Origin of the sequence: Pseudomonas sp. VI4.1, from assembly GCF_002029345.1 — a bacterium.
GTDB lineage: Bacteria > Pseudomonadota > Gammaproteobacteria > Pseudomonadales > Pseudomonadaceae > Aquipseudomonas.
This window is the reverse complement of the sequence record NZ_MULM01000170.1, coordinates 56,951-114,621: the sequence shown is the minus strand read 5'-3', so window position 1 is coordinate 114,621 and position 57,671 is coordinate 56,951. Positions and strand designations below refer to the sequence as shown.

At 59.8% G+C, this 57,671-nt stretch carries 41 protein-coding genes and 2 pseudogenes (1 of these 43 cut by a window edge); 23 read left to right on the top strand and 20 right to left on the bottom strand.

Annotated features, from left to right (window positions below; genetic code table 11):
• Positions 1–282 precede the first annotated feature (282 nt).
• Both BZ163_RS35875 and BZ163_RS22710 read left to right on the top strand, forming a co-directional pair.
• Positions 283–561 carry a hypothetical protein gene (locus BZ163_RS35875; protein ID WP_128872684.1) on the top strand — a complete coding sequence of 93 codons (279 nt, stop codon included), beginning with the start codon at positions 283–285 and terminating at the stop codon, positions 559–561.
• A gap of 4 nt (positions 562–565) precedes the next feature.
• Positions 566–1,084 (top strand): AlpA family transcriptional regulator, encoded by a 519-nt coding sequence (locus BZ163_RS22710; protein ID WP_128872683.1) that lies wholly within the window; start codon positions 566–568, stop codon positions 1,082–1,084.
• Between the two features lie 10 nt (positions 1,085–1,094).
• Here BZ163_RS22710 and treR read toward each other — a convergent pair whose 3' ends face one another.
• Entirely contained in the window at positions 1,095–1,799 is a 705-nt protein-coding gene (treR, locus tag BZ163_RS22705; protein ID WP_128872682.1) for a trehalose operon repressor, read from the bottom strand.
• A 239-nt stretch (positions 1,800–2,038) separates the two neighbouring features.
• Here treR and treP point away from each other — a divergent pair, with 239 nt between their 5' ends.
• From treP to tadA, 7 genes are all read left to right on the top strand, one after another.
• Positions 2,039–3,481 carry a PTS system trehalose-specific EIIBC component gene (gene treP, locus BZ163_RS22700; RefSeq protein WP_128872681.1) on the top strand — a complete coding sequence of 481 codons (1,443 nt, stop codon included), beginning with the start codon at positions 2,039–2,041 and terminating at the stop codon, positions 3,479–3,481.
• A gap of 117 nt (positions 3,482–3,598) precedes the next feature.
• Positions 3,599–5,245 (top strand): alpha,alpha-phosphotrehalase, encoded by a 1,647-nt coding sequence (treC, locus tag BZ163_RS22695; RefSeq protein ID WP_128872680.1) that lies wholly within the window; start codon positions 3,599–3,601, stop codon positions 5,243–5,245.
• A gap of 106 nt (positions 5,246–5,351) precedes the next feature.
• Positions 5,352–6,575, top strand: coding sequence for a carbohydrate porin (locus BZ163_RS22690; protein ID WP_128872679.1), 1,224 nt, complete (start codon positions 5,352–5,354; stop codon positions 6,573–6,575).
• A gap of 67 nt (positions 6,576–6,642) precedes the next feature.
• On the top strand, positions 6,643–9,180 hold the full coding sequence (ptsP, locus tag BZ163_RS22685) for a phosphoenolpyruvate--protein phosphotransferase (protein WP_128872678.1): 2,538 nt from the start codon (positions 6,643–6,645) through the stop codon (positions 9,178–9,180).
• Positions 9,173–9,463, top strand: coding sequence for a PTS transporter subunit EIIB (locus tag BZ163_RS22680; protein ID WP_128872677.1), 291 nt, complete (start codon positions 9,173–9,175; stop codon positions 9,461–9,463). Before ptsP ends, BZ163_RS22680 begins: the two co-directional genes overlap by 8 nt.
• 169 nt (positions 9,464–9,632) lie before the next feature.
• Complete coding sequence (locus BZ163_RS22675; RefSeq protein WP_128872676.1) at positions 9,633–11,009, top strand: multicopper oxidase family protein; 1,377 nt, start codon at positions 9,633–9,635, stop codon at positions 11,007–11,009.
• Positions 11,009–11,506: a tRNA adenosine(34) deaminase TadA gene (gene tadA / locus BZ163_RS22670; protein WP_128872675.1), complete on the top strand. Its 498-nt coding sequence runs from the start codon at positions 11,009–11,011 to the stop codon at positions 11,504–11,506. The genes BZ163_RS22675 and tadA overlap by 1 nt, the downstream gene beginning before the upstream one ends.
• A gap of 131 nt (positions 11,507–11,637) precedes the next feature.
• On the opposite strand, the gene cmoB is transcribed toward tadA, so the two are convergent.
• The 10 genes from cmoB to BZ163_RS22620 form a co-directional block, all read right to left on the bottom strand.
• Complete coding sequence (gene cmoB, locus BZ163_RS22660) at positions 11,638–12,594, bottom strand: tRNA 5-methoxyuridine(34)/uridine 5-oxyacetic acid(34) synthase CmoB (protein WP_128872673.1); 957 nt, start codon at positions 12,592–12,594, stop codon at positions 11,638–11,640.
• Positions 12,591–13,370, bottom strand: a complete 780-nt coding sequence (gene cmoA, locus BZ163_RS22655) for a carboxy-S-adenosyl-L-methionine synthase CmoA (RefSeq protein WP_178110495.1) — start codon at positions 13,368–13,370, stop codon at positions 12,591–12,593. The genes cmoB and cmoA overlap by 4 nt, the downstream gene beginning before the upstream one ends.
• Positions 13,371–13,600: 230 nt before the next feature.
• Positions 13,601–14,236 carry a lysoplasmalogenase gene (locus BZ163_RS22650; protein WP_128872671.1) on the bottom strand — a complete coding sequence of 212 codons (636 nt, stop codon included), beginning with the start codon at positions 14,234–14,236 and terminating at the stop codon, positions 13,601–13,603.
• A gap of 2 nt (positions 14,237–14,238) precedes the next feature.
• The gene (locus BZ163_RS22645; RefSeq protein WP_128872670.1) at positions 14,239–14,631 is read right to left on the bottom strand and encodes a protease inhibitor I42 family protein; all 393 of its coding nucleotides are present in this window, start codon (positions 14,629–14,631) and stop codon (positions 14,239–14,241) included.
• Between the two features lie 137 nt (positions 14,632–14,768).
• Positions 14,769–14,894: a hypothetical protein gene (locus BZ163_RS35870; protein WP_256579093.1), complete on the bottom strand. Its 126-nt coding sequence runs from the start codon at positions 14,892–14,894 to the stop codon at positions 14,769–14,771.
• Positions 14,895–14,946: 52 nt separating this feature from the next.
• Complete coding sequence (locus tag BZ163_RS22640; RefSeq protein WP_128872669.1) at positions 14,947–15,405, bottom strand: hypothetical protein; 459 nt, start codon at positions 15,403–15,405, stop codon at positions 14,947–14,949.
• A gap of 174 nt (positions 15,406–15,579) precedes the next feature.
• Positions 15,580–17,997 carry an endopeptidase La gene (gene lon, locus BZ163_RS22635; RefSeq protein ID WP_128872668.1) on the bottom strand — a complete coding sequence of 806 codons (2,418 nt, stop codon included), beginning with the start codon at positions 17,995–17,997 and terminating at the stop codon, positions 15,580–15,582.
• Positions 17,998–18,249: 252 nt separating this feature from the next.
• Positions 18,250–18,609, bottom strand: a complete 360-nt coding sequence (locus BZ163_RS22630) for a DUF6124 family protein (RefSeq protein WP_128872667.1) — start codon at positions 18,607–18,609, stop codon at positions 18,250–18,252.
• Between the two features lie 529 nt (positions 18,610–19,138).
• Complete coding sequence (locus BZ163_RS22625) at positions 19,139–21,550, bottom strand: glucose/quinate/shikimate family membrane-bound PQQ-dependent dehydrogenase (protein WP_128872666.1); 2,412 nt, start codon at positions 21,548–21,550, stop codon at positions 19,139–19,141.
• A gap of 284 nt (positions 21,551–21,834) precedes the next feature.
• Positions 21,835–23,217 carry a carbohydrate porin gene (locus BZ163_RS22620; protein WP_128872665.1) on the bottom strand — a complete coding sequence of 461 codons (1,383 nt, stop codon included), beginning with the start codon at positions 23,215–23,217 and terminating at the stop codon, positions 21,835–21,837.
• A 388-nt stretch (positions 23,218–23,605) separates the two neighbouring features.
• On the opposite strand from BZ163_RS22620, the gene BZ163_RS22610 reads away from it, so the two are divergent.
• A complete protein-coding gene (locus BZ163_RS22610) occupies positions 23,606–23,836 on the top strand; it encodes a VF530 family DNA-binding protein (RefSeq protein ID WP_128872663.1) in 231 nt (76 codons plus the stop codon).
• A gap of 2 nt (positions 23,837–23,838) precedes the next feature.
• Positions 23,839–24,480 carry a Pr6Pr family membrane protein gene (locus BZ163_RS22605; protein WP_128872662.1) on the top strand — a complete coding sequence of 214 codons (642 nt, stop codon included), beginning with the start codon at positions 23,839–23,841 and terminating at the stop codon, positions 24,478–24,480.
• A gap of 117 nt (positions 24,481–24,597) precedes the next feature.
• Here the strand turns inward: BZ163_RS22605 and BZ163_RS22595 are convergent, their stop codons facing one another.
• Both BZ163_RS22595 and BZ163_RS22590 read right to left on the bottom strand, forming a co-directional pair.
• On the bottom strand, positions 24,598–25,383 hold the full coding sequence (locus BZ163_RS22595; RefSeq protein WP_128872661.1) for a siderophore-interacting protein: 786 nt from the start codon (positions 25,381–25,383) through the stop codon (positions 24,598–24,600).
• Positions 25,380–25,961 (bottom strand): PadR family transcriptional regulator, encoded by a 582-nt coding sequence (locus BZ163_RS22590; RefSeq protein WP_128872660.1) that lies wholly within the window; start codon positions 25,959–25,961, stop codon positions 25,380–25,382. The genes BZ163_RS22595 and BZ163_RS22590 overlap by 4 nt, the downstream gene beginning before the upstream one ends.
• A 516-nt stretch (positions 25,962–26,477) precedes the next feature.
• Here BZ163_RS22590 and BZ163_RS22585 point away from each other — a divergent pair.
• The 6 genes from BZ163_RS22585 to BZ163_RS22560 all read left to right on the top strand — a co-directional run bounded on the left by BZ163_RS22585 (position 26,478) and on the right by BZ163_RS22560 (position 33,435).
• Complete coding sequence (locus tag BZ163_RS22585; protein WP_128872659.1) at positions 26,478–26,966, top strand: CS1 type fimbrial major subunit; 489 nt, start codon at positions 26,478–26,480, stop codon at positions 26,964–26,966.
• A gap of 108 nt (positions 26,967–27,074) precedes the next feature.
• Positions 27,075–29,600: a CS1-pili formation C-terminal domain-containing protein gene (locus BZ163_RS22580; RefSeq protein ID WP_128872658.1), complete on the top strand. Its 2,526-nt coding sequence runs from the start codon at positions 27,075–27,077 to the stop codon at positions 29,598–29,600.
• A gap of 4 nt (positions 29,601–29,604) precedes the next feature.
• Positions 29,605–30,819: a hypothetical protein gene (locus tag BZ163_RS22575; protein ID WP_256579092.1), complete on the top strand. Its 1,215-nt coding sequence runs from the start codon at positions 29,605–29,607 to the stop codon at positions 30,817–30,819.
• 46 nt (positions 30,820–30,865) lie between these two features.
• On the top strand, positions 30,866–31,609 hold the full coding sequence (locus BZ163_RS22570) for a molecular chaperone (protein WP_128872657.1): 744 nt from the start codon (positions 30,866–30,868) through the stop codon (positions 31,607–31,609).
• A 33-nt stretch (positions 31,610–31,642) separates the two neighbouring features.
• Positions 31,643–32,143 (top strand): CS1 type fimbrial major subunit, encoded by a 501-nt coding sequence (locus BZ163_RS22565; RefSeq protein ID WP_128872656.1) that lies wholly within the window; start codon positions 31,643–31,645, stop codon positions 32,141–32,143.
• Between the two features lie 74 nt (positions 32,144–32,217).
• Entirely contained in the window at positions 32,218–33,435 is a 1,218-nt protein-coding gene (locus BZ163_RS22560; protein ID WP_128872655.1) for a hypothetical protein, read from the top strand.
• Between the two features lie 92 nt (positions 33,436–33,527).
• On the opposite strand, the gene BZ163_RS22555 is transcribed toward BZ163_RS22560, so the two are convergent.
• Together BZ163_RS22555 and BZ163_RS22550 are read right to left on the bottom strand one after the other, a co-directional pair.
• On the bottom strand, positions 33,528–38,633 hold the full coding sequence (locus BZ163_RS22555; RefSeq protein WP_128872654.1) for an NEL-type E3 ubiquitin ligase domain-containing protein: 5,106 nt from the start codon (positions 38,631–38,633) through the stop codon (positions 33,528–33,530).
• Positions 38,634–38,789: 156 nt separating this feature from the next.
• A complete protein-coding gene (locus BZ163_RS22550; protein ID WP_128872653.1) occupies positions 38,790–41,927 on the bottom strand; it encodes a transglycosylase domain-containing protein in 3,138 nt (1,045 codons plus the stop codon).
• A gap of 626 nt (positions 41,928–42,553) precedes the next feature.
• Between BZ163_RS22550 and BZ163_RS22545 the strand changes: the two are divergent.
• The 5 genes and pseudogenes from BZ163_RS22545 to BZ163_RS22525 all read left to right on the top strand — a co-directional run.
• Positions 42,554–43,974, top strand: a pseudogene (locus BZ163_RS22545) (amino acid permease).
• 210 nt (positions 43,975–44,184) lie between these two features.
• A complete protein-coding gene (locus BZ163_RS22540; protein ID WP_128872652.1) occupies positions 44,185–44,559 on the top strand; it encodes a GtrA family protein in 375 nt (124 codons plus the stop codon).
• Positions 44,556–45,497, top strand: coding sequence for a glycosyltransferase family 2 protein (locus tag BZ163_RS22535; RefSeq protein WP_128872651.1), 942 nt, complete (start codon positions 44,556–44,558; stop codon positions 45,495–45,497). The genes BZ163_RS22540 and BZ163_RS22535 overlap by 4 nt, the downstream gene beginning before the upstream one ends.
• Position 45,498: 1 nt before the next feature.
• Positions 45,499–47,007 (top strand): glucosyltransferase domain-containing protein, encoded by a 1,509-nt coding sequence (locus BZ163_RS22530; RefSeq protein WP_128872650.1) that lies wholly within the window; start codon positions 45,499–45,501, stop codon positions 47,005–47,007.
• A 288-nt stretch (positions 47,008–47,295) separates the two neighbouring features.
• A pseudogene (locus BZ163_RS22525) lies at positions 47,296–47,481 on the top strand (glycosyltransferase); the annotation flags it as partial.
• Positions 47,482–47,685: 204 nt separating this feature from the next.
• On the opposite strand, the gene BZ163_RS22520 reads toward BZ163_RS22525, so the two are convergent.
• The 5 genes from BZ163_RS22520 to BZ163_RS22500 are packed head-to-tail and all read right to left on the bottom strand — an operon-like array spanning position 47,686 to position 56,078.
• Positions 47,686–49,092, bottom strand: a complete 1,407-nt coding sequence (locus tag BZ163_RS22520) for an ATP-binding protein (protein ID WP_128872649.1) — start codon at positions 49,090–49,092, stop codon at positions 47,686–47,688.
• Positions 49,089–50,900: a DAHL domain-containing protein gene (locus tag BZ163_RS22515; RefSeq protein ID WP_128872648.1), complete on the bottom strand. Its 1,812-nt coding sequence runs from the start codon at positions 50,898–50,900 to the stop codon at positions 49,089–49,091. Before BZ163_RS22515 ends, BZ163_RS22520 begins: the two co-directional genes overlap by 4 nt.
• The gene (locus tag BZ163_RS22510) at positions 50,897–51,856 is read right to left on the bottom strand and encodes a cytochrome-c peroxidase (RefSeq protein ID WP_128872647.1); all 960 of its coding nucleotides are present in this window, start codon (positions 51,854–51,856) and stop codon (positions 50,897–50,899) included. The genes BZ163_RS22515 and BZ163_RS22510 overlap by 4 nt, the downstream gene beginning before the upstream one ends.
• A 44-nt stretch (positions 51,857–51,900) precedes the next feature.
• Positions 51,901–53,775 carry a bifunctional diguanylate cyclase/phosphodiesterase gene (locus BZ163_RS22505; RefSeq protein ID WP_128872646.1) on the bottom strand — a complete coding sequence of 625 codons (1,875 nt, stop codon included), beginning with the start codon at positions 53,773–53,775 and terminating at the stop codon, positions 51,901–51,903.
• Positions 53,772–56,078: a bifunctional diguanylate cyclase/phosphodiesterase gene (locus tag BZ163_RS22500; RefSeq protein WP_128872645.1), complete on the bottom strand. Its 2,307-nt coding sequence runs from the start codon at positions 56,076–56,078 to the stop codon at positions 53,772–53,774. Before BZ163_RS22500 ends, BZ163_RS22505 begins: the two co-directional genes overlap by 4 nt.
• A gap of 256 nt (positions 56,079–56,334) precedes the next feature.
• Here BZ163_RS22500 and BZ163_RS22495 point away from each other — a divergent pair, with 256 nt between their 5' ends.
• On the top strand, positions 56,335–57,671 hold the 5' portion of the coding sequence (locus BZ163_RS22495) for an HD domain-containing phosphohydrolase (RefSeq protein WP_128872644.1). The gene runs 43 nt beyond the window's last position; 1,337 of the gene's 1,380 nt are visible here — the first part of the coding sequence; it begins with the start codon at positions 56,335–56,337; its stop codon lies off the right edge, out of view.

The following is a 57,671-nucleotide window of genomic DNA, read 5'->3' as shown; positions in this document are numbered from 1 at the left end:
GCGTTGACCGATAAACCAAACCCCGGCCCAGGCCGGGGTTTTGTTTTATTCTGCCAGGCAAAAAATCACGGCGCAGACCAGGTTATGTGTAAGCAGAAAATGCCTTGGCAATGACCTGAAAGACATGCGTCATCCCCCATTCTCAGCCGCGTCTGTACTCTCTTCGGGACAATCTTCCAGACCTGTCCGGGCAGTTCTTGCCGCTCGAAGGGTACAGGGAGATTTTTGTTCATGGTTGTCAGTTGACAACCTTATAAATTCTGCGGAGACTGGAGGCTATGGATGGCTCGTGCATCTCACCCGAAAAAAGAAATCGAAATGGCCCTGCGTCACGCTGAAGAGCGAGGCTGGCGAATAGAAGTCGGCGGTAGTCACGCCTGGGGAAAGATCTACTGCCCATTCAGGCATGACCTCTGTCGCTGTGGCGAATTCTGTATCACCAGTGTGTGCAGCACGCCGAGGAATCCTTTCAACCACGCGAGGGCATTGCGGCGTGTGGTCGATAACTGTACGACGCAACAGGTGATCGACGGGACGTCGGCACCTCGACTCAAGGAGTAATTCAATGGACTACATATTCACCCTCAAGTATCAATTAGCGCAGGGCGATAGCGATCCTGACGTATTGATCGAACGGTTGTACGCCGAAGGATGCGATGACGCATTGGCCGGTGTCGGATTGCCCGGTCGGCTGGCATTGGCATTTACCCGCGAGGCGGAGACTGCCGAAGCGGCGTTGTTGAGCGCGCTGGTGGACGTCAAGCGCATCATCCCTGAGGCGCGCCTGGTGGAGGTTGCACCCGACTTCGTCGGCCTGACGGACATTGCCGACATCGTCGGCGTTTCGCGGCAGAACATGCGCAAACTGATGCTCACTCACGGCAGCAGCTTCCCGTTGGCCGTGCATGAGGGCAAGGCATCGGTCTGGCACCTGGCTGAGGTACTGAGCTGGCTGGATGCCAAGGGCGGCTACCACCTTGAACAACCGGTCATCGAGGTTGCCCGTATCGCGCAAAGCGTCAATCTGGTCAAGGAATCGCGCCGGGTCGTCGCCCTGGGCGCCGAGTGGCAGGCCCTGGTTTGACGTTACCCTTTCAGCGCCGCGCCACATCCGAAAAGTAGAACTTGTCCAGGGTATGCCGCGATTCGGTGTACTCGAACTGCCTGCCATCCTGCAAAAACGTCTGGTTGCTAACGACGATCACATGGCTCTGGCCATCCAGGTCGAGGTGTTGCTGGTCGTCCCTGCTGCGAGGCACCGCTTCGATGGTGCGCTGGGCATAGGCGATTTGCAGCTGCAGGGTCTGCTCGATGAAGGCGTAGATCGAGTGCTCGGCGATGTCGCGGGACAGTCCGGGAATCACGCCGCTGACGAAATGGTTGATGTCGAGGATCACCCGCTTGCCGTCGATCCGCCGCACTCGCTTGATCCGGGTGATCAGGCTGCCTTCTTCTGCCTGGATGTGTTCCAGCAGAGCACCTTCAAGGGGCAGTTGGGTGAACTCCACCACCTCGGTGCTGACGTCGTTGCCCAGCCGCGGGTGGGTCTCCTGGAAGCTGACAATGCCCCCGAGCTGAAATTCGATCGGGTTGGTCGACAGCACGAAGGTGCCTTTGCCGTGGACCTTCTGGGCGAAACCGCGCTCCTGAAGCTGTTCGATGGCTTTGCGCACGGTGCCGCGACTGGCTTGGTAGCTGTCCATCAGTTCGGTTTCGGAAGGCAGCCGCGCTCCGCGTTCCAGACGTTCGGTGGTGATACTGGCAAGCAGATCGCTGTAGATCTGGTTGTATTTACTCATGGGAATGGCTCTGTGCCGCAATGCTCAAGGGTTTGAACCTTAAGGGCGGGGTAGGGAATTGTCCATGCAGGTTTGGATTTCTTCCCATACGGGTGTAGGAAATTTCATCGTCTGCGGGTTTAGGAGATTTTAAACAAATTGAAACTCGTCTGTACGAGTTGTTGCTTTAACTCGTACAGACGAGTACTTTTCATCTCGGCGTGCTGCCAATAACAAAAAACTACAGCGGAAGACCAAGCATGAGCCACGACTATCCGAACATCGTCACCGAGCTGCTGCAAAGCCTCGGCGGCAGCGACAACCTCGAGCAGGCCGCGCACTGTGTCACACGGCTGCGCCTGGCCCTCAAGGACCCGAGCCTGGTCAACAGCGCCACGCTGAACCAGATTGACCTGGTCAAGGGGTCGTTCTTCACCGGTGGCCTGTTCCAGGTGGTCATCGGTCCCGGCGAGGTGGAAAAGGTCTACGCCGAATTGCGCCGTCAAACCGGTCTCGCGGCGTCAACCATCGCCGACGTCAAACAGAAAAGCGCCGACAAGATCAACGCCATGCAACGGCTGGTGCGGGTGTTTTCCGATGTGTTCATGCCGATCCTGCCGGCGCTGATCATTGCCGGCCTGCTGATGGGCATCAACAATCTGATCGGCGCCAGGGGCATGTTCATCGAGGGCCAGACCTTGCTGGACGCCTACCCCAAGCTTGACGGGCTCTGGAGCCTGATCAACCTGATGGCCAACACCTCGTTCGTGTTTCTCCCGGCACTGGTGGGCTGGTCGGCGGCCAAGCGGTTCGGCGGCAGCGAAATCCTCGGCATCGTGCTCGGCCTGATGCTGGTGCATCCCGATCTGCTCAACGCCTGGAACTACGGCAAGGCGGTGGCCGGGCTGGAAGGGCAAAGCCTGCCGTACTTCGACATCCTCGGCTTGTTCCAGATCGAGAAGGTCGGTTACCAAGGGCAGATCCTGCCGATCCTGCTTGCGGCCTACGTGATGAGCGTCATCGAGAAATGGCTGCGGGCGCGGGTGCCGAACGCGGTGCAATTGCTGGTGGTGCCGATCACCACCATTGTCGTCACCGGCGTGCTGGCGCTGGCCGTGATCGGTCCGGTGACGCGACACCTGGGCATCCTCATCACCGAAGGCGTAGTCATGCTGTTCGACCTGGCACCGATGGTCGGCGGGACGATTTTCGGTCTGCTGTATGCGCCGCTGGTGATCACCGGCATGCATCACATGTTTCTCGCGGTCGACTTGCAACTGATCTCCACCCAGGGCGGGACGTTCATCTGGCCGATGATCGTCATGTCCAACCTCGCCCAGGGCAGCGCGGCACTGGCGGTGTTCTACATGACCCGTAATGTGCGGGACAAGAGCATGGCCTCGACCTCGGCGATTTCCGCTTACTTCGGCATCACCGAACCGGCCATGTTCGGGGTCAACCTGCGCTACAAGTTTCCGTTTTATGCGGCGTTGATCGGCTCGGCCCTGGGGTGCATCTTCCTGTCGCTGAACAAGGTCCAGGCCTCGGCCATCGGCGTCGGGGGCTTGCCCGGCTTTATTTCGATCATTCCGCAGTTCATTCCGATGTTCGTGATCGGGATGGTAATTGCCGTGGTCGTGCCGTTTGTTCTGACCTGCGGGTTGAGCATGAAGATTGTCCGGCCGGGCTATCGGGTCGCCTGACAGATCGCATTCGCGAGCAGGCTCGCTCCCACAGGGGAACGCGATCACCTGTAGGAGCTGGCTTGCCAGCGAAGAGGCTCTCAAGGCCGATACAAAACTTACTGAAGGAATAGCGCCATGCAAGACTGGCAACGTTCGGTGATCTACCAGATCTACCCGAAAAGTTTCCACAGCCACGCCGGCAACCCCACGGGTGATTTGCTCGGCGTCGTGGCCAAGCTCGACTACCTGCACTGGCTGGGCGTCGACTGCCTGTGGATCACCCCGTTCCTGCGTTCGCCCCAGCGCGACAACGGTTACGACATCAGTGATTACTACGCCATCGATCCGAGCTACGGGACCATGGCCGATTGCGAGTTGCTGATCGCCGAGGCCGGCAAGCGCGGGATCAAGCTGATGCTCGATATCGTGGTCAACCACACCTCCATCGAGCACAGCTGGTTCCAGCAGGCCCGCAGCAGCCTCGACAACCCGTACCGCGACTTCTATATCTGGCGCGACCAGCCGAACAAGTGGGAATCCAAGTTCGGTGGTTCGGCCTGGGAGTACGAGGCGCAGACCGGTCAGTACTTCCTGCACCTGTTCGACCACACCCAGGCCGACCTGAACTGGGACAACCCCAAGGTGCGCGCCGAAGTCTTCAAGATGATGCGTTTCTGGCGGGACAAGGGTGTGGGCGGATTCCGTCTGGACGTGATCAACCTGATCTCTAAACCGGCGGATTTCCCCGACGACGACAGCGACGGTCGACGCTTCTATACCGACGGCCCGAACGTGCATGAATACCTGCAGCAAATGCACCGCGAGGTGTTCGAAGGCCATGACCTGATCAACGTTGGCGAGATGTCGTCCACCAGCCTGGAACACTGCATTCGTTACTCGCGGCCGGAGTCGAAAGAACTGTCGATGACCTTCAACTTCCATCACCTGAAGGTCGATTACCCGAACCTGCAGAAATGGATTCGCGCCGACTACGACTTCCTTGAACTCAAGCGCATCCTCTCCGACTGGCAGACCGGCATGCAGGCGGGTGGTGGCTGGAATGCGCTGTTCTGGTGTAACCACGACCAGCCACGGGTGGTCTCGCGTTTTGGCCATGACGGCGAATATCGGGTGATGTCGGCGAAGATGCTCGGCACAGCGCTGCATTTCCTCCAAGGCACGCCATTCGTGTACCAGGGCGAGGAATTGGGCATGACCAATCCGGGTTTCGATCACATCGATCAGTACCGCGATGTGGAGACGCTGAATATCTTCCGGCTCAAGCGCGAGGCGGGCACCAGTGACGTCGACAATATGGCGGCGATTATGCAGAAGTCCCGGGACAACGGTCGTACGCCAATGCACTGGAACGCCGAGCCGAACGCAGGCTTCAGCGCGGCCGAGCCCTGGATCGGCGTGCCGGCCAACTCGGCACAGATCAACGTCGCCACCCAACTCGATGACCCGGATTCCGTGCTGCATCACTACCGTCAGCTGATCGCCTTGCGTCGAACCGAAGCGCTGATATCCGACGGTGTATACCGGCAATTGCTGCCTGAACATCCACAACTCTGGGTGTATGTGCGTGAAGGCCAGGGCGAACGATTGCTGGTGCTGAACAACTTCTACGGCACGCCCTGCGAAGTCCTGTTGCCGGAAGAAGTGATCAGCGAGGCGATGGCCCAACGTCTGGTCATCAGCAACTACCCGGACTGTCCGCCACGAAACCGGGAGGTCTCCTTGCGGCCTTATGAGTCGCTGGTATTGCACCTGACCGACTGACCGAGCACTAAAAAAACACCGGTTTAAAAAACACGCAGAACGCTGCGCGGGGGATTTTTGCGCGCCGATTTTGTGGCTGCACACAATAAAAATAATGGGGTGCTTCTTGAAAACAACAATAACCCGCAGTCTTGCGCTCGTGAGCGTATGCCTGGCATTGCCACTGTCGGTGCAGGCCCTGGAGTTTGGCGGTTACTTGCGCAGCGGCGTCGGTACTTCGGTCAACAGCAGTTCGCAATCATGTTTCCAGTTGCCGGGTGCCCAAACCAAATATCGTTTGGGCAACGAATGTGAACAATATGGGGAGCTGGAGTTGCGTCAGGATCTGTTCACCCTGGACGATGGTTCGGTGCTCAGTGTCGACGGCATGGCCTCACTCTATAACAAGTATGACCGCCGCCTGACATTCAAGGGTGATAACGGTTCGGTGCGCCTGCCGCAGCTGTACGCGCAATGGTCGAACATGCCTGGCCTCAACGGCGGTTCGCTGTGGGCCGGTCGGCGTTATTACAAGCGGAACGATATCCATATTTCCGATTTCTACTACTGGAACCAGAGCGCTACCGGCGGCGGTATCGAGGACGTGTTGCTCGGCGACCTGAAATACAGCTACGCCTTTTCGCGCAAGGACAACCTGTACCAGAAGGACTACATCAACCGCCACGATTTCAATGTCGCCGGCTTCGATACCAACCCCGGCGGAGCACTGGAGTTTGGCTTGAGCTACATCGATAAACCTGACAGTCGCGATGCACACCGTGGCTGGGCAATCGCCACCCAGCATGTGCAGCAAGGTTTTCTGGGCGGCAAGAACAAACTGGCCTTCCAGTACGGAGAAGGCCCGGGTACCGGGTTGGGCTATACCGGTAACGTGAAGCTGGACGACAGCAATAAAAGCTACCGTGTGGTGGAGTTCTTCGACTGGCAAGTGACGCCGCGGTTTGGCGGTCAGGTCCAGGCGGTTTACCAGAAAGACCAACGTGCGCACGGCAGGGATCAGAACTGGATGTCCCTCGGTGTTCGTCCGGCCTACGCACTCACCGAGCAGTTCAAACTGGTGACCGAACTGGGGCACGATCAGGTAGATGCCACGGGCGGCACGCGCAAACTGAGCAAGTTCACCTTCGCCCCGACCTGGTCGCCCAAGGGGCCGGAATTCTGGGCGCGGCCCGAAGTGCGGGTGTATTACACCTATGCCAGCTGGAACCAGGTGGCCAAACGGGCAGCCAATGAGCTGGCAAAGGGGTCGGCATTGTCGGACACCGGCGCCTTTGGCACGGCGCGACACGGTGCGAATGTCGGATTGCAGGTCGAATACTGGTGGGACTGAACGCCGAATAACCGGTACCACGAGATCGCAAGCGTCTTTTATAAAGAACGAAACAGCAGGTGACGTCATGGCCACACCCCAACAATTGCAACTGCTGGCACCTTTGTCCGGCGTGCTGATGCCGCTGGACCAGGTGCCGGACCCGGTATTCTCGAGTCGCGTGATTGGCGACGGCCTGTGCATCGATCCGACCTCGCAAACCCTGTGCGCACCGTTGGCCGGAGTGGTCAGCAATGTGCAGGCCAGCGGGCACGCCGTCGGCATCACCGACGACAATGGCGTGCAGGTGTTGATGCACATCGGGCTCGACACCGTGAACCTGGCCGGCAAGGGGTTCACCCGGTTGGTGGAGGAAGGCCAGCGGATCGAGGCGGGGCAGGCGCTGATCGAGTTCGATGCCGATTACCTCGCCTTGCACGCCCGCAGCTTGTTGACCCTGATGCTGGTGGTCAGTGGTGAGCCCTTCACCTGGTTAGTGCCGCAGACGGGTAGGGTGGAAGGTGGCCAGCCGCTGCTGAGCGTGCATCCCGAGGAGCAGACAGCCGATGAGCCGGTGCCGGAAGAGGGCGAGGCGCTGTTCTCCAAGCCAGTGACACTGGCCAACCCGAACGGCTTGCACGCCCGTCCTGCCGCGGTATTCGCCCAGGCTGCCAAAGGCTTTTCGGCGAGTATTCACCTGCATAAACACCAGGAGAGCGCGAACGCCAAATCCCTGGTGGCGATCATGGCGTTGCAGACGGCCTTTGGCGACATCGTGCAAGTCAGTGCGGCGGGCCGGGATGCGGAAGAGGCGATCAGTACGCTGGCGGCATTGCTGACCGGGGGCTGTGGGGAAACAGTGGCGGTGCCAGCGCCAGTCGAGGCGCTGGAGCCTTCATCGTTGAAGGTGTTGCGCGGCGTGTGCGCATCACCGGGGTCGGGCTTTGGTCAGGTGGTGCAGATCGCCGAGCAAACGCTTGAGGTGAGCGAGCCCGGCAGGGGAGCGCAGGCTGAGCGCGAGCAGCTCGCTCGTGCCTTGGCTCAGGCGGCCCTGGCGTTGCAGCAGTTGCGTGACAAGGCCACCGGGGATGCTCAGGCAGAGATCTTCAAGGCCCATCAGGCACTGCTCGAAGACCCGAGTCTGCTGGATCAGGCCGAAGCGCTGATCAACGCCGGCAAGAGCGCGGCGTTTGCCTGGCGCGCAGCGACCGAGGCAACGGCAGCCTTGTTCAAGGGCCTGGGCAGTGCATTGTTGGCCGAACGGGCGGCGGACCTGGTGGATGTCGGCCAGCGGGTGCTGAAGCTGATCCTCGGCGTGCAGGATCAAGCAATTGAATTGCCTGAAGGGGCGATCCTGATTGCCGATCAATTGACACCATCCCAGACCGCCGGGCTCGATACCCGCAAGGTCCTGGGGTTTGCCACGGTCGGTGGTGGCGCCACCAGTCACGTCGCGATTCTCGCACGGGCTGCCGGTTTGCCGGCGATCTGCGGGTTGCCCGCCCAGGTACTGGCGCTAAGGAACGGCAGCCTGGTGTTGCTCGACGCCGACAAGGGCGAGCTGCACCTGGACCCGGAACTGGCCGCCATCGAGCAACTGCGGGTCGATCGTCAGCGCCAGGAGCAACGCCATCAGCATGTCCTGGCACACGCAATGCTGGCCGCCTGCACCCGTGACGGTCATCACGTCGAAGTCACGGCCAACGTCGCCTCGCTGGGCGAGACCGAGCAGGCCCTGACCCTGGGCGGCGAGGGCGTCGGCCTGCTGCGTTCGGAGTTTCTGTACCTGGATCGCAACCACGCGCCGAGCCATGCAGAACAGGCCGGCACGTACAGCGCTATCGCGCGTGCCCTGGGGCCATCGCGCAGTCTGGTGGTGCGCACGCTGGATGTCGGCGGCGACAAACCCCTGGCCTACGTACCGATGGACAGCGAAACCAACCCGTTCCTCGGCATGCGCGGCATACGCTTGTGCCTGGAGCGCCCGCAGCTGTTGCGCGATCAGTTCAAGGCCATCCTTGCCTGCGCAGGACTGGCGCGCCTGCACATCATGCTGCCGATGGTCACGCAGCTGTCGGAGCTGCGACTGGCCCGCCAGCTGCTGGAGGAAGAAGCACTGGCTTTGGGTCTCGACGAATTGCCGAAACTGGGGATCATGATCGAAGTGCCGGCCGCGGCACTGATGGCCGACCTGTTTGCGCCGGAGGTGGACTTCTTCTCGATCGGCACCAACGATCTGACCCAGTACACACTGGCCATGGACCGCGATCACCCGCGCCTGGCCGCTCAGGCCGACAGCTTCCATCCGTCGGTGCTGCGCCTGATCGCCAGTACCGTCAAGGCCGCCCATACCCACGGTAAATGGGTCGGTGTGTGCGGAGCCATGGCGTCCGAGACCCTGGCGGTGCCGTTGTTGCTGGGCCTCGGCGTGGACGAACTGTCGGTGAGCGTGCCGTTGATTCCGGCGATCAAGGCCGCGGTTCGCGAAGTGGACCTGGCGGACTGCCAGGCCATCGCCCAGCAAGTGCTTGGCCTGGACAGCGCCGATCAGGTGCGCGACGCACTGCGGTTGTACCACGAGGCAACGGTCGATACTTCACCGGTTCTGGAGAACGGACATGTTTGAGAAAATGCAGCAGGCATTCTGGAAGGCGTTGACCCCGGACCTGGTGGTGGATGAGCCCAAGGTCGTTGCGCAAGCGGTAGCCGGGTTGGCGGCAAACGTGGTGGCGGCGCTGGGCGGTGTGGATAACCTCAAGTCGCACAAGGCCGTGGCGCTGACCCGGGTGCGGGTGGAGTTGCGGGATGTGGAGCGGCTGGATCGGCAAGCTTTGACGGCGGCGGGTGTGCCGGGCGTCATGCTGCTGGATGACGGGGTGGTGCATCTGATCACAGGCCTCCAGCCATAACCAATCCCCCTGTGGCGAGGGAGTCCACCTTAACCCCAGGCGCGGTGTCAGCCATGCCTTGGGTGTGGCCATCCGCCGCGCCACCCTTACTGTTTCTCATCCGCAGGTGTATCGTATTCGCCTTTTACAGGCCCCGCGCCTGTCGCTGATACGTGAGGTAGTTGAGTTCATGTCCTTTACCCGTCGCCAAATCCTCGGTGGCCTGGCCGGTCTTGTTGTCGTTGGTGTCGGAGCGGGGGGCGCGTCGCGGTACTGGCTGGGCAAGATGGCCGACGCCGACGCGGGCCACGACTATGAGCTGATCGCGGCACCGCTGGACGTCGAGCTGGTGGCCGGGCACACCACCGAAGCCTGGGCCTTCGGCCCGTCGGCGCCGGGCACCGAGTTGCGCGTGCGTCAGGGTGAATGGCTGCGGGTGCGATTCATCAACCACCTGCCGGTCGCGACCACCATCCACTGGCACGGCATCCGCCTGCCGCTGGAGATGGACGGCGTGCCCTACGTGTCGCAGCTTCCCGTGTTGCCGGGTGAATACTTCGACTACAAATTCCGCGTGCCCGACGCCGGCAGCTACTGGTATCACCCGCATGTGAACAGCAGTGAAGAACTCGGTCGCGGCCTGGTTGGCCCACTGATTATCGAAGAGCGCGAGCCCACCGGTTTCAAGTACGAGAAGACCTTGAGCCTCAAGAGCTGGCACGTCGATGAAGCGGGCGCCTTTGTCGCGTTCAGCATTCCTCGTGAAGCGGCCCGGGGCGGCACGGCCGGGCGCCTGTCGACGATCAATGGCGTGTCGCAAGCGGTGATCGACTTGCCTGCCGGGCAGATCACCCGCGTGCGCCTGCTCAACCTCGACAACACCCTGACTTACCGCCTGAACATTCCCGGGGTCGAAGCGCAGATCTACGCGCTGGACGGTAATCCCATCGAGCCGCGGCCACTGGGCAAGGAATACTGGCTTGGCCCCGGCATGCGCATTTGCCTGGCGATCAAGGCGCCGCCAGCCGGTGAGGAACTATCCCTGCGCAACGGCCCGGTACGCCTGGGCACGTTGCGCTCGGTGGCGAACACCGATGCACCGACCGCGTGGCCTCCGGCGCTGCCCGCCAACCCGGTGGCCGAGCCGGACCTGGCCACTGCCGAGAAACTCAACTTCAATTTCGAATGGGTGGGTTCGGTGTCGGTGAACGTCGACAACGGCCGGCCGCCGAGCCTGTGGCAGATCAATGGCAAGGCCTGGGACATTACGGACAAGACCTGCGCCGACCGTCCGATTGCCAAACTCGAAAAGGGCAAGAGCTACATTTTCGAACTGAAGAACATGACTCAGTATCAACACCCGATTCACCTGCACGGCATGAGCTTCAAGGTCATCGCCTCGAACCGGCACAAGGTGATTCCGTACTTCACCGACACCTACCTGCTGGGCAAGAACGAACGCGCCCAGGTGGCGCTGGTGGCGGATAATCCGGGGGTGTGGATGTTCCATTGCCATGTGATCGACCACATGGAAACCGGCCTTATGGCCGCCATCGAGGTGGCGTGATGCGTCAGATTCGTCCCGTGGCGATCATCGATCGCAGCCGTGATCGTGATTTCATGCGTGAAGCCCTGACGCTCGCCGCCCAGGGCGCAGCACTGGGCGAAGTGCCGGTGGGCGCGGTGCTGGTCCAAAACGGCGAGATCATCGGCCGCGGCTTCAACTGCCCGATCAGCGGCAACGACCCCAGCGCCCACGCCGAGATGGTCGCGATCCGCGCCGCCGCCCAAGCCGCGAGCAACTACCGTTTGCCGGGCAGTACGCTCTACGTGACGCTTGAACCGTGCAGCATGTGCGCCGGGTTGATCGTGCATTCGCGGATTGCGCGGGTGGTGTATGGCGCTTTAGAGCCGAAAGCCGGGATTGTGCAGAGTCAGGGGCAGTTTTTTACCCAAGGGTTTCTCAACCATCGAGTGCTGTTTGAAGGCGGGGTATTGGCGGAGGAATGCGGGGCGGCCCTGAGCGAGTTTTTCAAGGCCCGCCGCGCAAAACCCGCAGACTGAACACCAAACCCCTGTAGGAGCTGGCTTGCAGCGAAGGCGGCATCACATTCAACAATGATGTTGACTGATCTACCGCTTTCGCTGGCAAGCCAGCTCCTACAGAGTGATCTCCATCGGTCAGGAGATTGGGGTTACTTGCGGGCCACAATCACCGCCCGCATCGGCGCCGGCAGCCCTTCAATCGTCTTGCCGTGGTCCTCAGGATCAAGGAAGTCGCTCAACGACTGATACTTCATCCACTCCGTCCCGCGCTGTTCCTCGACCGTGGTCACGCTGACATCCACGCACTTCACATCGCTGAACCCGGCACGCCGCAACCACAGCTCCAGCGCCGGCACCGACGGCAGGAACCATACATTACGCATCTGCGCGTACCGGTCTTCCGGTACCAGCACCTGCTGCCGATCGCCTTCGATCACCAGTGTTTCCAGCACCAGTTCGCCACCCTTAACCAGGCAATCCTTCAGCGCCAGCAAGTGCTCGATCGGCGAGCGGCGGTGGTAGAACACCCCCATGGAAAACACCGTGTCGAAACCTTCCAGGTTGGCCGGCAGATCCTCAAAGGGAAACGGCAGGTGCCAGGCGTTGGGCTCGGACAGGTAGCGCTGCACCGCCTGGAACTGGCAGAAGAACAGCCAGTTGGGGTCGACGCCAATCACGCTGTCGGCACCGGCGCCGAGCATGCGCCACATGTAATAACCGTTCCCGCAGCCGACATCGAGGATGCGTTTGCCCTTCAAATCCAGGTGTGGCGCGACCCGCGACCATTTCCAGTCCGAGCGCCATTCGGTGTCGACGTGCACGCCGAACAGATCGAACGGCCCTTTGCGCCACGGCGACAACCCCATCAAGGCCGTGCGCATCTGCGCGCGGGTCTCATCGTCGCACTCGGTGTCCAGCTTCAAGCCGTTCAACAAGTCGACTTCGCTCGGCTGGATCTTCGGCAAGGCGTCCAGCGCGCTTTGCCAACGCTCCAGGTCGCCATGACCCTTTTCCATTTTCTTGTCGAGTTGCGCTTGCAGGGTGTTGGCCCAGGCAGCCAGGGGAGTACCGGCCAGTCGGCGGGCGAGGGGGGACAGATCGATCATGGCAAGGCAATCAACGAGGCAAAGTTAAGACACTGGAACCACGGCACGACTTTCGAGAACCCGGCCGCCAGCAGGCGTTCGCGGTGTTCTTCGAGGCTGTCGGGCTTCATGACGTTTTCGATGGCGCTGCGCTTCTGGGCGATTTCCAGTTCGCTGTAGCCGTTGGCGCGCTTGAAGGCCACATGCAGATCGGTGAGCAGCGCGTGTTCTTCGGGGTCGTTAAAGCGCAGTTTTTCCGAGAGGATCAACGCGCCGCCGGGCAGCAGCGCCTGGCGGATGCGCGACAGCAACGCGCTGCGCTGGTCCGGGGCGATGAATTGCAGGGTGAAATTCAGCGCCACCACCGAGGCTGGCTGGAACTGCAGGGCGAGGATGTCGCCTTCGATCACTTCGACGGGCAGCAACTCCTGGAACATCGAGTCCTGGCCATTGAGATACTCGCGGCAGCGTTCGACCATAGCCGCGGAGTTATCCACAGCGATCACCCGGCAACCGTCGGTGCGCACATGGCGGCGCAAGGCCTGGGTCACGGCGCCGAGGGACGAGCCCAGGTCGTAGAGCACGCTGTTCGGTTGAGCGAACTGCGCAGCAAGCACGCCGAGGTTTTCAACGATGGTCGGATAACCCGGCACCGAGCGCTTGATCATGTCCGGGAACACCCGCACCACGTCCTCATTGAAGGCGAAGTCAGGCACCTGGGCCAAAGGCTGGGCGAAAAGGCGATCGGGTTCTTTGCTCACGGCGGTTCCAGCGGCTTGGGTGGAAAAGGCCGGCATTTTAGCCAACTTGGCGTGGGGATGCGCGGGTTGTCTGATAAACCGGTGGTGTCGCCCTCGTTCTAGCGGTGAAGTGCTGTTGTGGCGAGGGAGCTTGGTCCCGTCCGGCCGATCCGCGCCCAGGCGCAGCAGTCGTAGACCCGGCCAATCGGGGGATCAGATAAAACTCGATTGAATGGTATTGGGGCTGCTTCGCAGCCCAGCGGGAGCAAGCTCCCTCGCCACAGGGTTCAGCGCGGTTTCTGGGTGAACGCCGAGGCGGTGATTCCCCATTGCCCCAGCCAATAGCTGAGGATAATCACATAAGGCGCGGCATGGAACGGCGCGACAAAGCGGTCGATGCCAATCACGCTGTCGGAAAACACAAACGCCACCGCGCCCGCCGCCGCCAACAGGGCCGAGCGTTTCGGCACATCGGTGCCGAGTCGGGCCAGCGCCCGCCAGAGCATGGCGCTGATGGCCAAGCCATAGACAATCACCGGGATCAGTAGTGGACCCAACCCATTGGCAATCAAGATCCCCAGCAACAACGCGCCGACGCCCAGAGCGATGATCAGCGGCAATACCGCCAACCGCCGGCAATCGCTCAAGTAAGCTTTCAGATACGCCAGGTGGGCCAGCAGAAACGCCCCGAGGCCGAATACAAACAAATCCCCCGGCCACGCCAGCAGCACATCGCCGAGCAGGGAGAACATCAATCCAAGGCTGATCCAGCGTCGATATTCGCTGGGCGGTGCATCGTGCAGCCAACCGAGCAAGGCCAGTACCGGCAAGGGCTTCACCAACAGGCACAGCAAGGCGGCATGCACGCTGAGGCCGTAGAGGAACGTCACCGCCCCCATCAGTGCCAGAATCAGCCAGCCCACGATCAGTTAACCGAGATGACGCAGTCGAATGTTTCCACCGGCAACACTTCCGGCGCCCAAGGCTGCTGTGACGTCAGGCGCAAGCGCCCGGTACCGTTGGCGAAGGCCTGGAAGCGCCAGATCGAGACCCCGGCAGCGCCGACGACACCGGCGTCTTCCGGGTTGCTGTACACCTCGGGGCCCAGCGCACGCAACACGCCACCGGCCGAGTCCTGGATGGCCCAGCGATAACCCGTGGTCGGGTTGCTGGGCAGCCTCAGGGTCAGGGTTTGCCCAGAGTGCAGTTTCGTCGGGCATGCGCTTTGTTTTTCCACGGTCACGTTGTGTGCAGGTTGCGTGGCGCAGGCGGCCAGCAAGGCGAAGGCGAGGGGGATCAACAAGCGGGTGGGGGACATAAGTCAGCAGCTCCTGCGTTCACGACGAACGGCGAGCATAGCTGAAGATGAGACAAATTGTGACCAGAGCCGGATGGAAGAAAATGCTCACGCATCGGGCTCTGGTGCGAGGAATAAAATCGAAGCTGATCTGGCTCTTATTCCGTGACGCCGAGCTCACCTTCAATATCGCCAATTCGGGATAGGGTAAAGCCAAGCTTTATTTGATGTTCTTTAGTTATGTTGCCGAAGTTGGTGTCGAACGTGCCGGTGCCGATGGCCACGGTTATCGCCTTGTCCGGGTAGAAAACGTCTCGAAATTTTCCGCCTTGTATCTTAGTTTTCCAGGGAGAAAGCAAACGCGCCTTCGGATGTAAATTCACGATTTTGTTTGTCTTTAAAATGGGTATTGAATGAGCCGGAGTATTCTCGCTTGTCAGCGCTTACGAATAGATCCAGGACGCCTTTAAATGCATAGTAGGTGGCGTAAGGTGGAAGGAATTCGGTAAAAGCGATCTCGATCAATTGACCGGTGGACGGTAGTGTGTAAACCCCGGTTTCGATAGTTTTCGGTAGATAAAAATCGAAGGCGCGATCTTGAGGGCTGTGTTTTTCACCGGCTTTGAAGATAGCCACAATTTCCCGGGAGCCGACGCTGACGTAAAACTCTTCGGAGTTGAATGCCCCGCGGTCGTGAACGGTGGCGTTCAAGTAATTATTTTGGCAGCACCGACGGTATTCTCTTTCATCATTGATGCAGTTGTCGACAAGGTTTCTACGGAGTTGGATGTTCATGGGTTTATCTCTTTCAATGATGGTTGGAGACTTTAATGTACCGTCAATGAAGAGGCCGGAATACTGTTAGAGTTAACGGGTTTGTAGATGAATATGTTTCAGGTTGTAGGTGTTGTTCGATGAAAAAAAATGGCCAGACAATAGTCTGGCCATTCCAGTGTCGCGTTTGTTGGCTTAGAACAAAATCTTCGCCACATCCGCAAAGCGCTTGGCAAAGTGTACGGTTATCCCTTCCTTCAGATAATCTGGAAGTTCTTCAAAACTACCACGGTTCGGCTCCGGCAGGATCAATTCGAAAATCTTCTGCCGCCGTGCCGCAATGACCTTCTCGCGTACCCCGCCAATCGGCAATACATGCCCGGTCAGTGTCAACTCGCCGGTCATGGCGATACCTTTTTTCGGCGCCTGGTTTCGGGCGAGCGAGAGCAGGGCGCTGGCCATGGTCACGCCCGCGCTTGGGCCATCTTTCGGGGTGGCGCCTTCAGGAACGTGCAGGTGGACGAAGGCTTCGTCGAAGAACTTCGGATCGCCGCCAAACGACTTCAGGTTGGAACTGACGTAGCTGTAGGCGATTTCCGCCGACTCCTTCATCACGTCACCCAGTTGCCCGGTGAGTTTGAAACCACGGTTCAAGGTGTGAATCCGCGTCGCTTCGATCGGCAGGGTTGCGCCGCCCATGCTGGTCCAGGCCAGGCCAGTGATGACACCCGTGCCCGACAGCACCTGCTCGTTGCGGAACACCGGATGGCCGAGGGAGGCTTCCAGGTCTTTCGGCCCGAGCTTGATCACCGCTTTCGGCTCTTCGATCAGCTTCACCACGGCCTTGCGCACCAGTTTGCCCAGTTGTTTTTCCAACTGCCGCACCCCGGCTTCACGGGCGTAGCCGTCGATCAAGGCTTTTAACGCGCTGTCGCTGATGGCCAGGCTGCCTTTGGACACACCGGCTTTCTCGAGCTGCTTGGGCCACAGGTGGCGCTTGGCGATGGCGATTTTTTCTTCGGTGATGTAACCCGACAGGCGAATGACTTCCATCCGGTCCAGCAACGGGCCGGGAATCGAATCCAGGGTATTGGCGGTGCAGATGAACAGCACTTTCGACAAATCCAGACGCAAGTCCAGGTAGTGGTCGAGGAATTCGACGTTCTGTTCCGGGTCGAGGGTTTCCAGCAGCGCCGAGGCCGGGTCGCCCTGATAGCTCTGGCCCATCTTGTCGATCTCGTCGAGCATGATCACCGGGTTCATCACTTCGACGTCTTTCAACGCATGGACGAGTTTGCCTGGCTGCGCGCCGATATAGGTGCGGCGATGGCCCTTGATCTCCGCTTCGTCGCGCATGCCGCCGAGGCTGAAGCGGTAGAACGGCCGGCCCAGGGATTCGGCGATGGATTTGCCGACGCTAGTCTTGCCCACGCCCGGCGGGCCCACCAGCAGCACGATGGAGCCGCTGATCTCGCCCTTATAGGCACCGACCGCGAGGAATTCGAGGATGCGATCCTTGATGTCGTCGAGGCCGGCGTGGTGTTTATCCAGCACCTTGCGGGCGTGCTTGAGGTCGAGTTTGTCCTCGCCGTACACGCCCCACGGCACCGAGGTCGCCCAGTCGAGGTAGTTGCGGGTCACCGCGTACTCCGGCGAGCCGGTCTCGAGGATCGACAGCTTGTTCATTTCCTCGTCGATGCGTTTCTGCGCCTGGGCCGGCAACACTTTGTCTTCCAGGCGCTGCTCGAACTGTTCGATGTCGGCGCTGCGGTCGTCCTTGGTCAGGCCCAGCTCTTGCTGAATGACCTTCAACTGCTCCTTGAGGAAGAATTCACGCTGATGTTCGCCGATCTTTCGGTTAACTTCGGCGGAAATCTCCTTCTGCAGCCGTGCGACTTCGACTTCCTTACGCAGCATCGGCAGGACTTTTTCCATGCGCTTGAGCATGGGCACGCAGTCGAGCACCTCCTGCAGTTCGCTGCCGGTGGCCGAGGTCAGGGCGGCGGCGAAGTCGGTCAGTGGCGACGGGTCATTGGGGCTGAAGCGGTTGAGGTAGTTCTTCAGCTCTTCGCTGTACAGCGGGTTGAGCGGCAACAGTTCCTTGATCGCGTTGATCAGCGCCATGCCGTAGGCCTTGACCTCGTCGGTCGGCTCGGTGGGCTGGTGCGGGTATTCCACTTCCACCAGATACGGCGGGCGATGGTGCTTGAGCCAGGTCTTGAGACGCACACGAGTCAGGCCCTGCGCGACGAATTGCAGTTTGCCGTTTTCGCGGCTGGCGTGGTGCACCTTGACCAGCGTGCCATAGAGCGGCAAGGCCGAGGTATCGAAGTGGCGGGGGTCTTCCTGGGGCGTGTCCATGTAGAACAGGGCCAGGCAGTGATGATCGGATTTGCTCACCAGATCCAGGGTTTCAGCCCAGGGTTCCTCATTGACGATGACCGGCAGTACCTGGGCCGGGAAGAACGGGCGATTGTGGATCGGGATGATGTAGACCTTGTCCGGCAGGTTCTGACCTGGCAGGGCGAGGCCTTTGCCGGTGGAGTGATGTTCAACGATATCCGGATCGGCGTATTCGCTCGGGTCTTCAGGGAATTCTTGCTGGTCGCTCATGGGGCACCTGCGCAATGGAGTATGGGTCTTAGATGGGGCAGGTGGAGGGTGGTTTCAATGGTCGCTATTAATTCAGGATGTTCGGTTTTGCTCCTGTAGGAGCGAGCTTGCTCGCGAAAAACCTGAAAACGCCGCGGGGCATCAGGCCCGGCGCGTCATCGTTGACGACCATCGCGAGCAAGCTCGCTCCTACAAAAGGGCAGCAAACCATTTCACATCAGAAGCGGCAAAACTGGTTACTTCTCAGGGTGCTCATGCAGGTGAATCGATCTGATCCAGCACCCGATTCGCCGTGATCTCCGCCAACATGATGCTGTTCGATATACCCAGAAGAGCATTGCGCGATCCGCCGTCCAGGTGATCCACCAGGTGATGGACCATCACATCGACCGAGGCCAGCGTCTCGACCAGATAGACCACGAGGGTTTCGGTCGTGGCCTTTGGGTCCACTGTGAACAGGGTGCTGGGCGTGCGTGGGGTGGCTTTGATGTCGGCGGTCGACGGGAAGTGGAGATCGAGGGCGCGTTCGGCGGCTTCGTTGAGTTTGTTCGAATCGGCGGCGTAGGGGGAGACGGTGTCGTTTTCGGGGGGATTCGGGGTTGGTTTGAACATGGTGAAGCTCCATTCGAAGAAAGAGAGTTCGCCACGACTGCGACCAAGCAGTTGGGTGGCGAACCGTACGCAGGTTGGTCGACCAGGGAATGGAACCCGGCAGGGCCGAAGCCCTCCCACGCACAGCTCGCCATGAAGCAAGCACGAAAAGTGCGCCATTCTAAACCTGGGCGACCAAACCCGTTCGCTGAATTTGCAGCGACCCCGAAGCCTATCCTCCCGACTTCCGACACGGCATCCGATAGAAGTTGTCGGAATACTTCCCGGTAACCGCTAAATCTGTAGGACGTGCGCAAATTATTTCGAGCCGATCACGATCAAATGTGGGAGCGGGCTTGCTCCGGGCGGCGTTCCGACGAAGGCTGTTTAACATTCCGCATCTGAGTTGGCTGACACACCGCTTTCGCGAGCAAGTCGGATCGCCGCACCGCCGCTCCCACATTTATTCGGCAGTGTGGCAAAAAATAGCGTTCATAAAAAAAGGCGACTCCCTCGCAGGAGTCGCCTTTGATTTGACTGCCGCTAAAACTTACTCGGACAGTTTGTACGCAATCACATAGTCACCCTGCTTGGTGCCCAGCGAACCATGACCGCCAGCAACCACCAGCACATATTGCTTGCCGTCCTTGCCGGTGTAGGTCATCGGGGTGGTTTGTGCGCCGGCTGGCAGGCGGCCTTCCCACAGTTGCTTGCCGTTTTTCACGTCGTAAGCCCGCAGGTACTGGTCAAGCGTACCGCTGAGGAAGCCCACGCCACTGGCAGTGGTGACGGTCCCGCCCAGACTTGGCACGCCCATGCTCAGAGGAACAGGAACCGGTGAGCTGTCGCGCACGGTGCCGTTCTTGTGCATCCAGATGGTTTTGCTGGTGGTCAGGTCGATCGCCGCCACGTAACCCCAGGCTGGCGCCTGGCATGGCAGGCCCATGGGCGACAGCAGTGCTTCCAGGACCACGCCGTACGGCGCGCCTTTGTTCGGCTGCACGCCTTCGGTTTCGCTTTTACGCGGACCTTGGGCGGCGATTTCCGATGCCGGGATCATTTTCGATTTGAACGCCATGTAGCTCGGGTTCACGAAAGCGATCTGGCGCACCGGGTCAACCGCGATGCCGCCCCAGTCGAACACGCCGAAGTTGCCGGGATACACGATTGAGCCTTGCAGCGATGGCGGGGTGAACGGGCCGTCGTAGCGCATGGACTTGAAGTCGATCCGGCAGATCAACTGGTCGAACGGGGTGACGCCCCACATGTCGCGCTCTTGCAGCGGCGGCGGCATCAGGTTCAGCTCGGATTTCGGCTGGGTCGGTGAGGTGCGGTCACCTTCGACAGCGCCTTGTGGCACCGGCACTTCGTGGATCGGCACGATGGGTTCGCCGGTGCTGCGGTCCAGCACGTAGATGCTGCCTTGCTTGGTGGACGCCAGTACCGCCGGCTTCACGCCGTCGGCGGTTTTCAGGTCCATCAGGGTTGGCTGGCCACCGACGTCCATGTCCCACAGGTCATGGTGGGTGAACTGCATGTGCCAGCGCACCTGGCCGGTCGCGATATCGAGGGCGGTGAGGCCCGCGGCATGCAGTTCCGACTCAGGCGTACGATCGCCACCGAACTGATCCGGGGTCTGGTTGCCCATCGGCAGGTAAAGCATGCCGAGTTTTTCGTCGACCGCGAACATGGACCACATGTTCGGTGAGTTGCGGGTGTAGACCTCGTCTGCAGCGATAGGGGTGGTGTCGTCCGGGTTGCCGCTGTCCCAGTTCCACACCAGCTTGCCGGTGTGCACGTCGAACGCGCGGATCACGCCGCTGGGCTCGTCGATGGAGACGTTGTCGGTGACGTGGCCGCCAATCACCACCAGGTCCTTGGTGACCGCCGGTGGCGAGGTGGAATAGTAACCGCCGGCGGTGAAGCCGCCGATGTTGGCGCGCAGATCGACCTGGCCTTTGTCGCCGAAGTCTTCGCACATCTTGCCGGTGTCGGCGTCGAGGGCGATCAGGCGCGTATCGGCGGTCGGCAGGAAGATGCGACGGGGGCAGACGGTGCTGACGGGCGTCGTGCTGGCCGTACCGGTCGGGCTCTGCTCGGAGGCATAGACGGCGTCATCGTGATAGGTCACGCCACGGCAGGTCATGTGCGCCCAACCCTTGAAGTTCTGCGCGTTCTGCGTGGAGAGCTTCGGATCGAAACGCCAGATTTCCTTGCCGGTGTCCGGGTCCAGGGCGATCACCTGGCTGTGCGGCGTGCACACGTAAAGCATGCCGTTGACTTTCAGCGGGGTGTTTTCGGCGGTGGTTTCACCCGGGTCGTTCGGCCCTGGCAGGTCGCCGGTGCGGTAGGTCCAGGCCGGTACCAGTTTGTTCACGTTCTGCGGGGTGATCTGGGCCAGGGGCGAGTAACGATCGCCGTGGGCGCTACGGCCGTAGGAATTCCAGTCGCCGTCCGGCATGGCCGGGGCGGTGTTGGTCATGCCCGGCACGCTGTCGCGGTCCAGTTGGCCTTTGATTTCACCGGGGTTGGTGAATTGGCTGGCCAGCGCAGTGGCGCCCGCGAGCACCACGGCCACGCTCAGCGCGCCGGTGCCCATCGGCGCGGCGCCTGCGCGCAACAGCGGACGACGGAACCACGGCAGCAGCATGACGATGCCCAGTGCAAACAGCATGGCCAGGCGCGGCACCAGTTGCCACCAGTCGAGGCCGACTTCCCACAGGGCCCACACCGTGCTGGCGAACAGCACCAGTGCGTACAGGCCCAGCGCAGCGCGGCGCGCGGCAATCAGCAGCACGCCGGTGAGTGCCAGGCCGATACCGGCCAGCAGGTAGTACAGCGAGCCGCCGAGCAGGCTCAGCTTGATCCCCCCGGCCAGCATGGCCAGGCCCATTAGCAGAAGCAGGATGCCGAGCAGGCTCGGCAGCAGACGGCTTCGACTCAAAGCACCATCAGTGCTCATAGTGTGGTTCTCCGTGACGTTTTAAGTAGTCCCGCGCAAGTTCACTGTAGATGACGATCTCGTGCGGGCTGGGTTCATATGAAAATGGTGCGGTGGAATGCGACCCCCTGTAGGAGCTGGCTTGCAGCGAAAGCGGTGTGTCAGCTGACATCTGCGCCGGCTGACGCGCCGCCTTCGCTGGCAAGCCAGCTCCTACAGGGTTGCGGTGTGTCAGTTGACATCTGCGCCGGCTGGCACGCCGCCTTCGCTGGCAAGCCAGCTCCTACAGGGGGTTACGGTGTTGGTTAGAACGATGACTGGACCTTGATCCCGCCAATCAGCGCGTCATCGACCCGGTCCACGCCACCGGGGTGGCGGATGTATTGCAGGTTCGGGCGCACGGTCAGCCAGTTCGTGACGTGTACGCCGTAATAGAGTTCGGCGCTGTATTCGGTGTCTTGCGGTGGCAGGAACGACGGGTCGTTGTAATCGGATACCGCGCGAGCCTGGTTGGTCGCCTCGGCGTTCTTGCGATAGGCCGGGTTGACGTGGACCCGAGCGACGGCGAAGCCGATATCGTCCCGGGCGCGGGCATCGAACAGGCCTTTGTAGACGACGCCGGCCTGGACATAGTTGTCGATGGCATTGGTCTTCTTGTCATGCATCGTGCCGTTGGCGAACACGCTCAAGCCGCGGGAGTTGTCGCTGGCGCGGCTGGTCAGTTGCTGTTGCACACCGAGCCACACCCCGTGTTTGCTGGATGCGCTGCGGTAAGCCTCGCCGCTCAGGGCCGCCGGCTGGCCATTGCTGTCCTTGTAGGCATCGGTGGCGTTGGCGTTGCTGTAGTAGTAACCGGCGCGGTATTCACCCGGCAGGCCATTGAGCTTCGGCGACCACACCAGCTCCACGGGCAGGATCGCGCCCTGGGTGCCACTGCCGCTGAGTTTGAAACCATTGTCGCGATCCAGGTTCGACGGGTTTTGCTCGTAAGCGCCGATCTGCGCGTAGAGCTGCGGCGTCAGGTGATATTTGACCCGCATCGCCCACTGGCTGACCGGCCAGTTGTACCAGATGCCCCCGACCCAGTTACCGACCTGGGAGCCACAGAACGCCAGGTTCTGGAAATCGCAGGGAAAGCTGTTGAAGTCCTCGCCTTCGCCGAAGCGGCCGACCTTGATGTCGAGTTTCTGATCGAAGAATTTCTGCTGATACCACATCTGCGTCAGGCGCCAGGTCTGGCCACGGCCCCAGACTTCCTGGGCCGAGGTGAAGCCGCCGACTCGTGGATCGTTGATCCGGTCGTTGCTGATGTTGTTGCCGCTGCGCTCGGTGATGGTCAGCTGAAATTCGGCAGCGTCCCAACCGAGGATTTTCTGCAGGTCCAGGTGAGTGCCGAAGCCGAACTGATCGCTGTAGCGAGCGGTGCGATCGTGGTCGTAACCGCCGTGCAGGTTGCTGCCCATTTCACCGGTGTAATCGACTTTGAAGTCGTAGCCTTTAGCCGATAGCTCGGTGCGCGCGCCATTCCAGTCGCCGAGCATCCATGGTGAGTCACTGTCGAAAGCCGGGGCCGCATGGACGCAGGTCGCGAGGTTTAACAAGGCGAAACCGCCGATCATGTTCAGGGCTTTTCGACTGGCAACAGTCATGCAGACAGCGCTGTCTCGCGAAGATTGAAAATAAGGCATAGGGAAGAAATTCTTGATCTTTTTCTGGGATGAACGGAAAGCAGCAGAGATGAAGCGGGCGGCGGAAGCGTTTCAGCTTGGCGGGTGTAAGGATAATGTCCTGTTACAAATAGAGAAAGGGCTTTTACTGACATGCAGCGTTTCGGAATTGGTAACAGTCGGCGGATATCAAATCCCATATCCACCGAAGATCCTTGTAGGAGCCTGCTTGCCAGCGAAAGCGGTGTGTCGGTCAATTTCGTTGTCGCCTATGAAATTGCCTTCGCTGGCAAGCCAGCTCCTACAGGTTCACCTACATTTAACGAACAGCGCACAGATCGCTTTCCCCGGATGAAGCCCTCGGCTAAGGTGCGCGGCTTCCAATTCCTACTTCGCTCGAAGGCCTGGCATGACCGAACAGAATAACAACCCACTGCACGGCGTGACGCTCGAGCAGATCCTCAATACCCTGGTTGAGCACTACGAATGGTCGGGGCTGGCCGAGCGCATCGATATCCGCTGCTTCAAGAGCGACCCGAGCATTAAATCGAGCCTGACCTTTTTGCGCAAAACCCCCTGGGCGCGGGAGAAGGTCGAACGCTTGTATGTGAAGTTGATGCGCACCAAGCGTCCGGTCTGAACATGGTCCGCCCGTCTGCCGCGCGGCGTCGCTTTGTGGCGGTGGCTGCCTTCCTCGGCTGGGCGGGATTGAGCATTCAGCTGTACCTGATTCTTTACCTGCGCTGGAGTATCGAAGCCAGCCTGCTCGGCGGGTTGATGAGTTTCTTCAGCTATTTCACCGTACTGACCAACACGCTGGTGGCCACTGTGCTGACGTGTGAGCTGACGTCCCGCGAGTCGGCGGCGCGACGCTGGTTTTTGCAGCCGGGGGTGAGCAGTGGCATTGCGGCGAGTATGGCGCTGGTGGGGCTGGCGTACAGCCTGTTGTTGCGCCATTTATGGCACCCCGAAGGCTGGCAGTTGCTGGCTGATGAGTTGATGCATGATGTGATGCCGCTGCTGTTTCTGGGCTGGTGGTGGTGCTGTGTGCCCAAAGGCACCTTGCGTCCAAGGCACATCGCGCTGTGGCTGATCTATCCGCTGGTGTACTTCGCTTATGCGCTGCTGCGTGGGCATCTGCTGGCGGCTTATCCGTATCCGTTCATTAATGTCGAGAAGCTGGGTTATCCACAGGTGTTCGTGAATGCGGGTGGGTTGCTGGTGGGATTTGTGGGGATTGGCTTGCTGGTGATTGGCCTGGATCGGTGGCGGCGTAACCCCTGAATCACCTCGGGACCCTGTAGGAGCCGGCTTGCCGGCGAAAGCGGTGGGTCAGTCACCACATGCGCCGAATGACACACCGCCTTCGCTGGCAAGCCAGCTCCTACAGGGGGATTGGGTTTATTCTTCGGTGGTGTCGTCCAGCCGCCAATAGCCAACCGCTTTGACGAACTGCTCGTCCAGCCCATGCTCATCCAGCAACACCCGGCGAATCTGCCGCGACACTTTGCTTTCGGTCGCCACCCAGGCGTACAGCTTGCCACTGGGCACCTGCAGTTCTTTCACTGTGGCCAGCAGGTTGTTCCTGCCGCCTTCACGCAATACCCAGATCACATTGACCTGCGCCGGGCTTTCGAGCTTTTGTTGCTCGGCGCCGTTTTCCACTTCCACGATCACCAGTGCCCGCCGGTTGGCCGCCAGGCCTTCCAGGCGCCGGGCGATGGCGGGCAGGGCGGTCTCGTCGCCGATCAGCAGGTAGCTGTCAAAGATGTCGGGCACGATCATCGAACCCCGTGGCCCGCCGATGTGCAGGAACTGGCCAGGTGTGGCCTGTTCGGCCCAGGTCGCGGCCGGACCGTCGCCGTGCAGCACGAAGTCGATGTCCAGCTCCAGTGTGTCGAGGTCATAACGCCGCGGGGTGTAGTCGCGCATGGCCGGCATCGGGCCTTGGTCTTTGCCGGCACCGAGTACCAGGGTGTCCAGCGTCGCCTGTTCCGCCGCGTTCTGCGGGAACAGCAGTTTGACGTGATCGTCGGTGCCAAGGCTGACAAAGCCTGCCAGCTCAGGGCCGCCCAAGGTAATCCGGCGCATGCGCGGGGTCAGGTCGATCACCCGCAGTACTTGCAGCCGACGGCGCTTGATTTCGTGCATGACGCGGTGAATGGCTTGGGTATCGATATCGGTCATTCGGCTTTCTCCTGGGCGGCTTGAACGGCGGGGCCGTCGACGATGGCTTTGGCGGTGTCATTGAGCAGGTCGCGTACTCGCAGGATTTCTTCCGGACTCCAGCGACCGTGATGCATGTGCAAGGCATGGCGCAGGTTGTGCACGGCTTCGTGAATTTCGGCCGGGCGATCATGGCCGCGCAATGAGCGCTTGCTGACTTCGATGCGCATGCGCACGCCGTCCAGGGCAATCACTTGCTCACTCAAGGAAACGCGTCCGGCGTCGGTCACGCTGTAGCGTTTTTTCCCGCCCGCGGCATCGCCCTCAATCATTTCGCTTTCTTCCAGAAAGGTCAGGGTCGGGTAGATGACGCCGGGGCTGGGGCTGTAGGCGCCGTCGAACATGTTTTCAATCTGGCGGATCAGGTCGTAGCCGTGGCATGGCTGCTCGGCGATCAGCGCCAGCAGCAGCAATTTCAAATCGCCCGGGGCGAAGACGCGGGGGCCGCGTCCGCCGCGCTCGCGGCCGGGCCCGGGGCGCTTTTCGAAGCCGTCGCGGCCGTCGTTATGGTCGCGGTGGGGGGAATGATGGTCTCTCATTTTTGCTTGCTCTCCTGGTGTTTAGATACAACTTAAGATATATCTTATGGCGAAGGCAAGACGTTTTTTGCCGCAGGCAGGCCTCTGTTGACGAGCGGTGGGTTGCTTGAAATTGGATCATTGCGCAGAAAAATTCGCTGCATGCCGGCAATTTTTTTTGTGAAATCAGGGTTATTGAATGACTTAAAGCAATTGCTCTAATAATAGTTGAGCTTTTATTCTAAACTCCTTATAAATCTACTATCTATTACGCGAAATCCCTGTATGGTTTTTTAAGTAAATCTGTATGTAGGGCGTAACTTACAGTCACTGTTTTGTATTTTGATTTTTTGTATCTTTTTCCTTCGGGTTGTAAGGTGGTTTTACTACGACCTCTGAGGAAGTTGCCTGCTTACTTTCCGGAACGGGAAGGTGAAGATGCACCGGCGTTGGAAGTTCAAACAAAACGACCCGAGACAGGGAAGAGACTTTTGAACTTTCAATGAACCGATTCCATCTAGAAAACAGGTATTTAAAATGTTCAAGAAATTCGCAATCGCTGCCCCGTTGGCTCTTCTGGCACTGGGTTCTTCCGGAGCGTTCGCTGCCGGTGAAGCCGCTCATTCCATTAGCATCGTCGCTCACGTGCCGACCAACGGCTTCTACGTGGTGCCGGTCGATCCTGATCTGGTCACCAAGGATCAGCGCATGGACCACAATCCGGGCACGGGCAAGATGGACGAGGTCAAGGGTTTTTTTGACGTTCGCAACAACAACGGCTCTGTCCACGCCAGTGTTGTCACCGCTCCCAAGTTGATTTCCGGCGCGGACACCATTGATCTGAAAGTAGAACTCAATGGCAAGGAATTGACGACTACGCCACAGCAGGTAGTTGGCGAAGCTGAGTCCGATGTGAACTACCGCGCGGCGCTGCGTATCAGCTCGACTAATGCGACCCCCGCGGCAGGCGACTACACCGGTGTGGTGGCAATGGTATTCGACGCTGTTCCACCCGTAGCACTGTAAGCGTCCTGCTGGCCTGAAACGCCATCATCCACGGTGGTGTTAACCGGCGGGCATACACCTTTGTATGTCCGCCGGACTTCAACCTGTTCGTAATCAGAGTAAGAGTTCATGTTCCCGATGACACCCATCGCGGCTGCGCTTGCGCTGTTGTTTTGTGCCAGTGCAGTGGCGGCTCCCGTTTCTTCCGCCGGTACGACACCGCGCAGCCTGTTGGCCCAGGCCAAAGGCCTGCCGGCGGATTTCGAGGAGCATTTCTTTGATGTGCCTCTGGCTGTTCGGGTGGAGCTCGATCAACAGCCGCTGGGCGAGGCCATGGTGGTGCTGTCTCGTGACGATCGCATCACCCTGCTCGAATTTACCGACACCAGCGACAACCGCTTTGGCCCCGCCGAGCGGGAAAAATGGGCGAGTTATCTCAAGCCAGGCGTACTGCTGGGCAATTGCACCGGCTCATGTCCGGATCAGGTGCTGGCCGTGCACTACAACCTGGAAAACTCGTTGGTCTCGATCCTCACCGAAAACGCGGAACGCGATGTTGAAGCCAAGCGTTACTTCGATCAGCCCGCGGGCGGCAGCAGCGGTTTGATGGTCCGTAACCAACTCAACCTCAATGGCGGCCAGGATCAGGATCTGGGCGGGCGTTATGGCCTCGAAGCCAGCGCGAGCCTGGGCAACTGGAGCCAGACCTTCAACATGCAATTGGCCCGCCTCGGCGGTCCCGATGACAAGCTCTATCATGCGGTGCATGAGCTTTACACCCAGCGCGAACTGCAAGGCAGCTTCCTGCGCCTGGGCTATTTCACCCCCAATTCCGAAGGGCTGACCCGCCAACCGCGCACGTTTGGCACCAGCCCCGATACAGCCGTCGGCGTCATGTACGGCAGCTCCGACAGCCTGGCGATCAACAGTCCGATGCCCAGCGTCTACCCGATCTACGTCACGGCCAATCGCCAGGGTTCGGTGGAGATCTATCGCGACGGCCTGTTGATCAACAGCCAGTCGGTGCCCGCGGGTTTGCAGACCCTCGATACCCGTCCGCTGCCCGGCGGCATCTACGAAGTGGAAGTGCGCCTGGTCGAAGACGGCCAGATCACCTCCACCACCCAGGAGCTGGTGTACAAGCCCAACAACTGGCGCAACCTCGACGATCGCTGGCGCTACAACCTGTTCGCCGGCGAAGAAAGCAAGCTGCTGAGTAACTGGGATCAACAGTCCAGCGGCAGTGCCACGGCAGGCGCCTCGGTCAATTACCTGATGCACCCGCGGGTGATTCTCGGGCTGTCGGCACGGCAGATTCGCGACAAACTGCAATACGGCAGCTCCATCGACTGGACCCTGGCCAATCAAATCAGCCTGTACGCCAACCTGTACCAGACGCAGGATCATGGCACCGGTCTCGATCTGCAAAGCCTCTATAACTATGGCGCCGGCAGCGTGGTGATCAGCCACAACCGCAGCTGGCTGGACACCACCAACCTCTACGAAACCCTGCCCGACGGCACCCGGATCCGCCAGCGCAATGTCTTCGTCGGCGAGACCAGCAACTCATCCCTGGCGCTGAACCATCGGCTCAGCAGCAAAAGTTCGATCAACGCCCGGGTATCCCACAGCGAGGGCAACGTCGAAGGCGTCGGCCTGGACCTGGGCTGGAATCAGCGCACCACGCTGTTCGGCAGCGATGGCAACTGGCGGTTGTCGCTGTTCGACCGGCCGGGCAGTTTCAGCAGTGGCAGTGAGCGCAATCGCGGGGTCGACCTGAGCGTCAACCTGGCACTGGGCGCGCCTGGCCAGCAGATCACCGGCAGCATCGGCTCGCGCACGGCGCGCGATGGCGGTCGCGACAACAACGCCTCGATCGGCTGGCGCAAGGACCTGAAAGATCACGTGCTGCAAAATGTCTCGGTGACTGGGCTCACCGACACTTACGGCGTCGGTTTGTCCAGCCTGGCAAATTTTCGCACCGACCACATCAATGGCGACGGGTTTGTTCAGCGCTCGTCCTATAACGGTAACTACACCGGCGGCCTGAACCTGGACAGCACCCTGGCCATCGGCGGCGAGCAAATGATGCTGACCAGTCAGCATGAGGTGCGCGGGGCAGGGCTGATCGTCGATGTGGAATCGGACATCGATGATATCGCCTTGCGCGCGGATGATTTCAGCGGCGGCAGTGCGGCGTTGAAGCCGGGGCGCAACTTCATCCCGATCACCGCGTATCAGAACAGCTCGGTGAGTTTCGACTTCGAGGGCAACCACGTGCCGGCGGCCACCATCGAACCGGCGCGCACCCGCTATCACCTGAACAAGGGTGGCGTGGAGTACCGCAAGGTCCGCGTGATGAAAACCCTGACCGTGCTCGGCCGGCTGGTCGATGCGCAGGGGCGACCGCTCAAGGGCCATCACGTGATCAACCACGCCAGTCGCGGGGTGACGGAAGTCGACGGGTTCTTCTCGATGGAAATGAATGCCGGTTCACCGACGCTTGAAGTGCGCCAGGGCAATCAGTTGCTGTGCCAGTTCCGGCTTGATGCAAGTCGTCATCGCAGTGAAAACAATGTGTTGATGATCGGTGATCTGCGCTGCACGCCGGAGACCCTCGCCGACGCCACGTCCACTGAACAGAAGGCGGGATGATCCAGTGAAAAACTCTACCTGGCGCTTGGGATGGTTGATGGCACTGAGTCTGTCTTCGGCGCAGGCAGCGAATCGGGAGATCAGTGCGTTGTTCCAGCCGGATCCTTCGCAGCCTGCCAAAAATGTATTTCTAAACAAAACGCAGAACAGTGGTTATTGCGCGAGCTATCCGGGCGAATGCGCTATCAACAACATGTTCAGTATTCAGTTGCCGGTTCGTTTCGATTCCACTCGCGCCATCGTGGCCGGCGACGGTATCCCGTTGAAGGTTCCGGCCAATTGGCGGCAACTGACAGTCACCAATAGGGAGACCCAGGAAACGGAAACCGTCGAGGTGCGCATCATCGGTATTGGCTCCAGATTCACTCTGAGCGATACAGCAGCCAATCTGGTGGGAGTAACGGACGTACTCGAAGGCCATCAGAAACTGTGGACCAGCAATAGCTGGGTCTATGCGCCTGCGCCCTGTCAGTACAGCGGAGTGGGGTCGTACACACCAAGCTCCTACCGTTTTTTCTGGAAAGCACCCGTGGAGGCGGCCTGCACCAAGGTAGCCGCTTTCAGCATTCCGTCCATGTCCTTCGATACCCTCGACTTTGCCTATGAGCTACGGACTCCCAACCCCTTGGGCATGTCGAGCGGGCTCTACACCGGTCCCATTTCCTACACCATCGGTCCCGGCGCCGATTTCGATCTGGGGCCACTGATGCAACCGGACGACAGCAGCCTGACCCTGGACTTCGTGCTCGACGTACAACACACCCTGAAGGTGGAGATTCCACCCGGGGGCAATCGAGTCATATTGGAACCGCAAGGCGGGTGGCGGAGATGGCTGGAGCAAGGGCGCAAGCCTGTGCGTCTTTATCGCGATCAATTATTCAATATCTCCGCTTCATCCAGGTTCACGATGAGGCTCGAATGTGAGCAGGACGTGGAGACTGGTTGCGCGATATTTGACCGCGTATCGGGTTATGGAGCGGTCGTGAATGTCAGTGTCAGCCTGCCTCACGGATTGACCGACAGCAGCGGGCAACCGGTCAGGCGAATGCCGTTGAATCGCTCCGTGACCAGTCCGTTTCAGCCCGGCATCTATGTCGATCGCAAGCCGGGGACGTTGCATTTCGAGATGGGTGAGAGGGACACCGCCTGGTTGATAAACAACTCCAGGGGCAGCCCCTATGAAGGCAACATCACCGTGATCTGGGATTCCGAAGTCTGACCTTCCGGGTTAGCCATCTTTTTACTTTTTTATGAGGTTGAGGGCGATGAAGCGTCTGTTGTGGATGTGTGTGCTCTGTGTATTCCCCCTGGCGGCTCATGCCGGGCCCCAGATCAATGTCGGCACCGTGTACGACTATCTGGATGCCGACAAAAGTACCTATTTGAAACGGGTGTTCAACAGTGGCGACAGCACGGCGTTCGTCAAGGTCAACGTACTGGAAATCGTCTACGGCGCCGACGGGACCCCCAGGGAAATTCCAGTCGAGACGGCAACCGACGGCGCGTCGCGCAATGGCGTGATGGCCAGCCCGGCCCGGCTGATCGTGCCGGCGCAGGGCATGCAGGGCACCCGTCTGTTGTACATGGGCGAGCGGGATCGTGAACGCTACTTCCGTGTGCGTTTCGTGCCGGTGGTGCCGGAAAAGGAAGACGAGTTCGCTGTCTCCAGCGAAGAACGCGAAGACTACAAAAAGAACCTGTCGGCGGGGGTCAACGTGATGACCGGCTTCGGCACGGTCTTCTTCGTGCGACCGAAAAACGCTCGCTTCGAGAGCGCCATCAATGAAACCGACAGTCGCTACGAGTTGCGCAATAACGGCAACACAGTGGTCATCGTCGATGAGTTCAAAAGCTGCTCATTGAGCAATGAAAACGACTGCGCAGCGACCACCAAGCACCACGTCATGGCCGGCAAGGCCTTTGGCTTCGACAAGGAAAAGGGACGTGAATACCGTTTCATCCTGATCGAAGGCGACAGTAAAAAAGCCCTCAAGATCGCCAGCCGCTAGGCCGGCGTTCCATTGACGCAACGGGTATCGAACATGATCAAGCAATGCGCCGCCGTCGCGCTGACGGCAATGACGGTACTGACGGGCTCTTTGACGTGGGCTGCCCGGGAAGAGCACACCTTTGAAGTCTCAGTGATCATCCCGACCCTCGCGTTTTACGTGATCCCGGCCGAACCGGACTGGATTCACCGGCCACAGCGGCTGAACTGGAACCTCTCGAATTCGACCCTGAGCAGCGTGCGCAAGAATTTCGACGTGCGCCATGACACCAGCGCGATTGAAGCACGCCTGGAAGCCGCCCCCTACCTGTCCAACGGCAGGCCGAGCGACGACATTGCCTTGCGGGTCAGTTTCAACGGTGTGGAGTTGAGCCATGACACGAGCCCCCGTGAAGTGCTGTCGGTGGCAGAAGCGGCGGTGGGCAAGCGGGTGATGCTGGAGATTGCGCCGGTGCAACCGGAGGGCGGTTATCGCCCGGGGGACTACAGCGGCAATGTGCTGTTGTTGTTCAGTGCCAGGGCGCCGGGGGAATGAGCTGAAGCAGGAGCTTATGGGCCCGTGGACGGATTTGCATGGGAATAGCGGACAGAATGACCAAGAGCGTATGAATGATGAACCTGGCAAGTAAAGCGAGGGGCTTGTGTGCACTGGTATCGGCAGGCTTCGCGGTATCGGCAGGTGCAGCGAATGTGGAGATCACGGCGTTGTTCCGACCTGATCCGACCAATCCCATGCACAATGAATTCGAAAATAAAACACCCCAGGGCGGCTACTGTGGTGATCATCCGAATTATTGTGAGAGCGGCGTCTTCAGCATCGCCTTGCCGATTCGCTTCCGGTCAGTGGCGGCTATCCCGGCACTGCATGACGAGCGCCAGGGCCCAATGTTCCGGGTACCCTCCTCCTGGAGGGATGTCAGGGTCATCCATGACGAGACTGGCGGAGAAGCGCTGGTGAGGATGCGGGTGAACGGTATCGGCGCTGCCTACACACTCAAAAAACCTCTTCCGGAAGGGACCTGGCAGAGTGGATGGGTCTACGCGCCATCACCCTGTCGGTATGGTGGTGTGGGGTACGGTCATTCCACGTACTACGCTTTCTTCTGGCGGGTTCCGGCTGACGCGGGCATTTGCTCCAAGCAGGCGCAAAAAACGATTGATGAATCCTATGGTTTTGCTTACGAAAACACAGGGTTTTCCTATCAATTGACGACGCCCAACCCGCTCAAAATGTCGACGGGCACCTACCGTGGTGTATTGAACTACCGCGTGGGGCCTGGCCAGGATTTTGACATGGGTGATGTCATGGTGGCTGACGATGATTTGATTTCCCTGGCCTTCACCCTGGTTGTCGAACACACATTGAAAGTCGACATTCCCCCCGGCGGCAACCGCGTCGTATTGGAACCGCAAGGCGGCTGGCAAACCTGGCTGTCACAGGGTCGCAAACCCACACGTTTGTTCCGTGATCAGACGTTCAATATCTCCGCGTCGAGCCGCTTCAAGATGAACCTGCAATGCCAGTACTACAGCGGCAATAACTGTGCACTGTGGGAGCCGACCGCTGGCCACGCGGTGCCGCTGGAAGTTCGCGTCTCCCTTCCCGCCGGGCTGGCGGATGCGGCGGGGCAGCCGGTGAATCGCCGTCAGTTGCGGCGTGATGGGGTAGGCTCCGAGCTGTTTCAGCCTGGCTATTACCTGGATCGCAAGCCCGGCACCCTGCATTTTGAAGTCGCCCGCGAGGCGGTTCAGGAAATGCTCTATCCCGGTGCCTCGCGAAGCTATTCGGGCAATGTCACGGTTGTCTGGGATTCGGAGGTGGGATGAACAAGGTGCCACATGAAAAAAACAGCCCTGGGTGGATGACACTCAGGGCTGGCCAAGGGGCAATCCTTAACGACCGTAGCCTGTTGCGGTATTTAGATGCCTGCTCGTGTCATCGCTTCACGGGTCAGCTTTCTGGCCAACGCATTTCGTTCATGGCTGATGTCTGACAGCAGCCGATCATAAAGCTGCTCGGTCAACACTTCGTTTTCGGGAAGATTCAACTGTCTGGCCAGTTCTTTCAGCGCATTTTGTCGCGAGGCTAATTCCGCCTCGTCCTGAATGTTCGCCAGGCCCTCCTGGGCCAAGCGCAGATCTTCGACCAGATTCTGGCGCATTTCAAAAAGGTTATCGTTTGCCTCGAACCCGGCAGGGTGAGTACGCCGCAAATGGTTATCCCAAAACGGATTTTCGAATAAATCGATCATCACGTTGACCAGCCCGTCACCTTCCTCGAGGCTGATAATCGTATCGTAGGCGGTGTTGATCTTGGCAGTGTCTACGTCTGCTCTGGTCTGATAGAGCATGGCTTCGGATTGCCAGGGCAAATCCAGCCGCTTGGCCAGTCCCGTCTCGTACGCCAAGTGCACTTCCACATCATCGGGAGGAAGTAAACTCGTCTCCAGCAGGCGCCTCTCGTTCTGTCTGCCGATCTCGGCTCTGGCAATATCGTTTACTCGTTCAAGACGAGCAGCGCTCCTGGCCAGTTTGACAAGCCTGGTTTCCAGATCCACGGCGGACGTCGACTCTGCACGCGCCTTCGACACCAATACTTTCATCCCCATGTTATTGAACAGTTGTGACCCGGCATCGGCGCAGGTCTCAGGGTGACTGGCCTGTTTGAACAGCTCCTTGCGCAGCTCGGTGTCCAGTGAGGCGGCCTCGATCATCTCCCAGACCCGCTTGGACAGTTGTTTGCGCGACTCAGGGTTCCTGTAATCCTGGCTATCTCTCTGCTTGCGGATGACCCTGAAAAAGTCAGTGGAGTCGGGTTCCGACGCTACATCGTGCCAGGACTCGGTCCGATAGGTTCCGACCCCGGTGGAGTAACTGTAGATTTGCGAGTCGTCCGGCAACGACCTCCACCAGGTGATCTCATCGGTCGCAGCCGGTTCGTAGACTTGTTCTGGAGCAAGGCCTACCGATTCGCGGTAGCGTCCCAGGCGAACTCGATCGACGTCGTGAAGCGTTCTGATATCGAGACGTGTGCGAGCCACGATCAGCGCATGATCGGAGCCAGGCACGACCTCGGGTACGGTATTGATCGGACTTCTCCGCAGGTCCAGATGAAATCCGCGGGGACGGGATTTCGCGCTCACCCCGTCCTTGAACAGGCGCTCCGGCCAAGCGTCGAGACCGGTCGTGCTCAGGCTCAGCACTTTCAGTCTGGACATGCGACCGACATCCAGCGGGTGCATCAAGGGATTGACGTCGAGCCTTAGGGTTTCCAGGCGAGTGAGGTCTCTCAACTGGCCGGCGGACTCAGGGGTCAATACGATGCTGTTGTTTGACAGGCGCAAGGTTTCGAGCAGGCGCATTTTGCCGATACTGGGCGGTAGTTCGGTCAAGCGGCTGTAGCGGGCACTCAAATGACGGATGTGGGGGAAGTCACTCAACAGGCCATTGGTGCGAGGTGAAAAACGAGTGTTGTCCACGTTCAGCACGGTCACCTGGTCCAGGTATTTTTTGATGTTGGGTTGCTCACGCAGACTCGCCCACCAGCGATCGAGCTTCGGACTAAGGAGTTCGTTGGACAAATCCAGCGTATAGCCGCCATCCGGATGGATACTGCGTTCGCCGAATGCCTCGCTTTTGCGTTCGAAGCATTCAAGGAGTCGTTCCCGAATGAGCCTGCCGCCGTTAGACCTGAAGTCAAGATAATCAGTGCCAGGGGCAGCGTCAGACGACACATAGCCCAATACCTTGTTTTCCCATTCTGCCAATGTATTCCTGAACTGGTCGAGTTCGTCCTTGAGCCGGTCAATGGCCTGATCGGGATCACCTTTGGCGCGCAAGGCCTCAACGAAGGTCTTTGCCTCCTGCTCACTCAATGTCGGGTACAGGTTTCTAACCCGCTCTTGCGGGGTCGTCGGGCTGGAAAACCAAGGCCATCGCCGTACCAGATTCTCGGTTTCAATACGGGCAACCGGGCGAACAGGCGGTTCTGCCATCACGGCTCTACGCTCGGCCGCCGGCGCGGATTTCTCTTTGATCCACAATTTCAGACGACTGCCCTGACCGGGCAGGTAACCCAATGCCGAGCGCTTGTCGTGCGGAAGGGCGCGCAATATCGATGTGTAGAATTCGCCGGCTTCATGGAGTTTGTTGTGGGTCCCGTCGAACACTTCGTACTGGCCATGCTCATCCCTGACCAGTCGTCGAACCGTAGAGGCATTAGCCGGCCCGACGCTGCAGCGCAAGGGGCCATCATCGGTGCCATCCATCACCTCGATGCGCAGGTCAGCGAAGCTGTCGGAATAGAATTTGAGGGTGTTGAGCGCCAGTCGCTCGGTCTCCGGCACCACCCGTTCATCGTCAAAAAAACCGTCATAGGCGCGGGCGATGTCGGCTTCGAAATTCATTTCCCGGGCCAGGGTCTTGATCCGCAGGGGCAGGCGATTTTCCTCGACCATGATCTGCCGCTCGGCTGCCGTGGCGTCAGTCAAGAGCGTCTCGGCCAGGGTGAGCGGCATGTCCGGGAACGTTTGCTTCAGCAGGCGGACCTCGGCCTTGCTTGACTGTTCTCCAGTCTTGTACAGGTAATTGGCGGTTTCGCGTTGACGTCCATCGACGGCATCCGCCAGTTGATCACGCAAGGCCTGGGGGCGATCGGCGAGCGGAACCTCGCGACCGAGCAAGGCCGTCATCTCGGTTTCAGTTAAAAAGCCCGTGAGGCGCGCAAAAAGGTTGCCGGACGTGAGATCGGCGAGGCTGATGCTCAGTGTATTGGCGTCCGTTGCATTCATGTTGCCGTACTGGCGCGAATTCCCTGTCAGGTCAGCCTCGCCAAACACCTTCAGCGCCCGTTCGGAAGGCCATCCTGGCAATACCGTAAGGATCGATTCAAACCAGATAGAACCTGGATCGATCGGTTGCCCCGCCCGAATGTTCGCACTCGCTGTCTGGACCTCGTCATACGCGGTGAAGCGCTTGATGGTGTCGGCGAGCACCGGTGGCGGCGGGGTGTTTTCGACGTGCATCCGGCGCAGCGCCGCCTCGTCTGTGCCGCTACCGATGCGGATCTGTTCCAGTTCAGTGGACGAAAAGCGATCGACGCGGTGTCCGAGGCGGCGCATCAGGTTTTCACCTTGCCAATCGCCCGGCGTCTCCACTTCGTGCACCCACGCGCCATGGCCATTGTGTTCCAGCCTGGGCGAGTAGGCTGTGGGGCGCGTGGGGTGCTTGATGCGGTGCGTGCTGGAGGTCGGCTCTGTCGAGGCTTTCTCGACGACATACACCTTGCCTTCCAGTGGCAGGATGTCCTGGTTGGCGTTTCGATGCAGGCCAAGCTCGTTGGGCTTGGAATCAGCCGGCAAGGTGAGATTCTTCTGTTCGTAGGGCGCCAGATCGGGATGCCACAGCGTTTGTTTGCCATTGGGCAGCTTGACGGATTTCATGCCTTCGACCAGCGGCGAGAGTTTGAGCTTGAACGCGCTGCCTATTTCAGCCCCCGCCCCGAATGCCGCCAGTTGAATGACATCCGTTACCACGCTGATCACCTGTTCTGCCGCTTCAAGGCCGAGGCCTTCGGCCAGGTCGACGATGCCTTCAATGACATCATGGGTCAGTTGATAAACGGTATAGGCCATCATCAGTTCGCCCAGTCCCGGTACGAACGGCGTGGCGACCAGCAGGGCCGCATTGAAAATGTCCGAGACGATTTTCTTGAAGTTGTCCCACCAGGCCCAGCGCGCCCTGGAGTCCGTATCGGCGGTGGACACGGCGATTTCCCGCGCGTCGTTGAGAACCTTGTTGAGCTTTTGCTGGTACAGGTGCGTCCAGTAATCCCTGGAAACCGGCAGGTGCTGGAACTGCAGGTGGGGGCGGGGCACAGGGTCCTCGCGCCAGGTTGGACTTTGATCCGTCGGATCGCTGTTCTCATGCCACCTGACGGTGACGAGGCGTTGATCGAGACCGCCGAAAAAATGCCCGCGCTGCTGCTGATCGACGAACTGACTGAAGAATTGTCGATAGCTCTGTTTCGATGAAGCGCCGACTTTGTCTTCGCGTAACTGACGCGTCAGTTCTGTCATGAACGCTTCGGTCGAGTCGTATTCCTTGAGCGGGTGATCCGGATCATTGGGAACATAGGCAATGAGCCGTTGAATCCCTCGCCTATCCTTCACCGCAGGAATCAGCAGGAGAATGCCTGTCAGACGGGTCTCCATCATCGAAAGGTCGCAGCACAGCATTCGCCTGCCATCGAGCAGCAGTTGAGGTTCATCCTTCGTAAGTTCCAGGGTCAACTTGCAGGCGTCGTACTGGAGGTCCCCGGTGGTCAACGCCAATTGCGCGGCGGCGGTGAGTGCGTCTTTCAGGCTTTCAGTCACCTTGAGTTTCATGACGGCTTCGGCCACCGGATCGCCGGGCAGCAGATAGCTTTCGAGGTGTGCCTTGTACAGCGCGCCGATGTCCAGTTCCCGGCAGAGCGCCTGGAACTGGCCGATGCTCATTTTGGGTTTTATCGCAACGACATCGAAGTGCCCGAGAGGGTCGGGTTTGGTGATGAACTGCGAGTCGGCATGGACCGTTTCGGTCGTGGCGAAGTTGTGCAGCGCCGCGTCCAGCAGGGAGACGGTCCGGGTAGTGACAGCGTCCGACACGTCAAGCGTATACCAGGGCAAATCCTTGGGCAGGTACAGGTGCAGGTAAGTCGTGCTGACGTCATGCTCGACTCCGTAGCGCTCCTTGAGCTTCGCCTGGAGCAGCGGCTTGGCAAACGAATGGACGTCCTGCAGATGTTCGAACAGTTTGTCGACCTGGTTTTGCGAACTCCAGGCCTTGAGGTTGGCGGCTTTGAGCTTGTCATGAAGGGAGGCGGGCGCGGTGGTGTACCACGGCTGCATCTTCAATGGCGTGGCTGCCAGGGCCAGGCCTCTGCCGAGGGTCGCGGATTTGAAGGTGTCGCTGGTGGTGTTCTTGATGAATTCGTAGTGCCGGCCCTTGTTGGGGGTTTGGGCAGGCGTGGAGACGTCAGACATGCCAATCATCCTTGATCGTTTTAAGAATGATCAGCCTACCTGTGGGGGCTCAAAACAAAAGCCTGGATTTCAGCGCTCAACCGGCGCTTTCAGCCTGTAATCCGTTGAATATTCGAATCTGAAAAATAACCGGATACCACCTGCTACCGGGTAAATTCAGCGTTGTGTAACCGGATTGGCTGCCGCCACGGACGAGCCCTCCACTGGGTGGCATTGTGAAGCGCTCCCCGGTTGCAGATACGGCGTGAGGATCGGCGCCATGCCCTTGAGCACCTGCACCGGCAACGCCGAAGTGAACTTGAAGGCTTCTGCCGTGCGCCCGGGCACGAATGCGGTCATGGTGCCAAAGTGGGTGTCGCCGATGTAGAACACGAAGGTGGCGGTGCGGTTGATCGATTTCGAGCTGAGAATCCGCCCGCCGGAACCGATGGCCTGGATACGGTTGTCGCCGGTACCGGTCTTGCCGCCCATGGCCAATGGTTTGCCATCGGGCGTGATGAAACTGCCGGAAACCCGTTTGGCCGTGCCGGCATCCACCACCTGCGACAAGGCTTCGCGCATGGCCGTGGCCACTTCGGACGGCATCACCCGTTTGCCGGCATCCGGATTACTGATCAGTCGGGTTTCATACGGGGTGTCCGCCGCGAAATGCAGGCTGTCGATGCGCAGTGTCGGCATCCGCACCCCGTCGTTGAGAATGGTGCCGATCAGTTCGGCCAACGCCGCCGGGCGATCGCCCGAGCTGCCGATGGCGGTGGCCAGTGACGGCACCAGGTGATCGAAGGGATAGCCGACTTTCTGCCAGCGCTGGTGAATGTCGAGGAACGCCTCGATCTCCAGCATGGTGCGGATGCGACTGTCGCGGGCGCCTTTGTGCCGGCTTTTGAACAGCCAGCTGTAGACCTCCTGGCGTTCGAACTGGCTGGCTTTGACGACTTGGCTGAACTTGGCATCGGGGTTGTTCAACAGATAGCCGATCAGCCACAAGTCCAGCGGGTGCACCTTGGCAATGAAGCCCTGGTCGGGCAGGTCATAAGAGCCGGGTCCGTAACTCAGGTACAGCCGCTCAAGACGTTCGTCGGTGAGTTTTTCGGTGAGCTTGGCGCCTGTGAGGTGTGAGCGCACGAAGCTGTTGAAGCTTTCCTGGTTGGCCTGGGGGAATAGATAACGATGCACGGCGGCCATGCGAATCGGCGTTGGGCGCATGCCGTCGAGAAAAGTCTCGAGTCGCGCCCGGGTGTCCTTGTTCTTGTATTTCTTCCAGAACTTCAGCAGGAACGAGGTGCCCTCACGGTCGGCGAACGAGGCCAGGTATTCCTGACGCCGCGGGTCGCTATCGTCCTTGAGCAGTTCGGCGCTGTTGCTTGGACCTGAATAAGTGGTGTAGCGCACCAGATCGCGCATCAGCCGAATGAACGGCAGGTTGATCGACTCACGTATGGCATCGCGCAGCGTCGGGAGGCGACCGTTGTCTTCCTTGCGAAAGTTATTGAAGGTATGTAGCCCGCCACCGGTGAAAAAAGCTTCCCCGGGACTGGCGGAGTATTTACGGTCCAGCGCGGCGCCCAGCATGGCTTGCAGGTTGCGGTCTTTGTTCTGCACTAGATAGTCGATGGCCCAGCGGCTTAAACGGTCCTGGTCGGGGACATCGACTTTCTTCAGTTCCGGGACGCTCATCGTTGCGTATTTATCGTGCAGCTCGGCGATGATCTGCAAATAGGTGGTGAGCACGCGCATTTTTGCCGTGGAGCCCAGTTCCAGCTTACTGCCTTCATTGATATCGAACGGCTGGTCGGTGCTGTCGGTCTGCACCCGTACCCGCGAGCCGTCCGGGGTCAGTTCGAACAGGGTGAAGCTATAGCGCACCTGCGTGGTACTGGTGGGGGTCAGCAGGCGTTCGCCGATCAGGCCGATCTGTGCCGCGAAGACCGGGTCGGCCAGGTGCTTGAGATACTCGGTGGCCCTGGTTTGCAGCTCGCCTTGCAAAGTGCTGGTCGCCGAGAGATCGAGGCGGTCGAGGTCGTACAGCGGACGATTGAGCAAGCCGGCCAGGCGACTGCGTGCCACGCTGATGCCCTTGTTGGTTTCGATCGGCTGGATCGTGGGCTGGGTCTGCCAGTCGCGGTAGGTCACCTTGCTGGCCAATGCCGCTGCCGAGAGGGGCGCATCGATCACGCCATTCTGGGCCAGCAGGCGAATGTGGCTGTCGGTCAGGTCGGCCAGTTCTTCATGGCCCTTGGTCAAATAATAGGAAGGGCGGCGCTGGGCAATCATCAGCGACAGCATTTCACGCAGGGCCAGGCCTTTTTCCGCCATGCTTTTCGGGTCTGTCGCGGCGCTGGACAGCCGTTCGTTAGCCTCATTGAAGTCGGCGCCGTACCAGACGCGTAAACCTTCGGCCATGCCATGCACTTCACCGTGACCCGGTACGGCCGACAGGGGCACGCTGTTGAGGTAATCGCGAATCACATTCTGGCGGGCCACGAGCGTATCCGGTCCGGCCTGATAGGCGCGCACGCTGGCGGAAATCATCTGGCGAATTTTTTCCGCGCCCGAGACGGTCAAGCCATCGGGCGAGTGCCGGTATTTTTCAAGCTGGGTCGCCAGGGTACTCCCCCCCGCCGACTGGCCCGGCAGGTGCAGCAATTTAGCGACCTGGGACCATGCAGCCATGCCGAACCTGGGCCAATCCACGGCGGGGTTGGCCTGGGGCTGGCGAGGGTCGAGCAGGAAGCGGTTTTCAATGAACAGCAGACTGCTGACCACCACTGGCGGGATCGTCTCAAAGCTTGAGTAAAGTTGTTGCGGGTATTTGTACTGGTAAAGCGGTGCCGCCCGGCAATCGGTGATCGACAATCCCGCCTGGATTTTCTCGGGATAGGGCACGAAAAAGCCCTTTTGGCTGTAGTTCATCAGCGCCTCGGAAAAGCGGGTTTGCGAGGCAATGACGTAGTCACGCTTGAGCAGCCGTGGCAGGAACTCATCCAGGGAACTGTAGCCCAGACGCAGATCGAAAGGCCCGGCGCCGGGGTAGTGAATGGCGTCGCTGGGGCCGGGTTGCACGTCATATTTCAGGGACGAGGCAAATTTGCTGACTTCCCGGGATTGAAACTTCGAGGTGCGCATTTCCTTGGTGGCCGCCAGCCCCACGACGATCGCGATAATCAACAGCAACAACAGGAACGCTCCCCAGCCGTGCCGGGAACGACCAGGTTTCTCAGGTAAAGGCGCTTCATCCACTCGTTCAGTCGGAACCACAGTTTTACTCGAATCGGTTTGCCATAACGCGCCCATAGTCGACTGATCCATTCCCGCAGATTGATCGGACTTGCTTGAAGCTTAGACGGTGGTTGGCGTTGGTGAAAAAATTGTGGACACCCAAATATCATGGATCCACTTTGATGTGTGGCGAGGGAGCCCTGTGGCGAGGGAGCTTGCTCCCGCTGGGCTGCGCAGCAGCCCCAACTCTGTTCGCAATTTATCTGAAAAACCGGACCTCTGATTTGCGCCTGCTGCGCAGTCGAGCGGGAGCAAGCTCCCTCGCCACAGGGGTATTTTCAGCCTGGAAGTATTGTTCCAGACGTCTTGAAGGGGAAATGCCGTCTGGATTTTGGCATGACGACGCACCAATGCTGTGCAATAATCCGCGCCGTTTTTACGGCGAATAATCCGACACTAGCCAGGTAATATTCCTCCGCAAACCGCCATTTCCCCGAGAGTTCTCGCTGAATGTTGTGGTTTATAGAGTGAAACCCCCTGCGCGAAGCTTTTTATACTGCACGCCCCGCGGATCTTGCAGGTTTTGTCCTGCAAGACGGTACTGCCCACGAAGCAGGTCCGGTTTCAAGCAAGCAATGGCTTATCGGTCAGCGCTTCGGAACTCGGTGGTCATATCCAATAACAAGACGAGGTTGTACCCCATGCCAGTCGGCAATCACCTGCCCCACGGCGAGACCGCTCAGGGCGGCCCGCTTAAACGCGAACTCGGCGAACGGCATATTCGCTTGATGGCGCTCGGTGCCTGTATCGGCGTCGGCCTGTTCCTCGGTTCGGCAAAGGCCATCGAAATGGCGGCCCGGCCATCATGCTGTCCTACATCATCGGCGGTCTGGCGATCCTGGTGATCATGCGCGCCCTCGGCGAGATGGCCGTGCACAACCCGGTCGCCGGCTCTTTCAGCCGTTATGCCCAAGACTACCTCGGCCCCTTGGCGGGCTTCCTCACCGGCTGGAACTACTGGTTCCTGTGGCTGGTGACCTGCGTCGCGGAAATCACTGCGGTGGCGGTGTACATGGGCGTCTGGTTCCCCGACGTGCCGCGCTGGATCTGGGCGCTCGCGGCGTTGATCAGCATGGGCTCGATCAACCTGATCGCGGTGAAGGCCTTCGGTGAATTCGAGTTCTGGTTCGCCCTGATCAAGATCGTCACCATCATTGCGATGGTGGTGGGCGGTATCGGCGTGATTGCATTCGGCTTCGGCAACGACGGCGTGGCACTGGGGATTTCCAATCTCTGGGCCCATGGCGGCTTCATGCCCAACGGCGTGCAAGGCGTGTTGATGTCCCTGCAAATGGTGATGTTCGCCTACCTCGGCGTCGAGATGATCGGCCTGACCGCCGGGGAAGCAAAGAACCCGCAGAAGACCATTCCCAGCGCAATCGGCTCGGTGTTCTGGCGGATTCTGCTGTTCTACGTCGGCGCGTTGTTCGTGATCCTGTCGATCTACCCGTGGAACGAAATCGGCACCCAGGGCAGCCCGTTCGTGATGACCTTCGAGCGTCTGGGCATCAAGACCGCCGCCGGCATCATCAACTTCGTGGTGATTACTGCCGCGCTGTCGTCCTGCAACGGCGGCATCTTCAGCACCGGGCGCATGCTCTACAGCCTGGCGCAGAACGGCCAGGCCCCGGCCGGTTTTGCTACCACCTCCAGCAACGGCGTGCCGCGCCGTGCGCTGCTGCTGTCGATCGGCGCCTTGCTGCTGGGCGTGCTGCTCAACTACCTGGTGCCGGAGAAAGTCTTCGTCTGGGTCACCGCGATTGCCACCTTTGGCGCGATCTGGACCTGGGTGATGATCCTGCTGGCCCAGCTCAAGTTCCGCAAAGGCCTGAGCGCCAGCGAACGTGCCGGCCTGAAATACAAGATGTGGCTGTTCCCGATCAGTTCCTACCTGGCGCTGGCGTTCCTGGTGCTGGTGGTGGGGCTGATGGCCTACTTCCCGGACACCCGCGTGGCACTCTATGTGGGACCTGCGTTCCTGGTGCTGCTGACGGTATTGTTCTACGTGTTCAAGCTGCAACCGACCAATGTGTCGCAAGGCGCGGTGCGTTCGGCTGCATAAGTAGTCGATACGCTTGAAATGCAAAAGCCCCGGTCGAGAGATCGGGGCTTTTTGCATTCAGGAGGATCAAAAGATCGCAGCCTGCGGCAGCTCCTGCAAAAGCAGACCGCGTGCATTGGCCAAGGAACCGCTGGTCCGAAAGAGCGTCGGGCCTGTGATTTCTGACAGTAGACAGGTTCAAAGCTTTATGACGTGAAACGGAGGGGCACCATGAGGCTCTTGTGGAAAGGATTTTCCAGCTACACGGTGGTCGGGGTCGCCAATACGCTGATCCACTGGCAAATTTTCTTCCTGCTGAGTGAGGCAGCCGACTTCAGTCAGGCCATGAGCAACCTGGCAGCCTTCTGCGTTGCCGCCTCGTTTTCCTTCTACATGAACGCGTTGTACACCTTCGATGCCAAGGCCTCGGTCGGCGGTTATCTTCTATTCTTGGGGGCCATGGGGGCCCTGAGCCTGGGCGTCGGCCATGCCGGTGACGTATGGCGGTTTCATGGTCTGCTGACAGTGGCCCTGTTTTCAGCCTTGAGCCTGGTGCTGGGTTTTCTGTTTTCGAAATACGTGGTGTTTCGCGAGCGTGAGCAATGAAAATCTCGTTGATCGTCCCGGTATTCAATGAGGAACAGGCGATCGACCTGTTTTATCAAGCGGTGCGGCGTGAGTTGCAACTGGAACAGGTCGAGTTCGAGATCGTGTTCATCAACGATGGCAGTTCCGACCGCACGGCCGAGCAGATCAAGGCGCTGGCGCAAGCCGATGACCAGGTATTGCTGATCAACTTCTCGCGTAATTTCGGCAAAGAGCCGGCACTGTTCGCCGGCCTGGAATATGCCAGCGGCGATGCGGTGATCCCGATGGATGTCGACCTGCAGGATCCGATCAGCGTCATCCCGCGGTTGATTGAACAATGGCAGAAAGGCGCCGATGTGGTGCTCGCCAAACGCCGCGATCGCACCGCCGACGGCGTCCTGAAACGCCTCAGCGCAGCGCTGTTCTACCAGGTGCTCAACCGTATCGCCTACACCCGGATCGAAGAAAACGTCGGGGATTTCCGACTCATGGACCGCAAGGTGGTCGATGTGATTCGCACACTGCCGGAACATCAGTTGTTCATGAAGGGCGTGCTGTCGTGGGCCGGGTTCACCACGGTGGTCGTGGAGTACGAGCGCGCCGGGCGAGTGGCGGGAAGCAGCAAGTTCAATGGCTGGAAACTGTGGAACCTGGCGCTCGAAGGCGTGACCTCCTTCAGCACGGTGCCCTTGCGGTTGTGGACCTACATCGGTGGCGGCATTTCGATCTTCGCGGTGCTCTATGCGGTGTACATGGTGCTGGACAAGATTTTCTTCGGCAACAGCGTCCCCGGTTACCCGTCGTTGATGACCGCGATCCTGTTTCTCGGCGGCGTACAGCTGATCGGCATCGGCATCCTCGGCGAGTACGTGGGCCGCATCTACATCGAAGCCAAGCATCGGCCGCGCTATGTGGTCAAGGACATCGTCGGCGGCAAAAACCGGCTCGGGCTTTAGCATGGGCCGGTTCAAGCGACTGGTCAGCGAAGAACTTGGACGCCGTCAGGTCTGGCTGTTTTTTCTGCTCGCACTGCTGGTGTACGTGCTGCCGCTGATTCTCGCCGACTATCCGTATATCGACGACAACTGGCGTTCGCTCTCGGCGGGCATGGCCTGGGCGGAGCAGGGCCGATTGTTCACCGAGGTGTTTTACAACCTGCTGACATTCAGCAGCAGCGCGCCGAACCTGTTTCCGTTGCCGCTGTTGATTGCCACGCTGGCCATGGCCGCGGCGCTGACCCGCCTGACCTTTCATTACTACCCGCAGCCGACGCTTGCCTGCTGCCTGGTGGTGTTGCCGCTCTGGTACAACCCCTTCTTCCTGCAAAACCTGTCCTATCAATACGACGGCCCCGCCATGACCTTGAGCCTGGTGGCGGTGATCTACGCGATCACTTTTCGTCACCCCTCGCGCATTCTGCAGTGGCTGGTGCCGTCCTTCCTGGTTGCGCTGGCGCTGGGGCTGTACCAGGTGAGCTTCAATGTGTTTCTCGGGCTGTGTTGCCTCGAGGCACTCAAAGGCGCCAATGACCGACTAGCCTGGCCGCAGTGGTGCGGTGTGCTGGGCTGGAAAATGGCTCAGGCGATCCTTGGTTGTCTGATTTACGCCGTCAGTGCTTATCCGTTCACCCAACACAATCGCACGTCGCTGCTGAACTGGGCGGCGGAGCCGCTGCTGCAACTGCACATCAACATCGGTCGGGTGCTGGAAAAAATCGTGCTGTTGTTTCATGGCGGATTGGCCTGGGTGTTCGCCGGATTGCTGCTGTGCGCCGTGGCCGGCGCGATTCGGCTGGGGTTCAAGGTCGCGACGCGTCAGGACAGCCCGGGGAAGAACCTGCTGGTCGGCCTGGTCTGTGTGCTGACGGTGCCGGTGGTGACGCTGCTGGTGTCGGGGATGGCGCTGTTTTTTCGCGATTTCAATGAAGGGGCCAGGACGCTGATGGGGTTCGCGGTCCTGTTGCTGTTGTTGTTCTATTTGAGCCACCTGGCGTTGGTACACATCCACGAGCGGCTGCCGCTGCTGCTGGTGATTCCCCTGTTGGCGATGCTGTCGTTGTCGTATGCCTATGGCCGGGTGCTGACGGTGCAGAAAGTCTTCGCTGCCAGCGCGGCATCCAGCATGGCGTACGACATTGCATCCCGTCGAGAACTGCGCGAGGCCAAGCGCATCTACCTGTCGGTGACCTATTCCGATCACTGGCTGGTGGGGGCTGCGGGCTCGTTCAAGCAGATGCCGGTGTTGCACTACCTGCTGAACATCGACTTTTTGGTGTTGGCCGAAAACCTGCCGAAACTGGGCATCACCAACGTGGTGTCCGAACGGGATCGACGCAACGCAACCCGGGTGGGGTATCAGGGTTACACACCGTTGCTGGAGAACCAGTACTACCGGATTTATCTGCTGGGCGACTACGGCTTTATCGTCATGAAAGAGCCGACGCGGATCAAGGTACTGCACTGGTGAAGCGCGATGGTCAGTGGCTCACCACTCAATTGCCCGATCGAGCGTTGACCTGAAACGCTTGCCTACCTGTCAGTTGTGACAGTAGACCGGCACTCGCGCCGGTTCTACCCTGAGGTCGTCGAAACGCAGGCAGGAAAGTGTCATGAAGGACTTGGGGAAAGGATTCTTTTGCGACACGGTTGTAGTGTTTCGTGGGCGCGAGTCATGAAGATTTCATTGATCGTTCCAGTCTTCAATGAAGAGAAGGCCATCGAGGTGTTCTATCAGGCCCAAACTCATCGCAGAATGGGCAATGAAGTGCCCGGTTTTCCCTCGCTGATCACGGCGATTCTGTTTCTGGGAGGGGTGCAACTGGTCGGGATCGGCGTCATGGGGGAATACATCGGCAGGATTTACATGGAAACCAAGCACCGGCCCAGGTATGTGGTCAGGAGTGTCGTAAAGGGTGATGCCTTAAACAATGAGCACACGTAGTTGAAAGGTTAAGGCGACCTCAAGCCTTGCAGCGCATCTGAAGACGCCTTCGCCGGCAAGCCGGCTCCTACAGGGTTTGGCGTTGACCACAATGCATCGGCACGCAGGTGATCATGTAGGAGCCGGCTTGTCGGGTCGCCGCACCGCAGCGAAGAGGCCCTCGAGGCTTGCACCGTCCTTAAGGATTTCTTCGCGGGTCGTGTTTCAGGCCGCCGGTTTTGTTTGGTATATGGGTAACTCGATCCTGAACGTGGTCCCTGCGCCAACCTCGCTGCGCACCGAAATCTGCCCCCGGTGCTTCTTCACGATGCCATACGACAGCGACAAGCCCAGCCCCGTCCCCTGGCCCACCGGCTTGGTGGTGAAGAACGGGTCGAAGATTTTCTGCAGGCTCTGCGGCGCGATGCCGGAGCCGGTGTCTTGCACCTCGATCCACACCTTTTCAGCTTCATGCCCGGTGCGCAGGGTGAGGGTGCCGCGTTCCGGGCCGATGGCCTGGGAGGCGTTGACGATCAGGTTCATGATCACCTGGTTGATCTGCGAAGGCAGGCACTCGATGTCAGGCAGCTCCTGATACTCCTTGATCACATCGGCCTTGTACTTGAGTTCATTGGCGACGATGTTCAGCGTCGACTCGATGCCCTGTTGCAGGTTGACCCACTGCCATTCCTGATTGGCGTCCACGCGGGAGAAATCCTTGAGGTCCTTGACGATCTGACTGACCCGGTCGATCCCGTCCTTGGACTCCTTGATCAACAGCGGAATGTCATCGCGCAGGAACTCCAGTTCGACCTGTTCGCGCAGCCGTTGCAAGCGCTCGATAAGCTCGCTGGAGCCGATGGCCTCTTCGGCATCCCGATAGGCGTCGAGCATTTCCTGCAACTGCTTGAAGTAGCCATCGAGCGTGCCAAGGTTGGAAGAAATGAAGCCGATGGGATTGTTGATTTCATGGGCGACGCCCGCCGCGAGTTGCCCCAGCGAGGCGAGTTTTTCCGATTGCACCAGTTGCGATTCAAGCTGTTTGCGTTCATCGATTTCCCGCTGCAGCTCAACGCTGGTTTCCGTGAGCTGCCGGGTTCGGCGTTTGACCATCCGCCCCAGGTGGTCGACCTGCATGCTGGCCCGTTCGGTCATGTCCCATTTGGTCAGCAGGGTGCTGGCCATCTGCTGCACTTCAATATTGTCGAACGGCTTTTTCAGAATCAGCAAGCGGTCGTGGGCGTGCAAGCGATCGAGCAACTCATCCCAGGAATAGTCGGAATAGGCGGTGCAGACCACCACCTGCAGGCGCGGGTCCTGCTGCCACAGGTATTCAATGGTCTGCGCGCCATCCCAGCCCTCGGGCATGCGCATGTCGACAAACGCCAGGGCGTAAGGACGGTTCTCCTGCAGCGCCCAGTTGAGCTTTCCGAGCCCCTCCTGCCCGCCGTACGCCGAGTCCAGCTCGAACAGGGCGCCGGCGGTTTTGACTTCACTGCCGAACAGCGCTGCTTCCATCTCGTCCAGTTCGACGGTCGGCGCCGGTGTTGGCATGAGTATCTTGCGAAAATCCACATGAATGGACGGTGTATCGTCGATCAGCAGAATACGCCGGTTCGAACGCTCGCTCATGCAGGCTCCGGAACGATTTTAAGCGGGATCTGCAGGGTGAACAGCGCGCCTTTGCCCGGGCCGTCACTATGGGCAGAGAGGTGGCCGTTCATCTCGATGGCAGCCAGGGCACAGCTGTGCAGGCCAAAACCATGGCCTTCCTTGCGGGTGGTGAAACCGTGGGCAAAGATGCGCGTCATGTTCTCCTCGGCGATGCCTTCGCCGTCATCCTTGACGCTGACTTGCAGGATCGAATCCTCGACTATTTTTACCCCAAGGGTCATTTGCCGCGGGCGATTGCCCAACTCGGACATGGCGTACTTGGCATTGCTGATCAGGTTGATCAGGATCAGCAGCAGCCGGTGCTTGTCGCCCATGACCTGCGGCACCTCGTTGTACTCCTTGATCACCTTGACGTGATGCCGGGTCAAGGCGCCTGCATTCATGCGCAGGGCGTCTTCGAGCAATTCGCTGATGTGCAGCGGTTCCATCAGGCTGTTGGCGCCGGCATAGGATTGCTGGGTGGCGACGATGTCCTTGATGTGGTCGACACTTTTGCTCAGCTGCGCCAGTTCCTCGGTCATGCCTTGTTGTTCCAGGGCAATCGCGTCCACCAGTTGATTGAGATAGCCGGGCAGCAATTTACCTTTCTCGTCCTGGGTGAGAAAAGTACCGAGGTCGCCTGGATGCCCGTTGATCAGCTGCATGGCCTTGCCCAGGCCCTGGGCCTTGCTGGCGCGCAGTTTGCGCGAGACCAGGTCGGCGGAAATGTTCACGCTGTTGAGTACGTTGCCGACGTTGTGCAACACGTTGGTGGCGATTTCGGCCATGCCGGCCTGGCGCGCAGTGTCGAGCAGTTCGCTTTGGGTGTCCTTGAGCTCGCGGGTGCGTTCTTCCACCCGCAGTTCAAGATCGTCGTTGGCCGATTGCAGGGCTTTGTTGACGCGCTGGATCACCGTGAAACTGCGCATCAGCTGAATCGCCAGGTACACCAGCAACAGCACCAGCAGGACTGAAAACACCAGCATGTAGAAGTGATAGCGCTGGTCGACCGCATCGGCCCGCTGCTGATCCGTGTTCAGCAGGCTGGTGATGTCGTCCAGGCGTTCGGCCACGGGGATGGCTTCAATGTCTTGTAGCAATCGATTGACCACCGGTTGCTCGCGCAGGATCAGTGAAATGTGGTTGCTCAGAATATCGATCGGACTGTGGAACTGTTCAGGCAGACGCTCTTTATTGACCGCCAGTTTGCTCAGCCCGAGCAGGATGTCAGCCGCCTTGTCGTCGGAGGTGACCTGGGCGAACTCGAGGCTGCTGAGCAGCAAATCGTAGGTGTCGGTGGCGATGTTCTGCAGTTGCAGTTTGTCCCCGTCCACCAACTGCCCGAGCTGTTGCTGAATGTCGTCCTCGGCAGTGGGCAGGAAGGCCAGCGAGTTGCGCAGCACGGCGTTGTGCGACTTGAACTGCTCCACCAGCCGGGTCTTTTCCTGGAGGGTTTTCTGGTAAGCGTCATGGCTGGCGCGCCAGGTCGGCGAGTCGTGGCGGCCGTGGCTGGACGCCATCGTATCGAACCGTTGCCACAGCTCAGTCATCTCGGTCAGCGGTGCGACCAGGGGGTCGTAGTTGTGGCTGATGGCGATCCTGGCCTTGAGAATCTCGGTTTCCCACTGGGCATTCAACTGTTTGATCCGCCCGATCAGGTCCCGGGACTCGGCGTAGGTCGTGGTCTGGTTCGAGTTGGATTTGAAGTACAGGAACAGCAGCGTCGAGGCCAGCATCACGGCGACGATGCCCAACAGCGCCAGGTTGCGGCGGCGAGAGATCCTCATAAGGGTTTGCCTCCCCATTCACCGGTCAGGGTCTTGAGGAATTTGATGATCAGGTGTTTGTCCTCGGTGGAAGGAACGCGCCCGAGCTGGAACTTGAACATCACGTCTACCGCGTCTTCGAGGGTGCTGGCCGAGCCATCGTGAAAGTACGGCGCGGTCACGGCGACGTTGCGCAGGCTGGGTACCTTGAACACATTGCGATCCTCTTCGTCCCGGGTCACCAGATAACGGCCCAGGTCGGATTCCACAAGCTTGCCCCGAGCCTGAAAGTAATCGCCCATCACCCCGAACTTCTGGAACATGTTGCCGCCGATGTTCACCCCCTGGTGACAGGCGATGCAGCCGTATTCCTTGAAGCGCTGGTAACCGTATTTCTCCTCCCGGGTAAGAATATCGGTATCACCCAGCAGGTATTGGTCGAAGCGTGAGTTTTTGCTGAGCAGCGTGCGTTCGTAGGTGGCCAGGGCGTTTTGCACATTGTTCATGGTCACGCCGTCCGGGTAGGCGTTGGCAAATGAGGCCTGATAAGCCGAATCGGCGGACAGCGTCTGCACTACGTGCTCCCAGTTGCTCCCCATTTCGCTGGGGCTCTGTACCACTTCGTGGATCTGGGCTTCGAGGGTGTCGGCCCGACCGTTCCAGAATTGCCGAATATTCAGGCTGGCGTTGAATACGCTGGGGGTGTTGATCGCCACCGGAAGACCGGCGAAACCGATGGAAAATGCCTGGTTGTCGGCACCGCCTTTTTCCAGCCGGTGGCAGCTTGAACAGGATAACGAGCCGTTGACCGACAGGCGTGGTTCGTTGAACAACTGGCGCCCGAGTTCGACCCGCAGCGGATCCTGCCTGGGCACCGCCGGCAATGGTTTGAGCGGTTCATCCAAAGGAGCGGCGCCGGCGCTCAGACAGAGCCCGAACAACGGCACCAGAAGCAGGTGGTGAAAGAAGGGCGACATCTGATGATTCCTTGGCCTGAGGCCTGAGTGTCTTTGCGCATCGTTCACATGAAGACGGAGGAAGAGGGCTGCACCGATTGCAGGTACCGGACGAATGCGTCCGGCTCCACGGCTTTGCTGAAGTAGTAGCCCTGGCCTTCCTCGCATTGATGGGCCTTGAGGAAATCCAGCTGTTGGAGGGTCTCCACCCCTTCGGCAATGATGGTCAGCTTGAGGCTGCGGCCCAGGCTGATGATGGCGCTGACCAGCGCGGCGTCGTTGCTGTCGCTGCTCAAGCTGCGAATGAACGACTGGTCGATTTTCAGCACGTCGACGGGAAAGCGCCGCAAGTAACTCAGGCTGGAATAACCGGTACCGAAGTCATCGATGGCCAGTCGCACCCCCAATGCCTTGATCCGGTTCAGGGCGGTCACGGTGGCATCGATGTTTTGCATCAACACGCCTTCGGTGATTTCCAGTTCGAGCAAGGCCGGCTCCAGACCGGTGTCCTTGAGTACCTGTTCGATGCCGTCGACAAAGTCCCGTTGGCGAAAATCGATGGCCGATACATTGACCGACATGCAGATTTTCGGCAGCCCGGCCGCCTGCCACAAGCAGGCTTGTCGACAGGCCTGGGCCAACACCCATTTGCTTAACGGGACGATCAGGCCGCTGTCTTCGGCCACGCCGATAAAATCTGACGGGTAGACGCAGCCATGCCCCGGTTTATGCCAGCGGATCAAGGCCTCGGCACCGACTACCTGACCGCTGCCCAGATCCAGTTTGGGTTGGTAATGCAGGACAAATTCGTTGCGCTCCAGCGCCAGGCGAATGCCCGTCTCGATGCTTTGCTGATCCCGGGCGCGCTGGTTCATTTCGTCGATGAAAAAACTGAAGTCGTTCGGGCCGCTTTCCTTGACGTTGCGCATCGCGGTTTCGGCTTTCTTGATCAGCGAGATCGCATCGAAGCCGTCGTCGGGATAGACGCTGATGCCCAGGCTGGCGGTGACGCTCAGGTCGTGGCCGGCGATGTGCTGGGGCGCACGGATAGCCTTGAGGAGTTTTTCGGCGATGACCGTGGTCTGCTGGGGGTGGCGGATGTCGGCGAGGATCACCACGAATTCGTCCGAACCGTAGCGGAACACCGAGTCGGACTCACGCACCGAGGCCACCAGATTGCGCCCGACCTGCTTGAGCATCTGGTCACCGGCCGGATGGCCCAGTGCGTTGTTGATGCGTTTGAAGCGGTCGAGCCCCAGAAACATCACCGCCAGTTGCTTGTCATGGCGCCGGGACAGCGCCAGCGACTGGTTCAAGCGGTCACCGAGCAACGTGCTGTTGGGCAGCTCGGTCAGGACGTCGTACTGCAACAGATGCGAAACCTTGAGCAGTTCGAGGACCCGGGCCTCGATGGTTTGCTCCAGGCTCAGGACTTTAATGGCCGCGTCCTGCGTCATCTGCCACTTCCAGGTCAGGGCACTGGCCATCTGCCGGATTTCCAGGCTGTCGAAAGGTTTTTTCAGCACCAGCAACTGGTCGCCGAATTCCAGCCGCTCCGCCATGTCTTCCCAGCTGTAATCGGAATAGGCGGTGCACAAGGCAATTTGCAGGTGTGGGTCGGCCTTCCACAGCTGTTCGATGGTCTCCAGGCCATCCCAGCCCGGTGGCATGCGCATGTCGATGAAGGCCATGGCATAAGGTCGACCTTCGGCCAGTGCGCACTGGACCTGTTCGAGGGCTTCCGAACCCTGGTAGGCCGAGTCGAGCTGAAACGACAGTCGATCTTGCTGCACGGTGCCGAACAGGGCTTCTTCGGTGCCGGCCAGGGCTTGTTCATTTTCGTTTTGCGCGCCAAGGATCTTGCGAAAATCCTCATGGATCGAGGGCGTATCGTCGATGATCAGAATGCGCCGGTTGGTTCGCACGAAAGGGGTTTTCATTTTTTGTCCCCGGTGGCGCGTTGCGGGTTGTCGTGCATCGGCCCCAGGTCGTGGCTCGCGGGCGCGATACTGCCGGCCTTCAGCAGCTCGGCGGCCTGCTGGCTGCTGACGGCTTCGCTGAAGTAATCGCCCTGGGCGTTCATCGGCGAGCCGGTGGCCATCAGCGAGTTGCGCTGCTCCTGCGTTTCGACGCCCTCGGCAATGATGCCGATCCCTACCTCCCGGGCGAAGTTGATGATGGCGCGCAAGGTGTTCGCGCATGCCGGGTCGCGGGCCGCGGTGTCGATGAAGGCCTGGGCGAGTTTCAGGTGATTGACCTGATAGGTCTTGAGGTAGTCGAAGGAGGAATACTCGGTGCCGAAGTCGTCGATGGCGATCTTCACCCCCAGCTCACGCAGGCGTGGCAACACATCGTTGTGGGTCCATTTGGTCTGGGCCAGCGTCGCTTCGGTGACATCGAAGCGCAGGTCCCAGGGGCTCAGTTCCCAGCGCGCGGTGGTGCGCAGCACGTCGTAGATCAGTTCGGGACCACTCTTGAGCTGGGCCAGGGACAGTTTGATCGCGATCACCGGAGGTGCCATGCCGGCGTCGCGCCACTGGCGCATTTGCCTGCACGCACGATCCAGCACCCAGTGACCGAGGGCGACGATGGCGCCGGTCTTTTCCGCTGCGGGCAGAAATGCCGAAGCTTCCAGCAGCCCGCGTTCCGGGTGGTTCCAGCGGACCTGTGCTTCCATGCCGAGGATCCTGCCGCTGCTCAGGTCCACTTCCGGCCAGTAATGCAGTTCCAGTTCCTCGTGTTCGATGGCTTCTCTCAAGTCGCTGGCGATGGCCATGCGCTCGACCACCTCCTGATTGATCTCCTCGGAGTGGAAGTGGTACTGGTTGCGCCCCTTTTCCTTGGAGCGATACAGCGCCATGTCGGCCTGGGTCAGCAGCCCGTCGGCACTGGTGCAGGCCGGGCTGTAGCTGCTGATGCCGATGCTGACCGAGACCCGCACATCGTTGCCGGCCAGGGAGTAGGGCGACACCAGCGCATCCCGGACCTTGGCGGCCAGCCCTGCGGATTGGGTCGGGTCACTGACATCCAGTTGCAAGATTGCGAACTCGTCACCACCCAGGCGTGCGACCACATCGTTTTCCCGCACACAGGCCTTGATTCGGCGTGCAACCTCCTGCAGTAACAGGTCGCCCACCGGGTGACCCAGGGAGTCGTTGATGCGTTTGAAGTGATCCAGGTCCAGGTAAAACATGGCGAAGGTGGCGGCGCCCCGTCGCGCGGCAGCGAACGCCTGGTGCAGCCGTTCGATCAGCGTCGCGCGGTTGGCCAGCCCGGTCAGCCCGTCGGTGCGGGCCAGCAGGGCGATTTTCTCCTCGGCCATTTTGCGCTCGGTGATGTCGATGATGATGCCTTCGACTTCCAGCAAGCGGCCCTCATTGTCGCGTACCGGGATGTAGCGGTTTTCCACCCAGCGCCAGGCGCCATTGCCGGTGCGCATCCTGAACTCGATGGAGGCGCCCGCCGCATGGCGGTCGAGCACCCGGGCCATGGCAGTGTCGACTTTCGATTGATCGTCGGGATGGATCAGCTCCTGGGCCCAGTTGGCCGACGCCACGAGCGCCGCGGCAATGTGCCCGTATTTGGTGATGTTGTGGGAGATGTACATCAACGGAAACGACGGCTCGCCCCGCAACCGATACAGGATGGTCGGGCTGTTCTGCACGATGATATTGGCATCGGACAGCTCCCGGGTGCGTTCCTCGACGGCCTGCTCCAGCAGGGACATTTTCAATGCCGCGTCTTCGGTCATCTGCCATTTGGCGGTCAATGCGCTCGCCATCTGGCGGATTTCGATGGCATCGAAGGGTTTTTTCAGAATCAGCAAGCGATCGCCCAACTCCAGGCGCTCGTCGATGTCTTCCCAGGAATAGTCGGAATAGGCGGTGCAAAGCGCCACCTGCAGCTTGGGATCGACCTGCCACAGCCGTTCGATGGTCTCCAGCCCGTCCCAGCCCGGTGGCATGCGCATGTCGATGAAGGCCATGGCGTAGGGCAGGTCGTTGGCCAGCGCGGTCTCGACCTTGTCCAGTGCCTGGAGGCCCTGAAACGCCGAATCGAGCAGGAAACTTTGCAGTGAAATCGCCGCGGAGGTGCCGAACAGGGCATTTTCGGCGCTGACCAGACTGTCGTCGTCGAACGTGGCCGGACTGAGAATCTTCGCGAAGTCGGCATGAATCGAAGCAGTATCGTCGACGATCAGAATTCGCCGGTTGGTCCGCGCCAGCAATGAATTCATCGACATGCGCCGGGACTGGCAGCTTTACGGTGGGGTGTGTCCATAGCGGGGCATCCTTTCCCTGATCACCTGGCCGAACGTACAGATTATGGATCCGAGTCAGCTGAGCATAGACCTCTGTCCGGCACTTCGCGCTACTGAATCAACCGAATCATTTCCGGATCACGTGCAAAATCATCTAGCCTGAAGCTCGGGCTCCGACAATAGGGAATGGTTGTTCGGATCCTGACTGCGATACAGCCGTTTCACTCGAGGTGACGCCATGGAAGAGCAACTCCCCACGACATTGACCGATAAACCCAAAGTGTTGCTGGTCGATGATGAGGCGTCGATCCTCAACAGCCTGCGTCGTCTGTTGCGCGGCCAACCCTATGACGTGCTGCTGGCCACCAGCGGTGCCCAGGCCCTGGAGATTATGGCGCAACAGTCCATCGACCTGGTGATGAGCGATGCGCGCATGCCCAATATGGACGGCGCCACGCTGCTGGCCCATATCCATCAGCGCTACCCCGACACCACCCGGATCATGCTGACCGGTTACGCCGATCCGACGGTCATTATCAAAGCCATCAATGAAGGGCAGATTCATCGTTACATCAGCAAACCCTGGCACGATGAGGAGATGCTGCTGACGTTGCGACAATCCCTGGCCTACCAGCACTCCGAGCGTGAACGCTTGCGTCTGGTGCAGGAGACGCGGGATCAGAACCAGCAATTGAAGCTGCTCAATGCCACCCTCGAGAAACACGTCGCCGCCCGTACCGCCGAGCTGCAGCAGACCGCCGACATGCTCGACCTGGCCTACGAAGAACTCAAGCACAGCTACGTCACCAGCACCGAGGTGTTCTCGCTGCTGGCCAACCTGCGGTTGGCGCCGGCCAAACAGACCAACCGCCAGATCATCGAGCTGGTGCGGGTCTACTGCCAACGGCATGACCTGGACGAAGGCACCCGTCGCGACCTGACCATGGCTGCGGCGCTCTACAACATCGGCAAGCTGAGCTGGACCGACAGCATGATGACCGCGCCGGCGGACCTGCTGCACCACAACGATCGGGAACGCTACCGCGGCTATCCAAAACAGAGCGAGTCGCTGTTGATGACGCTCGAGCCGATGAAGGATGCGGCGCGGCTGATTCTTCACCATCAGGAGCGTTGGGATGGCAATGGCTTTCCCGACCGGCTCAAGGGCGAGGCGATTCCGTTCGGTTCACGGCTGCTGAAACTGGCGGTGGATTTCATCGAGTTGCAGCGTGGGCTGATTCTCGAGCGGCAGATGAACAGCGATGAAGCATTGGTCTATATCCGTAACTATGCCGGGCGGCTCTACGATCCCGGGATGGTGGAGGATTTCATCCAGGTCTGTGCGGCGTACCTGAGCGATGTTTCGTTGGCCGATCCTTCGGTCAAGGTGCTGACCACCCGGGACGTGGCGGCGGGCATGATCCTGGCGCGCAACCTCAATGCCGACAACGGCATGTTGCTGCTCAACGCCGGCAAGGTGTTGAACGGGGCGCTGGTGGAAAAGCTGATCGCTTTCGAAGCCATGGAAGGGGCGAAGTACGCCATTTTTGTGAAGTTACCTGAGGATCTGAACGG

Bases quoted from the DNA above. Each gene is read 5' to 3' on its own strand.
- BZ163_RS35875 (WP_128872684.1), top strand. From the start codon at position 283: ATGGCTCGTGCATCTCACCCGAAAAAAGAAATCGAAATGGCCCTGCGT.
- BZ163_RS22710 (WP_128872683.1), top strand. From the start codon at position 566: ATGGACTACATATTCACCCTCAAGTATCAATTAGCGCAGGGCGATAGC.
- treR (WP_128872682.1), bottom strand. From the start codon at position 1,799: ATGAGTAAATACAACCAGATCTACAGCGATCTGCTTGCCAGTATCACC.
- treP (WP_128872681.1), top strand. From the start codon at position 2,039: ATGAGCCACGACTATCCGAACATCGTCACCGAGCTGCTGCAAAGCCTC.
- treC (WP_128872680.1), top strand. From the start codon at position 3,599: ATGCAAGACTGGCAACGTTCGGTGATCTACCAGATCTACCCGAAAAGT.
- ptsP (WP_128872678.1), top strand. From the start codon at position 6,643: ATGGCCACACCCCAACAATTGCAACTGCTGGCACCTTTGTCCGGCGTG.
- BZ163_RS22680 (WP_128872677.1), top strand. From the start codon at position 9,173: ATGTTTGAGAAAATGCAGCAGGCATTCTGGAAGGCGTTGACCCCGGAC.
- BZ163_RS22675 (WP_128872676.1), top strand. From the start codon at position 9,633: ATGTCCTTTACCCGTCGCCAAATCCTCGGTGGCCTGGCCGGTCTTGTT.
- tadA (WP_128872675.1), top strand. From the start codon at position 11,009: ATGCGTCAGATTCGTCCCGTGGCGATCATCGATCGCAGCCGTGATCGT.
- cmoB (WP_128872673.1), bottom strand. From the start codon at position 12,594: ATGATCGATCTGTCCCCCCTCGCCCGCCGACTGGCCGGTACTCCCCTG.
- cmoA (WP_178110495.1), bottom strand. From the start codon at position 13,370: ATGCCGGCCTTTTCCACCCAAGCCGCTGGAACCGCCGTGAGCAAAGAA.
- BZ163_RS22645 (WP_128872670.1), bottom strand. From the start codon at position 14,631: ATGTCCCCCACCCGCTTGTTGATCCCCCTCGCCTTCGCCTTGCTGGCC.
- BZ163_RS22640 (WP_128872669.1), bottom strand. From the start codon at position 15,405: ATGAACATCCAACTCCGTAGAAACCTTGTCGACAACTGCATCAATGAT.
- lon (WP_128872668.1), bottom strand. From the start codon at position 17,997: ATGAGCGACCAGCAAGAATTCCCTGAAGACCCGAGCGAATACGCCGAT.
- BZ163_RS22630 (WP_128872667.1), bottom strand. From the start codon at position 18,609: ATGTTCAAACCAACCCCGAATCCCCCCGAAAACGACACCGTCTCCCCC.
- BZ163_RS22625 (WP_128872666.1), bottom strand. From the start codon at position 21,550: ATGAGCACTGATGGTGCTTTGAGTCGAAGCCGTCTGCTGCCGAGCCTG.
- BZ163_RS22620 (WP_128872665.1), bottom strand. From the start codon at position 23,217: ATGCCTTATTTTCAATCTTCGCGAGACAGCGCTGTCTGCATGACTGTT.
- BZ163_RS22610 (WP_128872663.1), top strand. From the start codon at position 23,606: ATGACCGAACAGAATAACAACCCACTGCACGGCGTGACGCTCGAGCAG.
- BZ163_RS22605 (WP_128872662.1), top strand. From the start codon at position 23,839: ATGGTCCGCCCGTCTGCCGCGCGGCGTCGCTTTGTGGCGGTGGCTGCC.
- BZ163_RS22595 (WP_128872661.1), bottom strand. From the start codon at position 25,383: ATGACCGATATCGATACCCAAGCCATTCACCGCGTCATGCACGAAATC.
- BZ163_RS22590 (WP_128872660.1), bottom strand. From the start codon at position 25,961: ATGAGAGACCATCATTCCCCCCACCGCGACCATAACGACGGCCGCGAC.
- BZ163_RS22585 (WP_128872659.1), top strand. From the start codon at position 26,478: ATGTTCAAGAAATTCGCAATCGCTGCCCCGTTGGCTCTTCTGGCACTG.
- BZ163_RS22580 (WP_128872658.1), top strand. From the start codon at position 27,075: ATGTTCCCGATGACACCCATCGCGGCTGCGCTTGCGCTGTTGTTTTGT.
- BZ163_RS22570 (WP_128872657.1), top strand. From the start codon at position 30,866: ATGAAGCGTCTGTTGTGGATGTGTGTGCTCTGTGTATTCCCCCTGGCG.
- BZ163_RS22565 (WP_128872656.1), top strand. From the start codon at position 31,643: ATGATCAAGCAATGCGCCGCCGTCGCGCTGACGGCAATGACGGTACTG.
- BZ163_RS22560 (WP_128872655.1), top strand. From the start codon at position 32,218: ATGATGAACCTGGCAAGTAAAGCGAGGGGCTTGTGTGCACTGGTATCG.
- BZ163_RS22555 (WP_128872654.1), bottom strand. From the start codon at position 38,633: ATGTCTGACGTCTCCACGCCTGCCCAAACCCCCAACAAGGGCCGGCAC.
- BZ163_RS22550 (WP_128872653.1), bottom strand. From the start codon at position 41,927: ATGGGCGCGTTATGGCAAACCGATTCGAGTAAAACTGTGGTTCCGACT.
- BZ163_RS22540 (WP_128872652.1), top strand. From the start codon at position 44,185: ATGAGGCTCTTGTGGAAAGGATTTTCCAGCTACACGGTGGTCGGGGTC.
- BZ163_RS22535 (WP_128872651.1), top strand. From the start codon at position 44,556: ATGAAAATCTCGTTGATCGTCCCGGTATTCAATGAGGAACAGGCGATC.
- BZ163_RS22530 (WP_128872650.1), top strand. From the start codon at position 45,499: ATGGGCCGGTTCAAGCGACTGGTCAGCGAAGAACTTGGACGCCGTCAG.
- BZ163_RS22520 (WP_128872649.1), bottom strand. From the start codon at position 49,092: ATGAGCGAGCGTTCGAACCGGCGTATTCTGCTGATCGACGATACACCG.
- BZ163_RS22515 (WP_128872648.1), bottom strand. From the start codon at position 50,900: ATGAGGATCTCTCGCCGCCGCAACCTGGCGCTGTTGGGCATCGTCGCC.
- BZ163_RS22510 (WP_128872647.1), bottom strand. From the start codon at position 51,856: ATGTCGCCCTTCTTTCACCACCTGCTTCTGGTGCCGTTGTTCGGGCTC.
- BZ163_RS22505 (WP_128872646.1), bottom strand. From the start codon at position 53,775: ATGAAAACCCCTTTCGTGCGAACCAACCGGCGCATTCTGATCATCGAC.
- BZ163_RS22500 (WP_128872645.1), bottom strand. From the start codon at position 56,078: ATGTCGATGAATTCATTGCTGGCGCGGACCAACCGGCGAATTCTGATC.